This is a genomic window from Actinomadura terrae (assembly GCF_022751215.1).
In the GTDB taxonomy this organism is placed as follows: Bacteria; Actinomycetota; Actinomycetes; order Streptosporangiales; family Streptosporangiaceae; genus Spirillospora; species Spirillospora terrae.
The window spans coordinates 228,426-284,074 of the sequence record NZ_JAICDG010000003.1 but is presented as its reverse complement, the minus strand read 5'-3'; the positions used below and the strand labels follow the sequence as shown (position 1 = coordinate 284,074).

The 55,649-nt window shown below is 72.7% G+C and carries 52 protein-coding genes and 1 other RNA gene (2 of these 53 cut by a window edge); 26 read left to right on the top strand and 27 right to left on the bottom strand.

Going from position 1 to position 55,649, the window contains the following annotated elements:
- From K2F47_RS21140 to K2F47_RS21130, 3 genes are all read right to left on the bottom strand, one after another.
- Nucleotides 1–929: the 5' portion of an FtsX-like permease family protein gene (locus tag K2F47_RS21140; protein WP_242906403.1), read on the bottom strand. The gene continues 427 nt to the left of window position 1, outside the view; only the first 929 of its 1,356 coding nucleotides appear in the window; the start codon lies at nt 927–929; its stop codon lies beyond the left edge, outside the window.
- Entirely contained in the window at nt 926–1,780 is an 855-nt protein-coding gene (locus K2F47_RS21135) for an ABC transporter ATP-binding protein (RefSeq protein ID WP_242906402.1), read from the bottom strand. Before K2F47_RS21135 ends, K2F47_RS21140 begins: the two co-directional genes overlap by 4 nt.
- Before the next feature lie 157 nt (nt 1,781–1,937).
- The gene (locus K2F47_RS21130) at nt 1,938–2,342 is read right to left on the bottom strand and encodes a MerR family transcriptional regulator (protein ID WP_242906401.1); all 405 of its coding nucleotides are present in this window, start codon (nt 2,340–2,342) and stop codon (nt 1,938–1,940) included.
- Nucleotides 2,343–2,402: 60 nt separating this feature from the next.
- On the opposite strand from K2F47_RS21130, the gene K2F47_RS21125 reads away from it, so the two are divergent.
- A complete protein-coding gene (locus K2F47_RS21125; protein ID WP_242906400.1) occupies nt 2,403–3,350 on the top strand; it encodes an NAD(P)-dependent oxidoreductase in 948 nt (315 codons plus the stop codon).
- Between the two features lie 106 nt (nt 3,351–3,456).
- Here K2F47_RS21125 and K2F47_RS21120 read toward each other — a convergent pair whose 3' ends face one another.
- Both K2F47_RS21120 and K2F47_RS21115 read right to left on the bottom strand, forming a co-directional pair.
- Entirely contained in the window at nt 3,457–4,098 is a 642-nt protein-coding gene (locus K2F47_RS21120) for a DUF4360 domain-containing protein (protein WP_242906399.1), read from the bottom strand.
- Between the two features lie 293 nt (nt 4,099–4,391).
- Nucleotides 4,392–4,904 carry a COG1361 family protein gene (locus K2F47_RS21115; RefSeq protein ID WP_242906398.1) on the bottom strand — a complete coding sequence of 171 codons (513 nt, stop codon included), beginning with the start codon at nt 4,902–4,904 and terminating at the stop codon, nt 4,392–4,394.
- 191 nt (nt 4,905–5,095) lie between these two features.
- On the opposite strand from K2F47_RS21115, the gene K2F47_RS21110 reads away from it, so the two are divergent.
- Nucleotides 5,096–5,797, top strand: a complete 702-nt coding sequence (locus K2F47_RS21110) for a PIG-L deacetylase family protein (RefSeq protein ID WP_242906397.1) — start codon at nt 5,096–5,098, stop codon at nt 5,795–5,797.
- Nucleotides 5,798–6,051: 254 nt separating this feature from the next.
- Here the strand turns inward: K2F47_RS21110 and K2F47_RS21105 are convergent, their stop codons facing one another.
- On the bottom strand, nt 6,052–6,879 hold the full coding sequence (locus tag K2F47_RS21105; protein ID WP_242906396.1) for a DUF3710 domain-containing protein: 828 nt from the start codon (nt 6,877–6,879) through the stop codon (nt 6,052–6,054).
- Nucleotides 6,880–6,882: 3 nt separating this feature from the next.
- Nucleotides 6,883–7,374 carry a dUTP diphosphatase gene (gene dut, locus K2F47_RS21100; protein ID WP_372490882.1) on the bottom strand — a complete coding sequence of 164 codons (492 nt, stop codon included), beginning with the start codon at nt 7,372–7,374 and terminating at the stop codon, nt 6,883–6,885.
- Between the two features lie 276 nt (nt 7,375–7,650).
- On the opposite strand from dut, the gene K2F47_RS21095 reads away from it, so the two are divergent.
- Genes K2F47_RS21095 through K2F47_RS21070 form a run of 6 tightly spaced genes read left to right on the top strand, consistent with a single transcriptional unit; the run spans nt 7,651 to nt 10,616 of the window.
- A complete protein-coding gene (locus K2F47_RS21095) occupies nt 7,651–8,355 on the top strand; it encodes a hypothetical protein (RefSeq protein WP_242906394.1) in 705 nt (234 codons plus the stop codon).
- Entirely contained in the window at nt 8,352–8,882 is a 531-nt protein-coding gene (locus K2F47_RS21090) for a MauE/DoxX family redox-associated membrane protein (protein WP_242906393.1), read from the top strand. The genes K2F47_RS21095 and K2F47_RS21090 overlap by 4 nt, the downstream gene beginning before the upstream one ends.
- Nucleotides 8,879–9,346 (top strand): hypothetical protein, encoded by a 468-nt coding sequence (locus K2F47_RS21085; protein ID WP_242906392.1) that lies wholly within the window; start codon nt 8,879–8,881, stop codon nt 9,344–9,346. Before K2F47_RS21090 ends, K2F47_RS21085 begins: the two co-directional genes overlap by 4 nt.
- Nucleotides 9,343–9,897: a hypothetical protein gene (locus K2F47_RS21080; RefSeq protein WP_242906391.1), complete on the top strand. Its 555-nt coding sequence runs from the start codon at nt 9,343–9,345 to the stop codon at nt 9,895–9,897. The genes K2F47_RS21085 and K2F47_RS21080 overlap by 4 nt, the downstream gene beginning before the upstream one ends.
- Nucleotides 9,885–10,043, top strand: coding sequence for a hypothetical protein (locus K2F47_RS21075; RefSeq protein WP_242906390.1), 159 nt, complete (start codon nt 9,885–9,887; stop codon nt 10,041–10,043). Before K2F47_RS21080 ends, K2F47_RS21075 begins: the two co-directional genes overlap by 13 nt.
- A gap of 18 nt (nt 10,044–10,061) precedes the next feature.
- Entirely contained in the window at nt 10,062–10,616 is a 555-nt protein-coding gene (locus K2F47_RS21070) for a hypothetical protein (RefSeq protein ID WP_242906389.1), read from the top strand.
- A gap of 56 nt (nt 10,617–10,672) precedes the next feature.
- Here K2F47_RS21070 and K2F47_RS21065 read toward each other — a convergent pair whose 3' ends face one another.
- Nucleotides 10,673–11,107, bottom strand: a complete 435-nt coding sequence (locus tag K2F47_RS21065; RefSeq protein WP_242906387.1) for a hypothetical protein — start codon at nt 11,105–11,107, stop codon at nt 10,673–10,675.
- A 214-nt stretch (nt 11,108–11,321) separates the two neighbouring features.
- On the opposite strand from K2F47_RS21065, the gene K2F47_RS21060 reads away from it, so the two are divergent.
- Entirely contained in the window at nt 11,322–12,626 is a 1,305-nt protein-coding gene (locus tag K2F47_RS21060; RefSeq protein WP_443611973.1) for a cytochrome P450, read from the top strand.
- Nucleotides 12,627–12,639: 13 nt separating this feature from the next.
- Here K2F47_RS21060 and valS read toward each other — a convergent pair whose 3' ends face one another.
- A complete protein-coding gene (gene valS / locus K2F47_RS21055; protein ID WP_242906382.1) occupies nt 12,640–15,159 on the bottom strand; it encodes a valine--tRNA ligase in 2,520 nt (839 codons plus the stop codon).
- 138 nt (nt 15,160–15,297) lie between these two features.
- Between valS and K2F47_RS21050 the strand changes: the two genes are divergently transcribed.
- Nucleotides 15,298–15,585 carry a DUF4235 domain-containing protein gene (locus K2F47_RS21050; RefSeq protein WP_242906380.1) on the top strand — a complete coding sequence of 96 codons (288 nt, stop codon included), beginning with the start codon at nt 15,298–15,300 and terminating at the stop codon, nt 15,583–15,585.
- Nucleotides 15,586–15,663: 78 nt separating this feature from the next.
- Here the strand turns inward: K2F47_RS21050 and K2F47_RS21045 are convergent, their stop codons facing one another.
- Complete coding sequence (locus K2F47_RS21045; protein ID WP_372490881.1) at nt 15,664–16,494, bottom strand: hypothetical protein; 831 nt, start codon at nt 16,492–16,494, stop codon at nt 15,664–15,666.
- Between the two features lie 14 nt (nt 16,495–16,508).
- Nucleotides 16,509–16,805, bottom strand: a complete 297-nt coding sequence (locus tag K2F47_RS21040) for a DUF4193 domain-containing protein (RefSeq protein WP_021593594.1) — start codon at nt 16,803–16,805, stop codon at nt 16,509–16,511.
- 517 nt (nt 16,806–17,322) lie between these two features.
- On the opposite strand from K2F47_RS21040, the gene K2F47_RS21035 reads away from it, so the two are divergent.
- On the top strand, nt 17,323–19,011 hold the full coding sequence (locus K2F47_RS21035; RefSeq protein ID WP_242906378.1) for a serine/threonine-protein kinase: 1,689 nt from the start codon (nt 17,323–17,325) through the stop codon (nt 19,009–19,011).
- A gap of 78 nt (nt 19,012–19,089) precedes the next feature.
- On the top strand, nt 19,090–21,828 hold the full coding sequence (locus K2F47_RS40795; RefSeq protein WP_272497284.1) for an ABC transporter substrate-binding protein: 2,739 nt from the start codon (nt 19,090–19,092) through the stop codon (nt 21,826–21,828).
- Between the two features lie 15 nt (nt 21,829–21,843).
- Here the strand turns inward: K2F47_RS40795 and K2F47_RS21020 are convergent, their stop codons facing one another.
- Together K2F47_RS21020 and K2F47_RS21015 are read right to left on the bottom strand one after the other, a co-directional pair.
- Nucleotides 21,844–23,112: a sensor histidine kinase gene (locus K2F47_RS21020; protein WP_372490898.1), complete on the bottom strand. Its 1,269-nt coding sequence runs from the start codon at nt 23,110–23,112 to the stop codon at nt 21,844–21,846.
- Between the two features lie 185 nt (nt 23,113–23,297).
- The gene (locus K2F47_RS21015; RefSeq protein WP_242906374.1) at nt 23,298–23,951 is read right to left on the bottom strand and encodes a response regulator transcription factor; all 654 of its coding nucleotides are present in this window, start codon (nt 23,949–23,951) and stop codon (nt 23,298–23,300) included.
- A gap of 205 nt (nt 23,952–24,156) precedes the next feature.
- Between K2F47_RS21015 and K2F47_RS21010 the strand changes: the two genes are divergently transcribed.
- Nucleotides 24,157–24,333, top strand: a complete 177-nt coding sequence (locus K2F47_RS21010) for a hypothetical protein (protein WP_173390660.1) — start codon at nt 24,157–24,159, stop codon at nt 24,331–24,333.
- Nucleotides 24,334–24,413: 80 nt separating this feature from the next.
- On the opposite strand, the gene K2F47_RS21005 is transcribed toward K2F47_RS21010, so the two are convergent.
- The 3 genes from K2F47_RS21005 to K2F47_RS20995 are packed head-to-tail and all read right to left on the bottom strand — an operon-like array spanning nt 24,414 to nt 27,369.
- Nucleotides 24,414–25,223 carry an inositol monophosphatase family protein gene (locus tag K2F47_RS21005; protein ID WP_242906372.1) on the bottom strand — a complete coding sequence of 270 codons (810 nt, stop codon included), beginning with the start codon at nt 25,221–25,223 and terminating at the stop codon, nt 24,414–24,416.
- Nucleotides 25,220–26,164 carry a ferrochelatase gene (locus K2F47_RS21000; RefSeq protein WP_242906370.1) on the bottom strand — a complete coding sequence of 315 codons (945 nt, stop codon included), beginning with the start codon at nt 26,162–26,164 and terminating at the stop codon, nt 25,220–25,222. The genes K2F47_RS21005 and K2F47_RS21000 overlap by 4 nt, the downstream gene beginning before the upstream one ends.
- A 47-nt stretch (nt 26,165–26,211) precedes the next feature.
- Nucleotides 26,212–27,369 (bottom strand): lytic transglycosylase domain-containing protein, encoded by a 1,158-nt coding sequence (locus K2F47_RS20995; protein ID WP_242906364.1) that lies wholly within the window; start codon nt 27,367–27,369, stop codon nt 26,212–26,214.
- 124 nt (nt 27,370–27,493) lie between these two features.
- Here K2F47_RS20995 and K2F47_RS20990 point away from each other — a divergent pair, with 124 nt between their 5' ends.
- Together K2F47_RS20990 and K2F47_RS20985 are read left to right on the top strand one after the other, a co-directional pair.
- Nucleotides 27,494–28,702, top strand: coding sequence for an MFS transporter (locus K2F47_RS20990; RefSeq protein ID WP_242906363.1), 1,209 nt, complete (start codon nt 27,494–27,496; stop codon nt 28,700–28,702).
- Nucleotides 28,703–28,739: 37 nt separating this feature from the next.
- Entirely contained in the window at nt 28,740–30,050 is a 1,311-nt protein-coding gene (locus tag K2F47_RS20985) for a D-arabinono-1,4-lactone oxidase (RefSeq protein ID WP_242906362.1), read from the top strand.
- A gap of 21 nt (nt 30,051–30,071) precedes the next feature.
- On the opposite strand, the gene K2F47_RS20980 is transcribed toward K2F47_RS20985, so the two are convergent.
- Nucleotides 30,072–31,049 carry a hypothetical protein gene (locus K2F47_RS20980; RefSeq protein WP_242906361.1) on the bottom strand — a complete coding sequence of 326 codons (978 nt, stop codon included), beginning with the start codon at nt 31,047–31,049 and terminating at the stop codon, nt 30,072–30,074.
- A 443-nt stretch (nt 31,050–31,492) separates the two neighbouring features.
- Here K2F47_RS20980 and sepH point away from each other — a divergent pair, with 443 nt between their 5' ends.
- Nucleotides 31,493–33,178 carry a septation protein SepH gene (gene sepH / locus K2F47_RS20975; RefSeq protein WP_242906360.1) on the top strand — a complete coding sequence of 562 codons (1,686 nt, stop codon included), beginning with the start codon at nt 31,493–31,495 and terminating at the stop codon, nt 33,176–33,178.
- A gap of 9 nt (nt 33,179–33,187) precedes the next feature.
- Here sepH and K2F47_RS20970 read toward each other — a convergent pair whose 3' ends face one another.
- Entirely contained in the window at nt 33,188–34,612 is a 1,425-nt protein-coding gene (locus K2F47_RS20970; RefSeq protein WP_242906359.1) for a PH domain-containing protein, read from the bottom strand.
- Nucleotides 34,609–35,169 (bottom strand): PH domain-containing protein, encoded by a 561-nt coding sequence (locus K2F47_RS20965; RefSeq protein ID WP_242906358.1) that lies wholly within the window; start codon nt 35,167–35,169, stop codon nt 34,609–34,611. The genes K2F47_RS20970 and K2F47_RS20965 overlap by 4 nt, the downstream gene beginning before the upstream one ends.
- A 298-nt stretch (nt 35,170–35,467) precedes the next feature.
- Here K2F47_RS20965 and K2F47_RS20960 point away from each other — a divergent pair, with 298 nt between their 5' ends.
- Both K2F47_RS20960 and K2F47_RS20955 read left to right on the top strand, forming a co-directional pair.
- A complete protein-coding gene (locus tag K2F47_RS20960; RefSeq protein WP_242906355.1) occupies nt 35,468–36,475 on the top strand; it encodes an ATP-binding cassette domain-containing protein in 1,008 nt (335 codons plus the stop codon).
- Nucleotides 36,472–37,284 (top strand): ABC transporter permease, encoded by an 813-nt coding sequence (locus K2F47_RS20955; RefSeq protein WP_242906354.1) that lies wholly within the window; start codon nt 36,472–36,474, stop codon nt 37,282–37,284. The genes K2F47_RS20960 and K2F47_RS20955 overlap by 4 nt, the downstream gene beginning before the upstream one ends.
- A gap of 179 nt (nt 37,285–37,463) precedes the next feature.
- Here K2F47_RS20955 and K2F47_RS20950 read toward each other — a convergent pair whose 3' ends face one another.
- Both K2F47_RS20950 and K2F47_RS20945 read right to left on the bottom strand, forming a co-directional pair.
- Entirely contained in the window at nt 37,464–40,673 is a 3,210-nt protein-coding gene (locus K2F47_RS20950; RefSeq protein ID WP_242906346.1) for an AfsR/SARP family transcriptional regulator, read from the bottom strand.
- Between the two features lie 107 nt (nt 40,674–40,780).
- The gene (locus K2F47_RS20945) at nt 40,781–42,157 is read right to left on the bottom strand and encodes an NAD(P)/FAD-dependent oxidoreductase (RefSeq protein ID WP_242906345.1); all 1,377 of its coding nucleotides are present in this window, start codon (nt 42,155–42,157) and stop codon (nt 40,781–40,783) included.
- 409 nt (nt 42,158–42,566) lie between these two features.
- On the opposite strand from K2F47_RS20945, the gene K2F47_RS20940 reads away from it, so the two are divergent.
- The 3 genes from K2F47_RS20940 to K2F47_RS20930 all read left to right on the top strand — a co-directional run bounded on the left by K2F47_RS20940 (nt 42,567) and on the right by K2F47_RS20930 (nt 47,877).
- A complete protein-coding gene (locus tag K2F47_RS20940) occupies nt 42,567–43,169 on the top strand; it encodes a YbhB/YbcL family Raf kinase inhibitor-like protein (RefSeq protein ID WP_242906344.1) in 603 nt (200 codons plus the stop codon).
- A gap of 251 nt (nt 43,170–43,420) precedes the next feature.
- Nucleotides 43,421–45,511, top strand: coding sequence for a hypothetical protein (locus tag K2F47_RS20935; protein ID WP_242906343.1), 2,091 nt, complete (start codon nt 43,421–43,423; stop codon nt 45,509–45,511).
- Between the two features lie 131 nt (nt 45,512–45,642).
- Complete coding sequence (locus tag K2F47_RS20930; RefSeq protein WP_242906342.1) at nt 45,643–47,877, top strand: SulP family inorganic anion transporter; 2,235 nt, start codon at nt 45,643–45,645, stop codon at nt 47,875–47,877.
- Nucleotides 47,878–47,950: 73 nt separating this feature from the next.
- On the opposite strand, the gene K2F47_RS20925 is transcribed toward K2F47_RS20930, so the two are convergent.
- Entirely contained in the window at nt 47,951–48,157 is a 207-nt protein-coding gene (locus tag K2F47_RS20925) for a hypothetical protein (protein WP_242906341.1), read from the bottom strand.
- 228 nt (nt 48,158–48,385) lie between these two features.
- On the opposite strand from K2F47_RS20925, the gene K2F47_RS20920 reads away from it, so the two are divergent.
- Complete coding sequence (locus tag K2F47_RS20920; protein WP_242906340.1) at nt 48,386–49,375, top strand: phosphotransferase; 990 nt, start codon at nt 48,386–48,388, stop codon at nt 49,373–49,375.
- A 51-nt stretch (nt 49,376–49,426) separates the two neighbouring features.
- On the opposite strand, the gene K2F47_RS20915 is transcribed toward K2F47_RS20920, so the two are convergent.
- Nucleotides 49,427–49,801, bottom strand: a complete 375-nt coding sequence (locus K2F47_RS20915; RefSeq protein ID WP_242906337.1) for a peptidase inhibitor family I36 protein — start codon at nt 49,799–49,801, stop codon at nt 49,427–49,429.
- Nucleotides 49,802–49,983: 182 nt separating this feature from the next.
- Here K2F47_RS20915 and K2F47_RS20910 point away from each other — a divergent pair, with 182 nt between their 5' ends.
- Nucleotides 49,984–50,304 carry a hypothetical protein gene (locus K2F47_RS20910; RefSeq protein WP_242906336.1) on the top strand — a complete coding sequence of 107 codons (321 nt, stop codon included), beginning with the start codon at nt 49,984–49,986 and terminating at the stop codon, nt 50,302–50,304.
- A gap of 166 nt (nt 50,305–50,470) precedes the next feature.
- Here the strand turns inward: K2F47_RS20910 and K2F47_RS20905 are convergent, their stop codons facing one another.
- The 3 genes from K2F47_RS20905 to K2F47_RS20895 all read right to left on the bottom strand — a co-directional run bounded on the left by K2F47_RS20905 (nt 50,471) and on the right by K2F47_RS20895 (nt 54,067).
- On the bottom strand, nt 50,471–51,409 hold the full coding sequence (locus tag K2F47_RS20905; RefSeq protein WP_242906335.1) for a cyclase family protein: 939 nt from the start codon (nt 51,407–51,409) through the stop codon (nt 50,471–50,473).
- A gap of 638 nt (nt 51,410–52,047) precedes the next feature.
- Nucleotides 52,048–52,410, bottom strand: coding sequence for a hypothetical protein (locus K2F47_RS20900; RefSeq protein ID WP_242906333.1), 363 nt, complete (start codon nt 52,408–52,410; stop codon nt 52,048–52,050).
- A 277-nt stretch (nt 52,411–52,687) separates the two neighbouring features.
- Nucleotides 52,688–54,067, bottom strand: a complete 1,380-nt coding sequence (locus tag K2F47_RS20895; RefSeq protein WP_242906331.1) for an NsdA family TPR-like regulatory protein — start codon at nt 54,065–54,067, stop codon at nt 52,688–52,690.
- 141 nt (nt 54,068–54,208) lie between these two features.
- Here K2F47_RS20895 and K2F47_RS20890 point away from each other — a divergent pair, with 141 nt between their 5' ends.
- From K2F47_RS20890 to K2F47_RS20880, 3 genes are all read left to right on the top strand, one after another.
- On the top strand, nt 54,209–54,469 hold the full coding sequence (locus tag K2F47_RS20890; RefSeq protein ID WP_242906330.1) for a hypothetical protein: 261 nt from the start codon (nt 54,209–54,211) through the stop codon (nt 54,467–54,469).
- Between the two features lie 237 nt (nt 54,470–54,706).
- The gene (locus tag K2F47_RS20885) at nt 54,707–54,931 is read left to right on the top strand and encodes a hypothetical protein (RefSeq protein ID WP_242906329.1); all 225 of its coding nucleotides are present in this window, start codon (nt 54,707–54,709) and stop codon (nt 54,929–54,931) included.
- Entirely contained in the window at nt 54,928–55,155 is a 228-nt protein-coding gene (locus tag K2F47_RS20880) for a hypothetical protein (protein ID WP_242906327.1), read from the top strand. Before K2F47_RS20885 ends, K2F47_RS20880 begins: the two co-directional genes overlap by 4 nt.
- A gap of 116 nt (nt 55,156–55,271) precedes the next feature.
- On the opposite strand, the gene rnpB is transcribed toward K2F47_RS20880, so the two are convergent.
- Nucleotides 55,272–55,649, bottom strand: an RNA gene (gene rnpB, locus K2F47_RS20875) — RNase P RNA component class A; it runs 15 nt beyond the window's last position.

Sequence of the window (55,649 nt, the reverse complement as noted above, 5' to 3'; positions counted from 1 at the left end):
GTCGCGGCGTTCTCGGTGGCCTGGAGGAACAGGGTGCCGACGGCGGTGCCGGTGAACAGGATGATCGGGGTGACGGCGGCGGCCATCGCGCCCGTCCGGCGGCGCATGTTCGTGATGGCGAGGTCGCCGGTCGCGCCGAGGAGCCGCAGCGGCCCGCCCAGCAGGGCCGTCACCCGCCGCATGATCAGCGGGGACAGCAGCGCCAGCCCGATCGCGGCGAGGATGTCGGCCTGCCCGGAGGTCGCCATCGCGTCGCTCCCCTTGTCGCGCATGAACGTGCAGGTGACGATCGCCTCGTCCAGCGCGAGCAGGAGGAACAGCCCCGCGAACACGACCCGCTTGCGGCTCAGCTTCGCGGTGTCGGTGGCCGCGGCCATCAGCGACTCGGCGACCCGGACGCGGGTGGCGCGGCGGGCGGTGAGCAGCGCCGCGACCGTGGCGGACACGAACGTGATGCCGAGCCCCATCGCGACCGCGATCGGCCCGAAGGAGTAGGAGACGTCGCCGGGGACCTGGTGGGTGTCGTGCAGCAGGCCGAGCAGGGCCCGTCCCGCGAGGACGGCCGGGGCGATCGCCAGCAGCGCGGCGACGACCGCGAGGCCCGCGGCCTCACCGACGATCATCCGGCCGAGCTGGGCGGGGGTGGCGCCGACGCTCTTCAGCAGCGCCATCTCCGCGGCCCGCTGCCGCACCGACAGGGTCAGGGTCGAGGTGACGGCGAAGACGACCAGCAGCAGTCCCCAGCCGCCGACGACGCTCGCCATCGTCGTCAGGGTGCTCTTGGCGGTGTCCGGGACGTTCTCCCCGTTCGCCGTGTCGAGCATGGACGCGAACGCCATCAGGATCGTCGCGCCGAGGAACATCGACAGGAAGCTCGCGACGAACGCGCCGGCGCGCTTGCGCAGCGAGCGGAAGGCCAGCCCGATCATCGGTTCGCTCCCGCCATGCTCGCTCCAGCCGTGTTCGCGCCCGCCGCACCCGCGCCCACCATCGCGCGCTGCCGCTCGACCTCGTCGCCGAGGTGGGTCATTCGCTCTGCGACCGCCTCGGCGGTCGGCTGCCGCTCGTGGCCGACGATGCGCCCGTCCGCGAGGAACAGCACCGAGTCGGCGTAGGACGCCGCGACCGGGTCGTGCGTCACCATCACCACCGTCTGCCCGTACATGCGGACGGCCTCCTGGAGCAGCGCGAGGACGTCGCGGGCGCTGCGGGTGTCGAGCGCGCCGGTCGGCTCGTCGCCGAACACCACGCGGGGCTGGGCGACCAGCGCCCGCGCGATCGCCACCCGCTGCTGCTGCCCGCCGGACAGCTCCGCCGGCAGGTGGTCGAGCCGCTCGCCGAGGCCGACCCGCTCCAGGATCGCCCGGGCGTGCCGCCGGTCGGCCCTGCGGCCCGCGAGCTTCAGCGGCAGCGTGACGTTCTGCATGACGGTCAGCGTCGGCAGCAGGTTGAACTGCTGGAAGATGAACCCGATGCGCTGCCGCCGGAACTTCGTCAGCGCGGCCTCGTCGTCCCCGGCGAGCTCCGCGCCGTCGACGAACACCCGTCCTTCGGTGGGACGGTCCAGCCCGGCGGCGCACTGGAGCAGCGTGCTCTTGCCCGAGCCCGAGGGGCCCATGACCGCGGTGAACGATCCGGCCGGCAGCGACAGCGACACCCCGTCCAGCGCCGTGACCCGGTTGCCCTCCGCGCCGTAGACCCTGCGCACGCCCTCCAGCCGGAGCGCCTCGCCGTGGGGCGCGACCGCCCCGGCCTGGTCCACCGCCTTGTTCCGCGCCATCGACCTTCCCCTCTCAGTCCGGCGGCTCTCGGTGAGCGCCGCTGAGAAAGAAGCTACGGTCGGCCCCAGTTCCGCAGGAGGGGTCCAGCATGCCGATCGGGGTAGGCAAAACCCCACCTCTGGCGGTGGATGGTCAGCCCCCCGCGCGACCCGGCGGTTACCGCGCGGGGGCGGCGATGACGTCGCATTCGGCGGGATCGACGGGGTCGAGCCGCGACCCGGCCTCGATGATGGCGTCCAGCCTGTCCCGGGCGGCCAGCAGCTCCTCGGCGGCCTCGCTGAGGCGGACGCGTTCGCGGTGCAGGTCGGAGAGCATCGCGGAGCAGGCGGGCGCCAGCGCCTCGCCGTCACCGGTCATGCACGGCAGCAGCTCGCCGATCGTCGCGGTGCCGAGCCCGGCGCCGAGCAGCAGGCGGATGCCGCGGACGGTGGCGGCGTCCTCCGGCCGGTACTCGCGGTAGCCGCTGGGCCGCCGCAGCGGCCGGAGCAGGCCCTGCTCCTCGTAGTAGCGCAACGAGCGCACGCTGGCGCCCGTCAGCCGGGAAAGCTCTCCGATCCGCATGCGACGCCCCACCATCTCGGGTTGACTCTCACGCCGGTGTGAGGGTCCAACCTATCCGGCATGGCAGACAATGAATCTTCCGTTGACCGCGAATCCTCCGTTGACCGCGAATCCCCTGTCGACCACGACACCGACGTCACCGTTCTCGGGCTGGGGCCGATGGGCACGGCATTGGCGGCGACCTTCCTCGACAAGGGCAGTTCCCTGACGGTCTGGAACCGCACCCCGGCCAAGGCCGACGGCCTGGTCTCGCGGGGCGCCAGCCGCGCGTCCACCGTCGCCGGGGCCGTGGCCGCGAGCCCCGTCACGATCGTGTGCCTCAACGACTACGCGGCCTTCCACCGGGTGCTCGACTCCGCCGGCGCGGACGCCGCCCTCGCCGGACGCGTCCTGGTCAACCTCACCTCGGGCACCCCGGCCGAGGCGCGCGCGGCGGCGGCCTGGGCGGACGAGCGCGGCCTCGGCTACCTCGACGGCGCGATCATGGTGCCGCCGACGCTCGTCGGACGTCCTGGGTCCGTGCTGCTCTACAGCGGCCCGAAGGACGTCTTCGACCGGCACGAGGGGGCGCTGGCGCTCCTCGGCGACTCCCGCCACCTCGGCGCGGACCCCGGGTTGGCGGTGCTGCTCAACACCGCGCTGCTCGGCATGATGTACGCGACCCTGAACGGTTTCCTGCACGCCGCGGCGCTGGCCGGTTCGGCGGAGGTGTCCGCGACCGAGTTCGCCGACCTCGCACTGGGGTGGTTCATGCCCGTCGTGCTGTCCCCCGCGACCCTCGCCGAACAGGCGCCGAACCTGGACAGGGGCGCCTATCCAGGTGACTTCGGAACCATGCAGATGAATCTGAACGCGCTCGAGCACATCGCCCGCACCAGCGCCGAGCAGGGCGTCCACTCCGGCTGGCCCCGCCTGATGCGGGAACTCGCCGAACACGCGGTCGCCGAGGGACGCGGCGCCGAGAACTACTTCGCGATGTTCGAGATCTTCAAGGCCTCCGCGGCCTGAGCTCCGCGCGCCGCCGCCGGGCGGCGGGCCCCGTCGACGGCCCGTTCCGGGCCGCACCGGCCCACTGGTCCGGTGCGGCCCGGACGGGTGCCGCGATCAGGGGCTCCTAGTAGCAGTGCTTCCAGACGAAGTGGTAGGTCGACCTGATGCTGCTGTCGGTGGAGTCCATGGCGATGAAGCTGACCTTCGACGAGTTCGGGTTCCCGTCGCTGGCCCGCAACTCGGTGATGATGTTGAGGTTCCGGTCCTCGCCGCACGGCTTCCAGATCAGCTGGTCCGCCGGGGCGCGGTCGGTGAACTGCCAGTTCTCGTCGAAGGTTCCCTTGAGGTTGTGCAGGACCCGTCCGGTCTGCGGGTTCCCCTGGAAGTAGTAGCTGGCGCCCACGACGGCGCCCGCATCGTCCGCCAGGTGGGCGTAACCGCGGTAGTCCGCCGACGAGACGGCGTAGGTGTAGCCCTGCGGGACGTGCAGGTTCAGGGACAACAGGCACTGCTTGCGGTGGTCGATGGGCCTCGACGAGCCTCCCGCCTGTGCCATGTAGTCGCTGTAGGTGACGGTGAACGCCTCTTTGTCGTCCGAGAGCGCCACGGCCGCGGTGCCGGGCGGGCACCCGGTCCCGTTGACGGCCGCGATCTCGACGGTGACACCGTCCGGGCCGTTGGCGGGGCGCGGAGCGGCGACGGCCGGTGTGACCGCCGCCGCCGTCACCGCGAACGCCGCAGCGGAAACGACAATTCCCTTACGCATGGGATTCCCTCCTCACTGGGAGTGGACACTGTCTTGGCTGACCGAAAATGCGGCTGCCCGGCAACCCGTTCTCCATCGGCGCCCGACTATGGGCGCGGAACCCAGGAACTGAACGGAGAGTAACTTTTACTGGTAGCGCTGTCAATCATCAACATTTAACCGCGACCCACCCGAACAGAATTGACATCCGGGGGTGCACCGTTCCATTGGATCACCGCCAATCGAAACCAGCCGCTAGGGCTGGTTTCGAGGCGGTGGCAGCTATTTGTTGACGACCACGGAAGGCGGACCCGTCAGCACTGGACGTTCACAGGGGGCCCACCCCCCACAACACCGTCGAACGCCCCCGCGGTCGACTCGCGATAGCTGTAGAAGTAGAACCCGACGCGGACCTGGGCTCCACAGGGCGAGTCGGCCTCGATCGCCACCGGCACCGTCATAGTACGCGTCCCACCAGGAGGGATCGGCGTCGTGAAGTGATTACAGTCCGTGATCTCGCCGGTGCACTCGCCCATTTTGTATTTGGCCTTGCCGAGCATCGTGTCGTAGGAGCTGTTCACGGTCAGGAATGTGAACGTGACATCGACGGTTTCGGGGTTCTTGAAAGTGACCGTCAAGGTCGCCGTCTCGCCCGGCTTGGCCACCTGCTTGTCGAAACTTGACGTAATCACATACTCGGCGTTGGCGGGTTGGGCGAACACCACACCGAGCACCGTCGTGGCGGCCACCGACAGCATGAGCAGAATCCTTCTGACCAGCATGCCCTCTCCTTTGTGAAGCGCACCTGACAAGTGCGCGATGATCACGACGGTAAACTCAGGCGAGCCGTTCGACAATCCATTGTCCCGACGTGGTCACGCTGTCATCCCGCACAGTTCATGAGGAGTCGTACCCCGATATTTCCGGATGGGTCGCAGGAGAGCGAAAGGCCATCCTTCTCAGCGGGCGCGGGGTCGCCGTGGACCGAGTGGCTCGCGGGGCACGCGAGAATGGCGGGATGGACGCGGTACCTGAGGACTGGGAACGGGCGCTCGCGATCGTCGCGCACCCGGACGACCTGGAGTACGGCGGCTCGACCGCCGTCGCGAAATGGACCGGGCAGGGCAAGACGGTCGTGGAGGTGCTCGCCACCCGGGGCGAGGCCGGGATCGACGGCATGGACCCGGAGGAGGCCGGCCGGGTCCGCGCGGCGGAGCAGACCGAGGCCGCCCGCCGCGTCGGCGTCGACACCGTCGAGTTCCTCGACCTGCCCGACGGCATGCTGGAGTACGGGCTGCCGCTGCGGCGCGTGCTGACCGCGGCGATCCGGCGGCACCGTCCCGAGGTGGTGATCTCGCTGAACTTCCGGGAGACGTTCCCGAACGGCGGGTTCAACATGGCCGACCACCGCGTCCTCGGGCTCGCGGTGGCCGACGCCGTCCGGGACGCGGGGAACCGGTGGGTGTTCCGCGACCTCGGCCTGGAGCCGTGGTCCGGCGTCCGGTTCGCGCTGTTCGGCGGTTCGCCGCAGGCCACGCACTACGTGGACGTGTCCGGCCACCTCCAGGCCGGCATCGACTCGCTGCTCGCGCACGAGGTCTACTACACGAACCTGGGCGCCGGGTTCGACGCCGCCGCCTTCCTCACCGGGATCATGGAGCCGGCGGGCCGGGCGTTCGGCGTCGAGCACGCGATGGTCTTCGAGATGATCGAGACCTGACGACCGGGCGAGGCGGCCGGGCGAGGCGACCGGGTGCCCGGTACCGGGGTGCCGTCAGTGGCGGGCGTTGGGGCGCTTGCCCTTGTTGTGCTTCGAGCGTTTACGGGCGCGACGTTTGCGCGTCTTCTTCGACATGTACCGATTCACCACCCGGCGCCGACCGGACGCAAGGCCCATAACAGCTGGCCGGGGACGCAAAAGCGCCGGGCCGCACGTCCGAAAAGGCACGTGCCACCCGGCGCCGCGAAGCCGTGCTAGCGGACCTCGGTGATCTCCGGGCCGCGCTCGAACGGGTCGAAGGTCTGCTCGGCGGCCTCTTCGCCGCCGTCCTCGCCGCCCTCGCTGAACTCCTTGGGGATCTGGAGTTCGAGCAGGTCGCGCGGGGGCATCGGGGCGTCGCCGCGGACGACGACCACGCCGCGCAGCACGTCCTCCAGCACCTGCCACTGCTCCTCGTCCTCGATCGCGGCGCCCTGCACCACGGCCTGGAGGAACCAGCGGGGGCCGTCCACGCCGAGGAAGCGGATGATCTGCGGCGCCCAGCCCTGCTCGACGAACTCGGCCGGGATCTGCTCGCGGACCTCCTGCGGCATCTCCGCGAGGACCTCCTCGGTCAGCGGCGCGGGGACCATCGCCAGCAGCTCGGGGCCGAACGGTCCCTCGCCCTCCTGGGTCTGGCCGTTGGCCTCCTCCTGGATGTCCTTGGCGGTCTCCCGGCGCACGTCCTCCCAGATGCCGCTGCGCTTGGGCGCGGCGAACACCTGGAGTTGCATGGCGCTCTCCTCGTACTGCACGAGGACCGCGACGGGACGCCCGTCGAGCGGGTTGCCCTCCTCGTCGACCTGGGTGGCCTCGAAGTTCACCTGGAAACCGAGCCCCGGGGCGACGGGAACCTGAAGGGAGCCGAAGTCGAGCCGCTGCAACTCGGGGAAGGAGTCCTCGGAGTCCCAGGGACCGCCCTCGCCGGAGTCCGCCTTGGCGGCCTCCTCCTCGTCGGCCTCCTCAACGGCATCCGCCGGCTCCTCGGTCAGCTCGGGACCCTTCTCAGGCTCCTCGGCCTGCCGGCGACGTCCAAAAGCCACGACTCACGCTCCTTCTCGACTGTGCTCATTATCCGCGAATCCGCCCGCGGCGCCGAATCCGCCGGTGGAGCCGAATCCGCCGGTTCCGCGCGCCGAGCCGGGAAGCTCTGTGACCTCGTGGAACACGGCCTGTTCGACCCGCTGGACGACCATCTGGGCGATCCGGTCTCCGCGCCGCAGGGAGACCGTGGCGCGGGGGTCGGTGTTCAGCAGGGTCACATGGATCTCACCCCGATAGCCGGCGTCGACCGTCCCGGGTGCGTTCACTATGGTCACTCCCAACCTAGCGCCCAATCCCGAGCGCGGGTGAACGAAGGCGGCGTAGCCGTCCGGCAGCGCGATCGCCATGCCGGTGGGGACGACGGCCCGCTCCCCCGGCGGCAGTTCGACGTCGACGGCCGCGACGAGGTCGGCGCCCGCGTCGCCCGCGTGCGCGTACCGCGGCAGGGGCAACTCCGGGTCCAGCCGCTTGATCAGCACATCGACCTTGCTCACGTTCCACCTCACGCTCGGGAGCACCATGCCGGGACCACCGCAGGGGACGCCGCCGGACACGCCGCGAAAGGCACCGCCGGGCCCGCCGGCGAGCCACCCGACACTACCGGGGGCGGCGGACGCGGCCGCCGCTGAAACGCCGCGCGTCCCGGCGTGACCCTACCCGCTCGGCGGCCATGACCGCTTCCGGCAGTTTTCTCCTTGTTTCGGCTTATCGCGCGTAGTTTCGAGGTTGTCACTCCTGGTTCGTCCCGCGTGAAGGGGCAGGGGATCGACATGAGCGCCCGCTTGTCTGCCGCCGAGGTCACCCACCGCTCACTGGACGGTGTGCGGATCCGGATCGCGGGCCCGCACGACCTCCGAAGACCCTCCACCAGCGTGGCGCGCGTCGCGGACGGCGGACGCCTGCACGAGATCTCCAGCGGCACCCGCGCGGGCGCTCTGGCCTGGGCCGAGGACGTCGGCGTCGAACGCTTCGAGCAGGAGTTCAGGCTCCAGGGCGGGCGGCTGCGGGTCGGGCGCGCCCGGTCCCGCGACGCCGCCACCGGCGTGGCCGACCCGATGCTCGCGGCCGTGTGGGAGGGGCGCCGGCACGCGGTGTTCACCCACCTTTACCACGCCCGTCCCGCCGACGCCGTCGCGTTCTTCGACACCCTCCGGCTGACCGAGCACGAGGACGGCGTCACGGCGGAGACCCGGGGACGCGCCCGCCGCACCGAGCCCGCCGAGCTGGTCAAGGAGGTCCCCGGCGTCGGGCTCCTGGAGATCACGGCGCTGACCCGGCGGACCCGCGGGCGGCTGCCGTCCTGGCGCGGCGCCCCGGTCGCGGGCGGCGAGCTGTTCCGCGACACGGTCGAGGGCCAGGGCCCCTACTTCCTGCTGGCGCTGCGGTCGCTGCTGGTGACCGTCCTGCCCGAGGAGGAGCACGTGCGCGAGGTGCCCGCGCGGCTGGCGCGGCTGGCGGTGGAGGCCGTCCGGTGACCGCGCTGCCGGCCGGGACCGCGGCCGTCGCGGTGCCGCTCGTCCTGCTCGGCTCGGCGGCCGGGCACGCCGCGCGGCCGGGCGCGCTGGCGGCGGCGCTGCGGGCCCAGGGCGTGTTCCCCGCCGCGCTCGCCCGGCCGGTGGCCGTGCTCATGATCGTCGTCGAGGCCGTGGCGGGCGCCTGCCTCGCGGTGACCGTGCTCCGGGCGCTGGACGGGGCGTTCCGCGTCTCCTCCCTGGCGTCCGCCCTGCTCCTCGGCCTGTACGGGGCGTACGCGGCCTATGTCGCGCGGACGCGGAGCGGCGTCCCCTGCGGGTGCGCCGGGGGCACCGGCACGCCCATGACCGGGTGGATCGCCGTCCGCGCCGCCGCCCTCGCCGTGCTCGCCCTCACCGGCGCGGTCTGGGGGCCTCCGGACGGGCCGTCCGGATACGAGGCGTCCGTCATCGTCGCGGCGGGCCTGGCGTTCGCGGTGATCCTCTGGACGCTCCCGCACGCCATGATCGAGGAGAGGAGGCTCCGATGAGCTTCCAGGAGAGCGCGCTGCTGCTGTCGTGGGCGGCGATCCTGCTGCTCGCGCTGGTCGTCGCCGGGCTCGTCCGGCAGGTCCACGCGCTGGGCGCGCCGCAGGGGTCGAGCGCACTCGGGCCCGTTGTGGGCGGCCGGGCGCCCGCGTTCGACCGCCTCGGCCCGGGGCTGCTGCTGTTCGTCGACCGCGACTGCGGTGCCTGCGCCGACGTCCTCGCCGCCGCCGGGGACCTCGGCGGCCCGCTGCACGCGGTGTTCGCCGGGGCCGCGCCCGACGCCCCCGACGCGCCCGGCCTCCCCGGCACGGTGCTCGCCTTCGAGCGTGGCGGGCTGTTCGCCGACTACCGCATCCCGGCCACGCCCTTCGCCGTCCTCGTCGGGGAGGACGGGCGGGTCCGGGCGTCCGAGCCCGTCGGGTCCGCCGAGGCGCTGCGCGAACTGGCCCCGGAGGCGGCACGATGATCGAGTTCGAGGACGTCCCCCCGCTGCGCGGCCCGCGCCCCACCGGAGCAGGACGCGTGCGGCGGCGCCCCGTTCCCGACCGGGAGGCCGGGGCCGGGCAGGCCCGGCGCAGCCTCCTGACCGGGCTCGCCGCTGCGGGCGCCGCCGCCGGGCTGAACGCGCTCGGCGTGTTCCCGCCCGCGCGCCAGGCCATCGCGTCCGGGTTCAGCCTGGCCGGGTACTACGACATCTATCCGCGCTGCCCGTCCTACGCGCGCGACCACAACTGCTCCCCCGGCTGCGGGCCCAGCTATGTCTGCGCGTGGTGCTGCCGGACCAGCGGGAAGTACAAGGGCTTCCACAAGTCCGGGACGTCCGACCCGGGCTGGTTCAAGCTGCGCCCCAACGAGTGCTACACCGGCGGCTACGACGGCTGGATCTGGGCCTACAAGAAGAAGTGCGGCGACTGCGCCAAGGGCGTCACCTGGCGCTGCCACGACGGATGGAACAAGACCAAGAAGGGCAACTGGTACAAGACCATCTGCCGCAAGGCGATGACGTGCGCGCGCTGACCGCCCGCCGCGGCCTGGCCGACCCGCTCCCGCCCGCCGCCGCGCTGGCCCTGCTCGCCGTCGCGGCGGCGGCGCTGGAGGCGTCCGTCCTGTGCTGGGCCTCGGTCGGAGCCCTCGCCGGATACGCGCTGTCGGGCAGCGTCTGAACGCGCAACAGCGAATCCGTGCTGTTCTCGCCAGGCTGGCGGGCCCCGGTACGGCGGGACGCCGTCCTCGCCGTCTTCACCCTCGGGCTCCTGCTCGGGGGCACGCTGAGCGCCCTGGTCCTGTGGCTGCTGTCCGGGCTGGCGGCGCCGCTGCCACCATCCGCGCGGACGCTCGCCATCCTGCTCGCGGCCGCCGCCGGCGCCGCCCGCGACCTGGGCGCTCTCCCCCTGCCCCTCCCCCAGAACGCACGGCAGATCCCGCAGGAGGTGCTGCGAACGCGTTTGTGGTGCGGGACGCTCCAGTTCGGCTTCGAGTTGGGGACGGGGGTCCGGACGTACGTCCCGTCCAGCGCCCCGTACGTCCTGGCCCTGGCCCTTCTGCTCGCGCACGGCCCCCTCGCCGTCTTCCTCCTGACCGGCGCCGCCTTCGGCGCGGGACGGGCCCTCAGCGCCGCCCTCACCCTCCTGGCCCGCGACCCGCACCGCGACGCCGCGGTGGCCGCCCGAATCCCCCACATCCAAAGCACCACGGCCCTGGCGACCCTCGCCGCCCTCACCCTGCTCCTCCTATGACAGGGAACGGGGACCGCGCGTCAAAGCGCGGCCCCCGCCGATAAACAACTCTCAGATCAGCCGACGTAATGCAGGCAGATGTTGAGCGGCGCACCCCATCCGGTGTGGACCCGGACGAAAACGGCCGAGTTCACCACCTGGACGTTCTCGGGGTAAATGTGGGCGTCGCCGATGAACTCCTGCCCGAAGGTCCCCTCACTCGCGGAGACCGCGACCGGCTGGGAGGCACTCACCGGCGCCCCGTACCAGGGCAGGATGGCATTGTCGTTGACGTCCCGGTAGCAGTTCGCCTGGGTGAAGGCCGCCGCCGTCCCCGCCTTCTTGGTCTGGGCGGTGAGCCTCGGATCCGGCTTGGCCAGGTGCGTCCGGCTCGGGCTCGGGTCGTGCCGCCGCGTACCCGGGTCCGGCGCGGCCGCCGCCGTGGTCGCCGTCAGCCCGGCGGCCGTGAGGGCGATGAGAGCCGTGGTCGTGAGCTTTCCCAACGTGCGCATGCGCTCCTCCTGTGGAGTCGATCGCGGTAACAACGCCGGCTGATTTCTCGTGCAGCACCTTGTTCCTTTCGCTGCCTTTCCTCCGGCGCTTCCGAGAATGACCGACCCGGCGTCCGCGCAGATATCCCTAACAGCAGGGGGTTGACGGGCCGTGCCGCAGAAGCGGCGGGCGGCTTGACCGGAACCGTGGGGACGGGTTGCATGGGGCCGAGCGATGGGCGGAGGGCGGTGCGGCGTGACATTCGCGCGGGACGTGGCGGAGATCGACCTTTCCGACCTCGGGTTCTGGTCGCTGCCGCCGGAGAGGCGGCTGGCGGCGTTCGCGCGGCTGCGGGAGCGGGAGCATCCGGCGTTCTTCACCGAGTTGCAGATGCCGTTCGTCCGGAACGGGCGCGGGTACTACGCGCTGACGAGGTACGCGGACGTGGTGGAGGCCAGCCGGAGGCCGGAGGTGTTCAGCAGCGAGCCGGTCTCCACCAGCATCGCCGACCTGCCCCGCTACATGGCCCGCTACTTCGGCTCGATGATCAACATGGACGATCCGCGGCACGCCGAGATCCGGCGGATCGTGTCGCGGGCGTTCACGCCGCGGGTGCTCGCGAAGCTGGAGACCGACATCCAGGCCGGCGCCACGCGGATCGTGGACGCCCTGCTCCGCGACGGGCCCGGCGACTTCGTCACCGATGTCGCCGCGAAACTGCCCGTGCAGGTCATCTGCGACATGATGGGCATTCCCGAGCGGGTGCGGCCGATGGTGTACCAGCGGACGAACACCATTCTCGGGGTCGGCGACCCCGAGTACACCGGCGGCAAGGACTTCAACCGCGACGGCATCACCCGGACCGGGGTGCTCTACGGGCTGCTCGCGACGATGGCGGCCGGATACGAGCTGAACCACCTGGCGATGAAGCTGGCGCGGCGGCGGCGCGCGCGTCCGGGGGACGACCTCGTGTCCGCGCTGGTGTCGGCGAACGTGGACGGGAAATCGCTGACCGACCAGGAGATCGGCTCGTTCTTCATTCTGCTGGTGGTCGCCGGGAACGAGACGACGCGGAACGCGATCGCGCACGGGTTGACGCTGTTCACCGACAATCCCGAGCAGCAAGCCCTGCTGATGGAGGATTTCGACGCGCGGATACCGGGGGCGGTGGAGGAGATCGTCCGGCTGGCGAGCCCCGTCATCCAGTTCCGCCGGACGGTCGCCCGGCACCACGTCATGAACGGCCACCACTACCGGAAGGGCGACAAGGTCCTGCTGTTCTACAACTCCGCCAACCGCGACCCGGAGGTGTTCGAGAACCCCGACGCCTTCGACATCACGCGGTCGCCCAATCCGCATGTCGGGTTCGGCGGGCCGGGTCCGCATTTCTGCCTCGGCGCCAATCTGGCGCGGCGCGAGATCACGGTGCTGTTCCGCGAGCTGTTCACCCGCGTTCCCGCGATCCGCGCCGCCGGGAGGCCCGACCCGCTCTACTCCAATTTCATTAACGGGATCAAGCACCTGCCCTGCACGTTCTGAGCCGTCGCGCCCCCTACAGGGCGAGGGTCACCTCGACCGTCAGGTCGGCGGGCGCGTCCTCCAGCGTCAGGTCGGCGATGCGCCCCGCGGCGGCCAGGTCGGGACGCGCGATCCGGGTCACCTCCGCGCCGCGCACGACGGCGCGCGACACGTCCGCGCGCATCGACGCCTTCGCCTCCGACTTGGCCTTGCGGACCTGCCGCAGCGCCTCGCCCGTCGCGGCCAGCACGGCCGGGTCGCCGCCCGGCGGCAGCTCCGCCACGGTCGGCCAGGACGCGGTGTGCACCGAGCCCGCCCGCCACCACGACCAGACCTCCTCGGTCACGAACGGCAGGACGGGAGCGAACAGCCGCAGCAGCACCGACAGCGCTGCGCGCAGGGCCGCGCGTCCCGACCGGGCGCCGGGCCCCTCCCCGTACGCGCGGGCCTTGACCAGCTCCAGGTAGTCGTCGCAGAACTCCCAGAAGAACCGTTCGGTGCGCTCCAGGGCGCGGGCGTAGTCGTAGCCCTCGAACGCCTCCGTGGCGTCGTTCACGACCCCCGCCAGCGCCGCGAGCATCGCCCGGTCGAGCGGCTCGGTGACCGCCGCGTCCTCGGCGGCCTCACCGAGGCCCAGCACGAACTTGGACGCGTTGAGGATCTTGATGGCGAGCCGCCGGCCGACCTTGATCTGGCCGGTGTCGAACGCGGTGTCGGTGCCCGGCCGCCCGCTCGCCGCCCAGTACCGCACGGCGTCGGAGCCGTACTCGCGCAGCAGGTCGATCGGGGTGACCACGTTGCCCTTGGACTTCGACATCTTCTTGCGGTCGGGGTCCAGGATCCAGCCCGACAGCGCGGTTCCCGTCCACGGCAGCGACCCGTGCTCCAGGTGCGAGCGGACGACCGTGGAGAACAGCCACGTCCGGATGATGTCGTGCGCCTGCGGGCGCAGGCTGTAGGGGAACACGCGCGCGAACAGGTCGGGGTCGCGCTCCCAGCCGCCCGCGATCTGCGGGGTCAGCGACGACGTCGCCCAGGTGTCCATCACGTCCGGGTCGCCGGCGAAGCCGCCAGGCCTGCCGCGCTGGTCCTCGGTGAAGCCGGGCGGCGCGTCCGAGGACGGGTCGACGGGCAGCGCGTCCTCCGGCGGGACGATCGGCTCGTGGTAGAGCGGCTCGCCCGCCTCGTCCAGCCGGTACCAGACCGGGATCGGCACGCCGAAGAAGCGCTGCCGGGAGATCAGCCAGTCGCCGTTCAGGCCCTCGACCCAGTTCTCGTAGCGGGCGCGCATGTAGCCGGGGTGCCAGGCCAGCTCCCGGCCGCGCGCGAGCATCTCGGCGCGCGTGTCCGCGTCGCGCCCGCCGTTGCGGATGTACCACTGGCGGGTCGTGACGATCTCCAGCGGCTTGCTGCCCTTCTCGTAGAACTTCACCGGACGGCTGATCGCGCGCGGCTCGCCGTCCAGGTCGCCGGACTCGCGCAGCATCTCGACGACGCGCTCCTTCGCCGAGAACACGGTCCTGCCCGCCAGCTCGGCATAGGGCCCGGCGGGGACGCCCTCGGGCGGGTCGGCGGCGAGCCGCCCGTCCCAGCCGATGACCGCGCGGGTCGGCAGGTCCAGCTCGCGCCACCACGTGACGTCGGTGACGTCGCCGAACGTGCAGATCATCGCGATCCCCGAGCCCTTGTCCGGCTCGGCCAGCCGGTGCGCGAGGATTGGGACCTCCACGCCGAACAGCGGCGTGCGGACGGTCGTCCCGAACAGCTCCTGATACCGCTCGTCGTCGGGGTGCGCGACGAGCGCCACGCATGCGGGCAGCAGCTCGGGACGCGTGGTCTCGATGTAGACCGGGCGCTCCACGCCGTGGAAGCGGATCCGGTGGAAGGCGCCGGGCTGCTCGCGGTCCTCCAGCTCGGCCTGCGCGACGGCGGTGCGGAACGTCACGTCCCACAGCGTCGGCGCCTCCGAGACGTACGCCTCGCCGCGTGCCAGGTTCCGCAGGAACGCGCGCTGCGACGCCGTCCTGGAGACGTCGCCGATCGTGGTGTAGAGCAGGCCCCAGTCGACCGAGAGGCCGACGCGGCGCCACATCTCCTCGAACGCCTTCTCGTCGACCTCGGTGAGCCGCTCGCACAACTCGATGAAGTTGCGCCGCGACACCGGCACCTGCCGTTTCGCGTCGGGCTTGGCGGGCGGTTCGAAGTCCGGGTCGTAGGGCAGCGACGGGTCGCACCGCACGCCGAAGTGGTTCTGCACGCGCCGTTCGGTGGGCAGGCCGTTATCGTCCCAGCCCATCGGGTAGAAGACCGCGCGACCGCGCATGCGGTGGAAGCGGGCGACCGCATCGGTGTGGGTGTAGGAGAAGACGTGGCCGACATGGAGGGAACCGCTGACGGTGGGCGGCGGGGTGTCGATCGAGTACACCTCGGCGCGCGGCCTGGTGCGGTCGAAGCGGTGGACGCCGCCGTCCTCCCAGGCGCGTACCCACTTGTCCTCCAGGCCGTCCAGGGAGGGCTTGGAAGGGACGTCGGGAGTACGCGGCTGTTCTGTCATGTGCCAATGGTATTGACATCGGCGACCCGCGCACGTGGTTAATCACCGCGACAGGCGGCACCCTGGAACGGCGCCCCGCACCCCCGGAACGAGCTGTTCCGGTAGCGTCGGACGAGACCGGACGACTGGAGGACGATCATGGCGGACAAGGGCGACATCGGCTATCGGGTGATGGCCGGCGCCGCGGCCTTCGCGGGGGGCTTCGTCGCGAAGAAGGCCATCACACTGGCCTGGAAGAAGAGCACGGGCAAGGAGCCGCCGACCAACCCCGAGTCCCCCGACGTGGCGCTGGCCGAGGCGATCGGATGGGCCGTGGTGATGGGCGTCGGCATGGAGCTGGCGCGGCTGCTGGCGACCCGCGCCGCCGCGCGGCAGTGGGCCAAGGGCACCGGGGAGCTCCCGTCCCACCTGAAGGTCGAGGTCTGACCCCGCCGGACGGGGCAGCCGCGACAGGGGCGAACGCGCGGCGCGCGGGCGAGGGGGGCGCCCGCGCGTGCGGGCGCCCTAGTCGGCGGACTTCAGGTGGGGGTGCTCGCCCGGAAGCGGGGGCGGCAGGTCGGGATCGGAAGTGGCGCCGCGCAGGTCGCTGCGGACCTTCGCGGCCAGCGCCCTGGTCGCCGCCCGGTTGAGCGCGGCACCGGCCGCGGCGCCGGTGAGGAACGGGCCCATCGTGGTCATGCTGCGGCCGAGGACGCGCAGCATCCGTTTGCGCAGGGCCGATTTCGCGGCGGTGCCGAGCGCGCTCGTGAGCGAGCCGGCCTCGAGGGGGTTGATGCCGCGCTGGCGGGCCCAGGACGTGAGGAACGCCGCGCCGCGCGCGGTGCCCGAGCCCTGCACCTGGACGCCGTACACCTCGTGCAGTTCGGCGATCATCTTGACCTCGATCGCGGCGACCACGAGGGTCTCGGCGGCGAGCTGGGCGGGGGCGGTCAGCAGCAGCGGCGGGGCGGCGAACTCGACCGCCGCGAGCGCGCCGCCGGCGGCGCCGACGGCGGTGGTGGCGTTGCCGGCCACCTTGACCACCCGGTCGGCGAGCTCCTCGCCCATCAGCCCGTGGTGGTGCCGCTGAAGGGTCGCGAGGTCGCGGATCGGGATGTGCGGCGCCGCCTCGGCCATCAGGTCGGCGAGCACGCGTCCGCGCGCGAACCCCGCGGCGCCCACCTTGCGGGCGTTCTGGCCGAGTAGCCGTGCCAGTCGCCCGAGCAGGCGGCCGCGGGTCTCGCGGTCCATCTCGTCATCGCCGGCGAGCCTGCCGATCAGCTCGCCGATCTCGGTGGAGCCGCCGCGCGGCGGCTCCACCCCGTCGTCGTCGCGTCGCTGGAGTTCTCCTGACACCTGGCCGCTCCCGGTCAGGCGGCGCACTCGCGGCAGATCGGCCGGCCGTTCTTCTCGGTGGCCAGCTGGCTGCGGTGGTGCACCAGGAAGCAGCGTGTGCAGGTGAACTCGTCGGCCTGCCGCGGAACCACCCGGAAGGTGAGTTCCTCGTTCGACAGGTCGGCGCCGGGCAGCTCGGCGACCTCACCGGCGTCCAGGTCCTCGTCGATGATGCTGGCGGCCTTGTCGGCGCGCCGCGCCTGGAGCTCCTGGAGGCTGTCCTCGCTCAGGTCGTCGTCGGTCTTGCGTGGGCTGTCGTAGTCGGTCGCCATCTTCTATCTCCATCCCCCTCAGTGCTTTATGCGCCCCGTCGCGCGGAACTAACGCTCGGGGGACCGTTCTTGTGCCCGATCCGGGCGGGAAATTCTGTCACGGTTGGTGACCTGCGACACACGAGGCGCGACCGTTCCCACGAGTGACACCTATCACCCGGATCTCTTCCTCATACTGTGTCTTCTGTCACATACCCGGCACATCGTCACCGCATCGTTCCCGCATGGGGACGCCCAACCACGACGCGGCGGCGGCGGGGATCATATCGGTCCCGGACCGCCCGCGCGCGCAGACCCGGCACCCCGGACCCGGCTCGCCGGGGACCTCCGAAGACGCGTGGTCGGCGGCTGAACCGGACACGTCGGTGAAACGTCTGAACTAACGCGATATCGTGCCCGCCTGAGGTTTGGGGGCGGGCCCCCAGCGGGGGCAGTCCGGCGAGCGCCGGACGCGACCCCACGGCGGGGTCCGGCGCACACTATCGCGGAACATCACCGCGGGTCACTGGAGGGTCAGATGCCGGATGCCGCTCCGCTGGAGCCGGGCGATCCTAGGGCACTGGGACAGTACGAGGTCGTCGGACGGCTCGGCGCCGGGGGGCAGGGCGCCGTCTTTCTCGGAAAGGCGCCGAACGGGGACTACGTCGCCGTCAAGCTGCTGCACGCCCAGATGGCGAACGACCCGGCGGCGCGCGCCCGGTTCACCCGCGAGGTGTCGGCGGCCCAGAAGGTCGAGCCCTTCTGCACGGCCCGCGTCCTGGAGGCCGACGTGCAGGGCGACCAGCCCTACGTCGTCAGCGAGTTCATCGACGGCCCCTCGCTGCACGACGTCGTCGCGCACAATGGGCCGCGCGGCGCCGCCGAACTGGAGCGGCTCGCGATCGGCACGGTGACGGCGCTCGCGGCGATCCACGAGGCCGGGATCGTCCACCGCGACTTCAAGCCCAACAACGTCATGCTCGCCTCCGACGGCCCGCGCGTCGTCGACTTCGGCATCGCCCGGACGGTGAACTCGCAGGAGAGCGCGGTCACCGCCACCGGCATGGTCGTCGGCACCCCCGGCTACCTCGCGCCCGAGCAGCTCACCGGCGCGCCGCTCACCCCGGCCGTGGACATCTTCGCCTGGGCCGCGACGATGGTGTTCGCCGCGACCGGGCAGTCCCCCTTCGAGGCCGACACGCTGCCGGTCATCATCAACCGGATCCTGAACGAGGAGCCGGACCTGTCGGCGCTGCCCGCGGGCACGCTGCGCGACCTGATCGGGCGCTGCCTGTCCAAGGACGCGGGGCTGCGGCCGCCCGCCGCGCAGCTGCTGCTGCACCTGCTCGGCCACGTGGGCGCCGCGCCCGCGAACCCGGGCGCGGGCCAGGAGGACCTGCTCAACCAGGGCACCCGGATCGCCGCGCAGCTGCCCACGCCGCCGCGGGTGCCGCCCGCGCGGCACACGCCGCCGCCGCAGCCGATCACCCCGCCCCCGATGCCGATGAACCAGGGACCGATGAACCAGGGGCCCATGGGGGGCCCGCACACGCCGCCGCCGCAACCGATCACGCCCCCGCCGATGCCGATGTACCAGGGCGGGATGCCGAACGCCCCGGCCCCGCCGCCGCCTCCGATGGGCGGCGGCGGCCCGATGCCGCCGCCCCCGTCGTACGGGCCGCCGCCGCGGCGCTCCAACGCCGGGCCGGTCATCGCGATCGGCTGCGGTGTGCTCGCGCTGGTCGTGATCATCGTCATCGTGATCATCGTGGTCGTCGCGGCCGGGGACGAGGACAAGGCCGACCCGCTCTTCCCGACCTACACGCCGGGCACGAGCTTCCCCACGTCGACCAGCACCGACATCCCGACACCGTCCACCACGGGCGGGCTGCTCGGCACCTTCTCGGGCACCGGCATCCAGCCGGGCGCAGGGTCGGGCCGCACGAGCTTCCAGGTGCGGTTCGCGCTGCTGCACTCCTTCGGCACCGCCCGCTACACCTACACCAGCACGCCGACGTGCATCACGCGTCTGTCGCTACTGTCGGGCACCGAGAGCAGCAGCCGGATCGAGTACCAGGAGACCCCGATGGCGGGGATGTCCACGTCGCAGTGCGCGCCGGGCTACATCACCTTCCTCCAGTCCGGCAGCTCGTCGATCCGGTGGGAGTGGCGGTCGAACCGGTCCGACTCCTCCGCGTCCGCGTACGGGTACGTCAGCAAGTCGTGACGGGCGCGGCCCGCCGCGGGGAGGACTCCCCGCGGCGGGCCGAGGCGTCCCCGACAACGGCCACCGGAAAGGACACAGATGGCAGAGGTCGCCCCTCTCCGCTCGGGTGATCCGGCCCATCTCGGGCCCTACCGGCTGACCGGCCTGCTCGGCGAGGGCGGCCAGGGGACGGTGTTCCTCGGCGAGGACGAACCGGGCCACCGGGTCGCGGTGAAGCTGCTGCACGCGCGGTTCAGCGGCGACGCCAAGGCCAGGTCCCGGTTCGCGGCCGAGGTGGCGGTGGCCAAGCGCGTCTCGCCGTTCTGCACCGCGCGCGTCCTGGACTCCGACGTGGAGGGCGACCGGCCCTACATCGTCAGCGAGTTCATCGACGGCCCCTCGCTGTCGGAGGTGCTGGCGGCCGACGGCCCGCGCACCGGCGCCGACCTGGACCGCGTCGCGATCGGCACGATGACCGCGCTCGCCGCGATCCACCAGGCCGGGGTCGTGCACCGCGACTTCAAGCCCGCCAACGTGCTGCTCGCGCCGGACGGCCCGCGCGTGATCGACTTCGGCATCGCGCGGGCGCTGGACGCCACTGGCACGCTGTCGAGCACGGCGATCGGCACCCCCGCCTACATGGCGCCCGAGCAGATCTCCGGCGCCCGGGTCGGGCCGCCCGCGGACGTGTGGGCGTGGGCGGCGACGATGGCCTACGCCTCGTCCGGGCGTCCGGCGTTCGGGCAGGACTCGATCCCGGCGGTGATGCACCGCATCCTCAACATGCCGCCCGACCTCGGGGCGCTCGCCGAGCCGCTGCGCGGGCTCGTCGCCGGGTGCCTCGCCAAGGACCCGGCGCTGCGCCCGCAGTCGCAGCACGTCCTGGCCTACCTGCTGCGGCTCGCGGGGAGCCTGCCGGAGCCGGGCGCCGGGGCCGTCGCCGTGGGGGGCGGGGACGGACACGACACCACGATCCTCAACCAGGGCGCGGAGGCCGCCGCCGAGTCGGAGGGACTGCACGCCTCGGCCGGGCCGCCGCCGGCGCCGTTCCCGCCCCCGGCCCCCGCTCCCCCGCCGGGGTTCCCGGGGCAGGTGCCCGCCGGGCCCACGTGGCCGTCGGGCGGGTCGCCGTCAGGGGGGTCGACGTCGCCGTTCGGAGACCCGGCCCTCGGCGCGCCGAACGGGAAGGGCGGCGGGAAGCGCCGGCGCGGCCTCGGCGTGCTCGCCGGGGCGGGCGGCGCGGCGCTGGTCGCCCTCATCATCACCGGGACGGTGATCGCCGTGCGGATGAGCGACGGCGGCGACCCCGACCCGGGCCCGACGCCGCTCGGGCGGACGGGCGGCACCCTGGCCGTCTCCACCCGCAGCGACCTCGGTAGCGGCTCGGAGATCGACCCTTCGCACAGCATCTCGGGCACCGCGCGGTTCCTCGGCAAGCAGCTGTTCACGGGGCTGACGGAGACGGGCACCGACGGCGCCGTCCGCAACCGGCTCGCGACCTCGATCCAGCCCGACTCGACATGCAAGACGTGGACGATCGCCCTCAAGGAGGGGACGCTGTTCAGCGACGGCTCGCCGGTCGACGCGCAGGCGTTCGCGCGCGGCTGGGCCCGCGCCGCCTCGGTCACGACCGGGGACTCGCCGCTGCTGATGGCCGACATCGACGGGTACGCGCTGGTGTCGGCCAACAAGGCGGCGGAGTTCTCGGGCGTCAAGGTGACCGGCGGCGGCGGCCTCGTCGTCACGCTGACCTCGCCGAACTGCGACTTCCCGGCGCGGCTCGCCGACCCGGTGTTCGCACCCGTCCCGGTGAGCGCGGGCAAGGCCGACAACGCCACCTACAACATGGAGCCCGTGGGCAACGGCCCGTTCAAGGTCGCCTCGTACGTCAAGGGCAAGACGGTCACGCTGGCCCGCAACCCCGCGTGGGCGTTCGGCCAGGCGCGGCTCGACCAGGTGACCGTCCGGCTGGACTCCGACGCCGCCGCCGGACGCGCCGCCTTCACCTCCGGCCAGGTCGGCTGGAGCACGCTCAGCAACGACGACGCGGCGACCGCCGGGCAGGCGAACGTGATCACGCGGTTCCTCGCGTCCGAGCGGATGCTGGTGCCGATCACGGCGCGGGGGGCGATGTCCAGCAAGGAGGCGCGGCTGGCGGTCTCCTACGCCCTCGACCGCGACGAGATCAGCAGGGCGCTCGGCGGAGTGAACCGCCCGGCGCACGGCGTGGTCCCGGCGGCGCTGCCCGGGTTCGGGAAGCCGGGGGCGTGCCCGTCCTGCGACGCCTCCGACCCCGCGAAGGCCAAGCAGCTCGCGGCGCAGGCCGGGCTGAAGGCGGGGACGAACGTCCGCCTCTACATGCAGAACCTGCCCGCCTACCAGCGCCTCGGGGCGGTCGTCGCGGCGCAGCTGGAGCGGACGCTCGGCTGGCGGATCGAGCAGCGGCCCTCGGACTTCTCGGCCTACCGCAAGAACGTCGTCGCCAAGGACGCGTCCGGGCTGGCGTTCTTCGCCTGGTCGCCCGACTACCCGACGCCCTACACGATGCTGTGGAGCCTGCTGGGCAGCACCGGCGTCGCGACGGAGGCCAACTCCTACTACAACCTCGCCGGGTACAGGAACACGCGCTTCGACGACCTGATGTACCGGGCGGTGCGGACCGTCCCGGAGGGCCAGCGGGCCGACCTGTACCGGCAGGCCGAGAAGGTCGCGCTGGACGACATGGCGCTGATCCCGCTCGCCGAACTCGGACGCGCCGCCCTGCGCAGCGACAAGTACGTGGGGCTGGAGTTCGACTTCGACGGCGACCCGACCCTCGCGAACGCCGCCCTCAAGTAGTTCCCGAGCGGCGGATCAGCCAGGAGGCAGGCGGACGGTGACGATCAGCCCGCCGCCCGGACGCGGCGCCGCGTACACCGCGCCCCGGTGCGCGAGCACCACCGAGCGGACGATCGAGAGCCCGAGCCCCGCGCCCTTGGCCGACTCGACGCGGTCGGCGTTCAGCCGCCGGAACGGCTCGAACAGCCGCTCGACCTCGTAGGCGGGGACGGCCGGGCCGGTGTTCTCGACCTGGACGGTCGCCCAGCCCTCCAGCAGGCCGGTGCGGATCCACAGCTCGCCGCCGTCCTCGTTGTGCTTGACCGCGTTCTCGACGAGGTTGGACACCAGGTGCTCCAGCAGCACCGGGTCGCCGAGCGCCGTCCCGGACGTCAGCTCCGGGTGGACGGAGACGTCGTTGTCGTGGTCGCGGCGGGCGGAGTGCTCCAGCACGGTCGCGGCGACCTCGGCGAGGTCGACGGGGCTGCGGGTGGTCAGCTCGCGCTCGCTGCGGGCGAGCAGCAGCAGCCCCTCGATCAGCCGCTCGTGCCGGGCGTTGGTGGCCAGCAGCGTCCGCCCGACGGCGCGCAGGTCGTCGGACACGTCGGGGTCGCCGAGCGCGACCTCCAGCAGCGTCCGGTTGATCGCAAGCGGGGTCCGCAGCTCGTGCGAGGCGTTGGCCACGAATCTTCGCTGCGAGTCGAACGCCTGACCGAGCCGCTCCAGCATCGCGTCGAAGGTGTCGGCCAGCTCCTTGATCTCGTCGTCGGGCCCCTCCAGCGCGATCCGCTCGTGCAGCGTGCTCTCCGAGAGGCGGCGCGCGGTGGCGGTGACCCGCTGGAGCGGGCTGAGCGCCCGGTCGGCGACGAAGTAGCCGAGCACGAGCGTGATGATGCCGACCCCGCCGAGCGCGACCAGCGACCGCCCGACGAGCTGCTTCATCGTCTGCTCGACGAACTGGTGCTGCACCTCGGCGGCCGTCTCCGGGTCGTTGATCCCGAACCCGACGACCTTGACGCCGCCGAGGATGTTGGCGACGAGGATCGACATCACGAACAGCAGCAGCGCGCCCGCCATGAAGAACAGCAGCCCGTACAGCAGGGTCAGCCGCAGCCGGACGCTCATCCGGCTCGGCAGCGCCTTCAGGTCGGTCGCGAACGACCCGTCCTCGGTGCGCCACACGCCCTTGACGCCCTGGTTCGGCTGCTGGGGGAACTGCTGCGGGCCCGGCCGCCGCCACGGCTGCCCGCGCCGCCCCCCGGGAGCGGACGCGGGACGGGCCGCCCGCGCATGCCCGGCGCCCACGACATGGTCGTCGCCGGACGCCTCGTCCTCCCGGGAGGTGTTCGGCTCCGGCCGGCCCGGCTCGCTCTTGCCCGGCTCGCTCTTGCCGGGCCCGCCCCGGTTGGGCTCGGCGGCGGACGGGAAGGACGCGGACGCGCCGGTCGTCTCCTCCGGTTCCTCGGGACCGCCCCGGGGCGCGGGGCCGGTCACAGCCGGTACCCCACGCCGGGCACGGTCTCGATCACCGGCGGGTCGCCCAGCTTCTTGCGCAGCGTCATCATCGTGACGCGCACGACGTTGGTGAACGGGTCGATGTGCTCGTCCCAGGCCTTCTCCAGGAGCTGCTCGGAGCTGACGACCGCTCCGTCCGCGCTCAGCAGCACCTCCAGGACGGCGAACTCCTTGCGGGTCAGCTCCACCGGGCGGGCGTCGCGGTGCACCTCGCGGCGGGCCGGGTCGAGCGTGATCCCGGCGCGCTCCAGCACCGGCGGCAGCGGCGCGGCGGCGCGGCGGCCGAGGGCCCGCACCCGGGCGATCAGCTCGGCGAACGCGAACGGCTTGGCGAGGTAGTCGTCGGCGCCGATCGACAGGCCCTCGACCCGGTCGTCCAGCTCGCCCGCCGCCGTCAACATGATGATCCGCGCCGGGTAGCGGCGCGACACGAGCTGCTTGCACACGTCGTCGCCGTGGACCCGCGGCAGGTCGCGGTCGAGGACGATCACGTCGTACTCGTTGACGCCGGCCCGCTCCAGCGCCCCGGCGCCGTCGTAGGCCACGTCCACGGCCAGCGCGTCCCTGCGCAGGCCGGTGGCGATGGCGTCGGCGAGCACCCGCTCGTCCTCGACGACTAGAACACGCACTGCGTCCCCCTCCGGCCGGGGCGCCTCCCGCCCCGGGACTTAGGTATGCCACGGAGCCCGTAAGACGCCCGTAAGCACCCGTTCAGACCGCCGTTCGCGACCCCGCCTAGGCTCGGCGCAAGAGTCCACGAAATTTGCATCGGCCAACAGGTTTACCTTCAGCCTAAGGCTGGGTAGGGCACGGGCACGATCCGGGAGGAGGCCCATGGGCGAGTTGTCACGCATGATCCACCAGCGGCTCGACGACGCGTACGCGTCATTGCGCAGCGCCCACGCAGATGGCGACACCTACCTGGTGGACATCCGCCAGGAGGAGATCAACGAACTGCGCCGGATCGCGGCGAACAACGATATCGGCGTAGAAGCTCCCAGCTGCGATTGACGCGAAGGCCCAGCGATTCATCCCAGAGCCCGGGGTCGTGACCCCGGGCTCTCAGCGTCCCCGGACGTGCTCCGGGCGGCTCAGTCCCGCAGCGGGTCAAGGCCGGCCAGAAGGGCGTGCAGGGCCTCGAAGGTGCCGGGGCCGGCGGCGATCGTGAGGTCCGGTCCGGCGGGGGCGCCGTGCAGGCCCTCGACGCGCCCGCCCGCCTCCTGGACGATCAGCGCCCCGGCGGCGACGTCCCACTCCTGGACGCCGCGCTCGTAGTAGGCGTCGACGCGTCCGGCGGCCAGCGAGCACAGGTCCACGCAGCAGGAGCCGCCCCGGCGGATGTCGCGGACGTTGGGCAGCACGCCCGTGAGCACCTGGGCCTGGCTCGCGCGGCGGGCGGCCGCGTAGCCGAACCCGGTGGACAGCAGCGCCCGCTCCAGCGGCACGGAGGCGTTCACGCGCAGTTCGCGCGTCCCGGACTCGGTGTGCAGGAGGGCCCCCGCGCCGCGCGCGGCGGTGTAGGTCTCACCGCGCCGCGGCAGCACCACGGCGCCCGCGAGCGCGACGCCGCCGGACTCGGCGGCGATGCTGACGGCCCAGTCCGGCAGGTCGTAGAGGTAGTTGACGGTGCCGTCGATCGGGTCGATCACCCAGCGGACGCCGCTCGCGCCCGCGCGGGTGCCGCCCTCCTCGCCGAGGAAGCCGTCGTCCGGGCGCGCCGCCGTGATCCGGTCGATGATCAGCGACTCGGCGGCACGGTCCATCTGGGTCACGACGTCGGTGGGGCTCGACTTGGTCTGGACGACGTCCGGGCCGGCCGGCGGACGCTTGTCGACCAGCATCCGGCCGGCCTCCCGCGCGGTCGCGGTGGCCAGCTCCAGCAGTTCCTCGGCCAGGCTCACGGCCGCTCCCCCGTCTCGGTCTGTGGTGTGCCGGCCCGCGCCTCGGTCAGCAGCTCGCGGGCCAGCGCCGCGAAGCGCGGGTCGGTGCCGGGCGTGGCGGCCCGGGCGAACGCGAGGCCGAGGCTCCCGGCGCGCTCGGCCGCCTCGACGTCGAGGTCGTACTTGACCTCCATGTGGTCGGACACGAACCCGATCGGCACGACGGCGACCGCGCGGACGCCGTCGCCGTGGAGCTTCTCCAGATGGTCGTCGATCTGGGGTTCGAGCCAGGGCTGGCCAGGGGCCCCGCTCCGGCTCTGGTAGACGAGGTCCCACGGCTCCCCCGGGGCGGCCTTCGCCGCGACCGCGCGCGCGGCCTCCTCCAGCTCCGCCACGTACAGCTCGCGGTTGGGCTGGGAGAGGGGGACGCTGTGCGCGGTGAACACGAGCCGCGCGCCGTCCGGGAGGCGGCCGAGCGCGTCCCTGGCGGCGTCCGCGAACGGTTCGACGAAGCCGGGCCGGTCGCTGTAGACGGGCAGCTTGTCGATCACGGGCGCGTCGCCCACCTCGTCGCGGGCGCGGGCGATGTCCTGGAGGTACTGGTCGTTGGTGGAGTACCCGCTGTAGGCGGACGTGACGAACGCGGCAGCGCGCGTGATCCCGTCCGCCTTCATCTCCCGGACGGTGTCGGCGAGGTAGGGGGTCCAGTTGCGGTTGCCCCAGTAGACCGGGAGGTCCACGCCGTGGGCGGCGAAATCGGCCTCGATCGCGGCCTTGAGGTCGCGGCAGAGCTGGTTGATCGGGCTGACCCCGCCGAACCGGTAGTAGTTCTCCCCGACCTTCTCCAGCCGCGCGCGGGGGATGTTCCGTCCCCGCGTCACGTTCTCCAGGAAGGGGATCACGTCATCGGGCCCTTCCGGCCCCCCGAAGGACAGCAAAAGCAACGCGTCATACGACGTCATGTCCCCCATCCAACCAGCCCCCCGCGCGTGCCCTCGCCCGGGGCGTGTCAGCGGTAGCGCGCCTCATAGGCCCGCGCCAGGTTGAGCACCTTCTGCACGTACCAGTCGGCGTGGTTGTACTGCCAGACCGCCCGGTAGAGCCGCTGCCCTCCCCCGCCCGCGCCGTTCGCGCACAGGTACTTGGCCGCGCCCGGGACCGCGTCGTAGGGGTTCATGATGTCGGCCTTGCCGTCGCCGTCGCCGTCCACGCCGTAGGCGCGCCAGGTCGTGGGGAGGAACTGCATGGGGCCGAGGGCGCCCGCGCTGGACCGCCCGGCGTTGCGCCCGTGGTCGCTCTCGACCTGCCCGATCGCGGCGAGCACCGTCCAGGACAGGCCGCGGCAGCTCCGGGCCGCCTGCCGGTACAGGTCGAGGTAGCTGCCGGGGCGGCCGCCGTCGCCGGGCGGCGGCTGATACCTGCCCTCGTGCAGGTTCACCACGTTCGTGCCTCGGCCGAGGAGCTTCGTGACGGCGGCGGAGACCTTGGCGGGGTCGGCGCCGGGCGCGTTGACGAGCACGGCGACGTCGGGGACGAGGCCCATGCGGGTTCCGGCGTCCCGTCCGACCAGCATGTCGATGCCGGGCAGGCCGAACTGGCCGGAGCCGCCCATCGTCAGCGTCGACACCGTCCGCGCCACGACCGGGTACGGGAAGCCCCGGTTCAGCCGGAGCTGGTCGGCGGCGGCCGGGGACGCCGCGAACTGGCCGCCCGCCAGCGCCGACCACAGGTCGGTCTTCTTCGCGGTGCCCGGCGGCGTCCACGAGCGGAACGAGGACGGGTCGACCGCGAGCGCGTTCACCTGCCGCCCCTGGAGCTGGACGGCGCCGCCCGAGACCGCCACCACGTCCCTGACCCCGGAGATCCTCGTGACCTTCGCGACCTGGACGGGGGAGATCGGCTTGCGCGCGACCGCCAGCACGTCCGGCGGGACGACCCGGCGCAGCGGCGCGACCTGGCCGCCCTCGGCCACGTTCACCGGCCCGCCGGGGCCGCCGGGCGACACCCCGGCCTGGGGCGCGCTCGCGCGGGGCGGGTCGTCGTCCTCGAAGGTCAGCGCCGCGTACAGCCCGCCGGACACGGTGGCGGCGGCGAGCAGGGCGATGGCCGCGACGGCGGCACGCGTCCTGCCGCGCGATGCTGGTGGAGGAGCCACAACATGTCCCAACGAGTGTCGCTACGGGTGGGTTACCTGTCTTTTCACTTCTTCCCCCCAGGTAACGTGATCATTGGGCTGAAGTCGCAGAACATGGCTCGGGGCCGCCGTTCCCCGGGGGGCGGGGGAGGATCGGTTGGCCAGTCCGTACCGGCAGCTGCTGGCGATTCCGGGGACCCGGCTCTTCGTCGCCGCGGGCCTCGTCGGCCGCATGTCGATGTCCATGGAGGGCATCGGGATCGTCCTGATGGTGTCCGCCGCCACCGGATCGTACGGTATCGCCGGAGCCGTCAGCGCGACCCTGGCGCTCGGCTTCGCCGCCGGGGCACCGCTGACCGCGCGCTTCGCCGACCGGTACGGCCAGCACCGCGTGCTGGTCCCGGTGGTGCTGGCGAACACGGCGAGCTACACCCTCCTGATCGTCTTCGCGCAGGCGGGGCTGCCGGTGTGGACGCTGTTCGCGGCGGCCGCCTCGGCGGGCCTCACCCAGATCTCGCTGGGCGCCTGGGTGCGGGCGCGGTGGTCCCACGTCCTGCGCGATACGCCCGAACGCGTCCACACCGCCTACTCGTTCGAGTCGGTCGTGGACGAGACGATCTTCATCACCGGGCCGATGATCGTCACGGCGCTGTCCACCGGCGTCCATCCGGCGGCGGGCGTCGCGGCCGCCGCGTCCTTCACGCTGGTGGGCTGCCTGGCGCTCGCGTGCCTGCGCGACACCGAGCCGCCGCCGCGCCCGCGCGAGGCGGGGGCCGGTGAGGGCGGCATCCTCCGCAACCCGGGCGTGCTCGTCATCGCCCCGGTCTTCCTGATGCTCGGCATGGTGTTCGGCGCGATCGACGTCAGCGGCGTCGCGTTCGCCGAGGAGGAGGGGCACAAGGCGCTCGCGGGCGTGCTGCTCGGCTGCTACGCGCTCGGCAGCGGCTCGGCGGCGCTGTGGTACGGCGCGCGGCACTGGCGCAGGCCGCTGTCCCGGCGGTTCCTCGCGGGGCTCGGGCTGCTGACGGCGGGTCTCGTGCCGCCCGTCCTCGTCGGGGACCTGTACCTGATGATGTTCGTGGTGTTCTTCTCCGGCCTGGCGATCTCCCCGACGATCATTCCCGGGTTCGGGCTGGTGGAGCGGCTGGTCCCGCCGCGGCAGCTCACCGAGGGGCTGGCGCTGGTCTCCACGGCGGTCGGCATCGGCGTGGCGCTCGGGTCGTCGCTGTCGGGACGGGTGGTCGACGCGCGGGGCGCGCACGCGGCGTTCTTCGTCCCGCTCGGCTGCGCGGTGGTCGCCGCGCTCGTCGGTCTCGCGGGCGCCCGCTCGGTGCGGGCGCGCGAGATCGCGGCCACAAGAACGTGAACTTTTCTCACATACCGTCGCCGAGTAGAGTCGGCCCATGTCCCCCGAAACCAACCTGACGTGGCGGAACTGGGCGGGAAACCAGCGGGCCGAACCGGTGCGGGCCCTGGCGCCGCGCACCACCGGGGAGGTGGCCGAGGCCGTCCGATCGGCCGCGCATGACGGGCTGACCGTCCGGATGACCGGTACCGGGCACTCCTTCACCGGCGCGGCCGTCGCCGACGGCGTCCTGCTGCGCCCCACCGCGCTCACCGCGGTCCGGTCGGTCGACACCGCGACCGGCCTCGTGACGGTCGAGGCCGGGCTGCCGCTGCGCGTGCTCAACCGCGTCCTGCACGAGCACGGCCTCGCGCTGGCCAACATGGGCGACATCCAGGAGCAGACCGTCGCGGGCGCCCTCCAGACCGCCACGCACGGCACCGGCCGCGACGCCGCCGGGCTCGCGTCGCAGGTCGCCGCGCTGGAGCTCGTCCTCGCCGACGGGTCGGTCGTCACCTGCTCGCCCGCCGAGCGGCCCGCGCTGTTCGACGCGGCCCGCGCCGGGCTAGGCGCGCTCGGCGTCGTCACCGCCGTCACGTGGAAGACCGTCCCCGCGTTCCTGCTGCGCGCGCAGGAGGCGCCGATGCGGTGGAACGAGGTGCTCGCCCGCGTGGACGAGTTCGACTCCGCCAACGAGCACTTCGAGTTCTACTGGTTCCCCCACACCGAGGGGTGCCTGACCAAGCGCAACAACCCGGTCGCCGGGCCCGCGCGCCCGCTGTCCAAGGCCAAGCACTGGCTGGACGACCAGTTCCTGGCCAACACCGTGTTCGGCGCCGTCAACAGGGTCACCCACCGGGCACCGGCCTCGACGCCGTTCGTCAACGGGGTCTGCGCCAGGCTGCTCGGCGCGCGCACCTACAGCGACACGTCCTACAAGGTCTTCACCAGCCCGCGGACGGTGCGGTTCAAGGAGCAGGAGTACGCGATCCCCCGCGAGGAGCTCGTGCCCGCCCTCCGCGAGCTCCGCTCCCTGTTCAACCGCAAGGACTGGCGGATCGGCTTCCCCATCGAGGTCAGGGTGCTGCCGCCCGAGGACGCCTGGCTGTCCATGGCCTACGGGCGCCGGACGGCGTTCATCGCCGTGCACGTCTACCACCGCGTCCCGCACGATGAGTACTTCCGCGCCGTCGAGAACCTCCTCGTCGCCTTCGGCGGACGCCCGCACTGGGGCAAGCTCCACACCCGCGACGCCGCCTACCTGGAGAAGGCGTATCCGAAGTTCGGCGACTTCCGGGCGCTGCGCGACGAACTCGACCCGGACCGCCGCTTCGCCAACGCCTACACCACCCGGGTCTTCGGCGACTGACCGACTCCGGGCAGGGCGTTCTCACTCCGCCGGGGCGTTGCGCTGCTGCTCGCCGCCGCCGGGCTTCTCCTCGCCGCCGGGGTTCTGCGTCGACGGCGCGCTGCCGCCCCCGGACGGCGTCGGCGTGGTCGGCACCGTGGTCGTCGGCTTGTCGGTGGGACGCTCGGTCTTCGGCGGGACCGGCTCGTCCGTAGAGGTCCCGGTGGACGGCTTGCCGGTCGAGGGCGTCTCGCCCGACGGGCCGCCGCTCGGCTCCTCGCTGCTGGGCGTCTCACGGCCGGACGGCCCGTCCGACGGCGTCTCGTCGGTGCGCCCGCCGTCACCGCCGCCGTTGCCGCCGAGGACCTTGGTGACCGTCAGCCCGTTGCCCTTGTTGCCGATCGGGCTGCCGGACGCCGCCTCGAACAGGGTGATGCCGCCGAGGACGATCGCGAACACCACCGCCGACGACACCACCAGCGCCACCCAGCGCTGCTTCGCCCACGCCGTGGTGCTCTCCAGGGCGGACCTGCGGGCCACCTCGCGCACCGCGTCCTCCCCCGCGAGGCCCGCGAGGTCCCCCGCGACCGCCTGGGACGGGTCCATCCGCGTCGCGTTCGGGTCCGGGTACGCGGCGTTCGGATCCATGCGAGTGGCGTTCGGGTCGCCGAGGTTCCGCCGGACCGCGTTCACGTCCAGGTCCATGCGCGTCGCGTTCGGGTCGGACCACACCACCGTCCGGGTCGGGTCCGCGTCGACCGCGCGCGCCGCCGCGTCCTGCGCCGCGTCCTTGCGCTCCGCCGACGCCTGGAGGTGGGTCAGGTCCTTGATCTGCTCCCGGCCCTGATCCAGGTAGTGCTTGCACACGGCGGAGCCGGCCGTCGAGGCCACGCTCATGAACGCCGCGCCCAGGATCGTCCCGTACACGCCGAGGAACGACGCCCCCACCGCGGCGGCGAGCGTCGCCATCCCGCTCGCGATGAGCTGCGTCGTGCTCAGGTCCGGCAGCTTGGGCCGCATCCGTCCGTGTCCTCCTGTCTGATCGATGACAAACACCCCGAACGGAAACTAACCGCTACATCCGGGTGTTCCGACCACGGACGTGATGCTCGCTACGCCAAACGGGTGGAGCCGGGAGGCCACGTCAGGCACAGTGTGGAAAAGGATGCACAAGAATCAGGCAGGGCGGCCACGGGCGGACCCGGTGCCCGGCAAGCTTGGTCAGGTGCCCTCTTCGGCCTCGTGAGGAGGGCTTCGAGAGCGGCGATGTTCGGACATGCCGGGTACGGTGCTGGCAGCAGGTGTGTCCGAAAGAGAGACTCGGGAACCCGGGGGAAGGGCACGCATGCGCCCTCGGCGGGTACCGGACGACCGGCGGGTGGGAGCACGATGGAGGCGGGCTTCCCACCGGCGGTGTGGTCCGGCGCCCTCCGTGCCGTCTGGACAGGGCAGGAAGGACACGCATGCAGGAGCTGCGCCTCGTCGCGGTCAGCGAGGACGGTACGTACCTCGTCCTGGCCACCGCGGGCCGAGGCACCCGGTTCACCCTGCCCGTCGACGACCGGCTCCGCGCCGCGGTCCGTGGGCACTTCTCCCGCCTCGGCCAGTTCGAGATCGAAGTGGAGAGTCCCTTGCGTCCCAAGGAGATCCAGGCCCGTATCCGGTCCGGCGAGACCGCTGAGGAGATCGCCGAGTCGGCGGGCATCCCCGTCGAACGCATCCGCTGGTTCGAGGGGCCGGTCCTACAGGAACGCGAGTACATGGCCCAGCAGGCGCAGCGCGTCGCCGTGCGCCGCCCGGGCGAGTCCACCCCGGGCCCTCCCCTCGGCGAGACCGTCGAGCAGCGCCTCGGACGCGGCGGCGTCGACCTCGACGAGGCCGAGTGGGACTCCTGGAAGTGCGAGGACAACACCTGGCGCGTCCGCCTCTCCTTCTTCGACAACGGCCGCCCGCACGCCGCCGAGTGGGTCTTCGACCCGCGCCGCCGCCACGTCTCCCCGCTGGACGAGGTCGCCGCACGCCTCACCGCCGTCGAGTGGGACGAGGAGTCGCTGTCCGACACCGTGACGCCGCTCGTGCCGCGCCGTCCCGCGATGAAGGTCGTCTCCGGCGACCGCGGCCTGCCCGCCGAGCCCGAGCAGCCCACCGGGCCCGAGCCGCTGCGCGCCGCCGAGCCGCGCGAGTACGCCGTCGAGCGGGGCCGCGCGCTCGACCCGCGCACCGCGTTCCCCCCCGCCCCCGAGCAGGCCCCGACGCCGCTGCGCGAGGCCGCGGCGCGGCGCGTCCCCCCGGCCGAGCCGGAGGAGCGCCCGGTCGCGGAGGCGCGCGAGCCCGCCGAGTCGCTTGAGGACGCCCTCGCGCGCGGCGCGGCCCAGCTCCGCGAGGCCGCCGCCGCGTCCGCCTCCGCGCGCGACGACGACGAGCCCGCCTACCTCGGCGAGGTCGCGGTCGACCACAGTCCCTCCGAGGACGGCGACGAACCCGAGGTCACCGACCTCCACGAGGACGTCGAGGAGGAGCGCGCCGCCCTTCAATCCGCCGACGACGAGCGGGACGAGGCCGAGCCCGAGGGTGCGGACGAGAGCGCCGTTGACGAGAACGCCGAGGAGGCGGCGGTCGAGGCCGTCGCCGACGCCGGTGAGCCGGAGGACGTCCAGGCGGCCCCTGCGGAGCCCGAGGCCCCGCCCGCCGACGCCGAGCACGACGACGAGGCCGTGCCCGAGGAGGAGCCCGCGCCGCGCGAGGCGTCCGCCATAGACGAGGCAGCAGCCGAGGCAACCGTCGAGGAAGCCGTCGAGGAGGCGACCGAGGAGGCCGTCGACGAGCCGGTCGAGGAGAAGACGCCCGAACCGGCTCCCGCCGACGACGCCGCGCCCGTCAAGCCGGAGGAGACCGCCGAGCAGCCGGACGAGGCCGACCTGTCCCCCGCCGCGCGCAAGGCGGCGCAGCGGCCCGCGCACCGGGCCCCGGCGAAGAAGAAGCCCGCCGGGCGGCCCGCCGTCCCCCCGGCGCAGGACAAGCCCGCCGCCGCGTCCGAGACGCCCGCCGCGGCTGCGCGGGCCGCGCGGGGGCGCCGCAAGGCCAAGGGCAAGCGCGCCTCCGTCCCGTCCTGGGACGAGATCATGTTCGGCGCCCGGCGTCCCGAATAGGCGGCGGCGTCAGGGCGTGGCGGAGCCGGTGGGGAGCGGTGCGTCCAGGAACGGCGTCAGCCAGGCCGGGGTGATGGAGGCGGCCAGGGCGACGGCGTCCGGCTCGGCCATGTCCAGCGCCGGGTAGCCGCCCTCGCCCGCGCCCACGGCGATGAACAGCGTGGCGAGGCCCAGCCGGCGCTGGAAGAGCGTGCGGCGGACGCGCCACCCGACGATCGCGCCGTGCTCGATCACGACCTGGTGGCGGCGGAGGCTGCCCGAGCGGACGGTGAGGAGCCCGCCGCCGGAGGCGTGCCCGAGCTGCCGGTAGCGGTCCAGGCCGAGCGGGACGGCGCAGGCGGCGACGACCGCGCAGACGTAGGCGACCCAGAACTGCCCGGCGGCCACGGCGAGGAGCGCGACCCCGGCGGGCGGGGCGACGGCGCGCGCGACGCGGCGGCCACGCGCGGCGGGCGGGTGCGGGAGCAGCGGCCCGGGGAGCGCGCCGAGCACGGCGGTCGCCAGCGCCTCGGCCGCCGGACGCGGCGCGGCGGGCAGCAGCCGCCCCCGGTGCGCGGCGTCGCCGAGCCCGGTGATCAGCGCGCCGAGGCGGGCGACCCCGGCGACGCGCTCGAACGGGTTGTCGGCGAACTCGACGCCGCGCAGCCGGCGGCGCTCCAGCGCGACGCTGCGGCGGGTGACCAGGCCGCGCTCGGCGACCAGCGAGCCGTCCCGCTGGTGGACGGTGAAGTCCCAGTTGAAGAGGGTGAAGACGATCACCGACATGACCGGCATCGCGATCAGCACGAGGATCGCCAGCGCCACCACCAGCGCCGTCGGCAGCCCGACGACGTTGTGCCCGACGCTCGCCACCCGCTCCTCGGTGATGAGGCCGAGGTCGTCGCCGACGTTGTAGAGGGTGCCGAGGAGGCTGCCCGCCAGGGCGAAGGGCGTCAGCAGGTAGGCGCCGCTGAGCGGGGCGTACACGTACCAGCGGCGCCGCATGCGGGCCAGGACGCGGCGGGGCTGCTCGGTGCGGGCCAGCAGGACGCGGCGCAGCCGTTCCGCCTCGTGCCGGGAGACGGCGTTCAGCTCGCCCTCGCCGCCGTCCGCGCCCGCGTCGATGCGGACGACGGCGAGCCCGAGGAGGCGGTGCGGCAGGGACGTGCTGATGTCCACGCCGCGGATCCGGTCGCGCGGGATGCTCTTGACCGACCGTCCGATGAGGGAGCGGCGCAGCTCGATCCGGTCCTCGCGGACGATGTAGGTGAACGTCGCCCACGCGGCGATGTGGAAGAGCAGGCCGAACGCTAGGCCCGCGAGCGTGAAGTAGAAGGCCGTGGACAGCCCGCCCACGACCAGCCCGGTCATCCCGGCGGCCAGGAGCGCGACCATCTCCCGCACGGCACCCACGACGAACGTCAGCGGATGGAGGCGCTGCGCGGGTTCGTTCACGTGGCGTCGTCGCGGAGGTCGTGCGCGCGGTGCGCGAGGTCGTCGGCCAGCCGGGTCGCGACGTCCACCGGCAGGCCGGAGACCTCCGACGAGCCGGTGTGCGACGCGGTGTTGATCTCGATGGTCGCGAGGCCCAGCATCCGCTCCAGCAGGCCCTGCCCGGTCTCGACGGTCTGGATCCGCCCGACCGGCACCAGCAGCCACTCGCGGCTGAACCAGCCGGTGCGGGTGTAGACGACGTCCGCGCTCACCTCCCAGCGGTGGACGCGGTACCGCCACACCGGCGCGACCGTCACCATCAGCAGGCCCACCGCGCCGACGAGGTAGGGCATCCAGCCGATCCGCCCCGACAGCCAGCCGGGCAGGCCGTCCCAGCCGGAATCGTCTATCCAGGCGGCGACGCCGAGCGCGAGGCCGAACGCCAGCCCCCACAGCAGCAGGTACTCGATCGCCCAGCGCGCCATCGCGCGGGGCGAGACACGGTTCGCGGGCGGCCGCAGACGCGGCGGGTGCGGCCCCCCGCCGTCCTGGTGGTGACTGCGCCGCACCGACGTCACACCGCGAGTTTAGAACCATCGGACGCGGCCCGGGTCGCTCCAGGGCCGCTCCCGTGCCGGTCCTGGGCCGGTTCGAGGCCGGTTCAAGCCCGGCACGGGCGCGGTCTGATGGGGTCGCCGGGAAGGGTTCGCGGCGATCTCAGCGTTTTGTCAGTGGTGCGTGCCAGGTTGGAACCCAGCACCTCACGGCGGTCGCGCCGCCGAAAAAGCTGGTGCGGACCGCACCGGGCAACGCATACCTTGGCAGACCGTCTGCGCGAGCAGTGTCCGGCATACGAGACAAGTCCTAGGAGATCCCATGACCTACGCGATCCAGGCCGACGGCCTGGTGAAGCGGTTCGGTGATACCGAGGCGCTCGCCGGCGTCTCGCTCACCGCGCAACCGGGGACGGTGCTCGGGGTGCTGGGCCCCAACGGCGCCGGCAAGACCACCACGACCCGGATCCTCGCCACCCTGATCGAGCCGACCGGCGGCACCGCCAGCGTCGGCGGGTTCGACGTGGTCAAGGAGGCGCACAAGGTACGGCAGCTCATCGGCCTGACCGGGCAGTACGCCGGGGTCGACGAGATGCTCACCGGCACCGAGAACCTGATCCTGATCGGGCGGCTGCTCGGCATCCCGCGCCGCGAGTCCCGGGCGCGCGCCGCCGAGCTGCTGGAGCGCTTCCAGCTCACCGAGGCCGCCGAGCGCGCCGCCAAGACCTACTCCGGCGGCATGCGGCGCCGCCTCGACCTGGCCGCGAGCCTGGTCGGCCGCCCCCAGATCCTGTTCCTGGACGAGCCGACCACCGGCCTCGACCCGCGCAGCCGCAACGGCCTGTGGGACATCGTCCGCGGCCTCACCGACGACGGCGTCACCGTGCTCCTCACCACGCAGTACCTGGAGGAGGCCGACCAGCTCGCCGACGACATCGTCGTCATCGACCGCGGCCAGGTGATCGCGCACGGCACGTCCGACACGCTGAAGGCGCAGGTCGGCGGGCAGGTGCTGGAGGTCAGGCCGCTCCAGGAGGCCGACATCGCCGCCGCGTCGCGGATCGTCGGCGAGATGGCCGGCGCCGAACCGGAGGCCCGCGACGGGATGGTCTCGGTGCCGATCACCGACCCGCAGCTGATGCCCGCCGTGGTGCGCCGCCTCGACGACGCCGGCGTCACCGTCGGCGAGCTGTCGCTGCGCAAGTCCAGCCTGGACGAGGTGTTCTTCGCCCTGACCGGCCACCACACCGACGACATCGACGCCGAGGCCGACGCGCTCGCCGGGTCCGCCGAGCTGAAGGCGTCCGACAAGGAGGGGGCGTCGGCATGACGACCGCGACCTTCACACCGCCGCAGACCCTCTCCAAGCGGGTCTCGCCGGGCACCACCGTCCGCAACGTCCTCACGCTGGCGTGGCGCAACCTGGTGCAGATCAAGCACAACCCGATGGAGCTGCTGGACCTGTCCATCCAGCCCATCATGTTCGTGCTGCTGTTCGCCTACGTGTTCGGGCCCGCGATGGAGGGCAGCGTCGACGCCTACCTGCCCGTCGTGATCCCGGGCATCATCGCGCAGAACGCGCTGTTCGCCGGGATGAGCACCGGGTTCGGGCTCAACACCGACATCACCAAGGGCGTGTTCGACCGGTTCCGCAGCCTGCCGATCTCGCGCAGCGCGCCGCTCGCCGGGCGGATCCTCGCCGACACCGCCAAGCAGGCGTGGTCGATGATGATCCTGCTCGCGGTCGGGTTCGCGATCGGGTTCCGGGTCGAGACGAACGCGCTGGCGCTGGTCACCGCGTTCGTCCTGCTGCTGACCTTCGCCGTGCTGTTCTCCTGGACGTCGGTCTTCATCGCCATGAAGGTCAACGAGCCGGAGAAGGTGCAGATCTTCGGCTTCGTGGTGATCTTCCCGCTGAGCTTCCTCAGCACGGCGTTCATCAAGTCGACCCACGGCATCCCCGGTTGGCTCGCCGCCGTGATGGACAACAGCCCGGTCACGCACCTGGTCGAGGCGATGCGCGGGCTGCTGATCGGCGGCCCGGTGCTGAACCACGCGCTGATCGCGCTGGCGTGGGGCGTCGGCATCTCCGCGGTGTTCGCCCCCCTGTCGCTGCGCGCGTTCAAGCAGCGCGCCTGACCCCGCGCACCTGACCCACTTGCGCACCTGACCCACGCGCGCGCGGCAGGCCCGGCACCGGGCCTGGGCGCGCGTCAGCCGGACGGCCCGTCCACCCCCTCGACCGAGGGCACGGTGGCCGGGCCGTCCGGCTGCTCGGGTCGCGGTCGGCGGCGGGCGCGGCGTTACGGGGTGGGGCGTTACGGGTGGGGCAGGTCGAAGTGGGCGACGATGTCGGCGAACGTCCAGGAGCGGCCGCGCTCGTAGGCGGCGGTGAAGGCGGCGGCGCCGAGCGCGTCGCGGACGGCGCCCTCGATGGCCAGGACGTCCGGCTGGGAGAGGTCGCGGGTGCCGCGCAGGCTGTCGGCGGCGCCGAGCAGGACGGCGCCGCGCTCGGCGTCGCCGAGGGTCCGGCACAGCTCGGCGCGGCCGCCCAGCACGTACGACAGGATCGGGTAGTCCTGGCTCTGGACGCCGATGCGCACCGCCTCGTCCAGCCGGGCGCGGGCCTCCTCGACGGCGCCGAGCGCGAGGTCGAGCTGGGCCCGGGAGCCCAGCAGCATCGCGCGGAACTGCGGCGGGCCGGTCAGCCCCGCCGCCAGGTCCTCGGCCAGCGTGAGCCGGCTCAGCGCCTCGCCGGTGTCGCCGGCGCGGCGGGCGAGCTCGCCCAGCTGGTAGTGCAGCGCCATCTCCTCCTCCGGACGGGACGCCTCGCCCCGCTCCAGGGACCGCAGCAGCAGGGCGCGGCCGCGGGCGGGCTCGCCCGAGAGGTCCAGCTCGTTGCCCAGCCGCATCGTCACGTACAGCATCGACGAGGTCTCGCGGCCCAGCTCGGCGTTCAGCCGGAGGCTCTCCTCGTAGAGCGCGACCGCCGCCGCGTGCTCGCCCCGGCGGGAGCGGATCTCCCCCTGCGCGGTGAGCGTGAACGAGAGCCCCCAGCGGTCCCCCGCCTCGCGGAACCCGGCGAGCGCCCGGTCGAAGAAGCCGTCCAGCCCGTCCGTCCGGCCGAAGTTGTGGGCGATGTGCCCCTGGATGAAGTTCGCGAGTCCGCGCGCCCACGGGTCCGCCGAGTTCAGCAGCCGGTCGATCCCCTCGGCGGGGTCCTGGTTCCAGCCGTCGACCTGCATCTTGCCCATGAACAGCATCAGCCACAGCACGGGGTGGAGGTCGCGGTCGTCGATCCCGTCGCAGATCTCCTGGGCGCGCCGGAGCCAGGCGACGACCGGTTCGGCGGTCGGCCGCTTGTCGAGCGCGGTGAGCGTGGCCAGGGCCAGCGCCATGGCGGTGGGCTGGTCGGCGGGCACGCCCGGCAGGTCGAGGATCTCCTCCAGGTGCTCGGTGCCCTCGGTGAGCCGCCCCCGCAGGAACCAGGACCAGCCGAGCGCCGCGCAGAACCGCAGCGCGAGCGGCGCGTCCTGGACGGAGACCGCCCAGCGCAGCGCGGCGGCGCAGTTGTCGTGCTCGGCGGCCAGCCGGGCCAGCCACCGGGTCTGGTCCGCGCGGTACAGGTGCGGCTCGGCCTCCTCGGCGAGCCGCAGGAAGTAGCCGGCGTGGGCGCGGCGCGTCCGCTCCTCCTCCCCCGCCTGGGCGAGGTGCTCCAGCCCGTACGCGCGGATCGTCTCCAGCATCCGGTAGCGGGGCTCGCCGTCCGCGTCGGACACGGTGACCAGGGACTTGTCGACCAGCGCCGACAGGACGTCCAGGACGTCGGCGCGGTCCAGGCCCGGCCCCGCGCACACCTCCTCGGCGGCCTCCAGCGTCGCGCCGCCGGGGAAGACCGCGAGCCGCCGCCACAGCACCCGCTCGGGCTCGGCGAGCAGGTCCCAGCTCCACTCGACGACGGCGCGGAGCGTCTGGTGGCGGGGCAGGGCGGTGCGGCTGCCCGCGCTGAGCAGCCGGAACCGGTCGTCGAGCCGGACGGCGACCTGCTGCGCGGTCATCGCACTGAGCCGCGCGGCGGCCAGCTCGATCGCCAGCGGCATGCCGTCCAGCGCGCGGCAGATCCGCACGACCCAGCCGACGTTGTCCGCGGTGACGGCGAAGCCCGGGGACACGGCGGCGGCGCGGTCGGCGAACAGCCGGACGGCGGGCCGGTCGTGCGCCGCCACCGCGTCCGCCGACGGCGGCGGCAGCTCCAGCGGCTCGACCGGCCAGAGCGTCTCGCCGGTGATGCCGAGCGGCTCCCGGCTGGTCGCGAGGATGCGCACGCCCGGGCACGACGCGAGCACCTGGTCGGCGAGCCGGGCGGCGGCGTCCAGGAGGTGCTCGCAGTTGTCCAGGACGAGCAGCAGCCGGCGGCCCGCGAGCGCGGACACGAGCCGGTCCAGCGGCTCGGCGGTGTCGGGCGCCGCCATCCGGCCGGGGCCCGCCATCAGCGGCATCTCGCGGAGCCCGAGGGCGCCGAGCGCGGCGGCGGGGACCTCGGCGGGGTCGGCGACGGGCGCGAGCTCGACCAGCCACGTCCCGTCGGGCATCCGCCCGGCGAGCCGCTCGCCCGACTCCAGCGACAGCCGGGTCTTGCCGGATCCGCCCGGGCCGATCAGCGTGACGAGTCGCGCCCGCGACAGCAGGTCGTCGACCTGCCCGAGGTCGGCGTCCCGGCCGATGAAGCTGGTGAGGCGCGCCCGCAGGTTGCCCTTCCGGTCGTCCGGCGGCGGAGGGACGGGTGCCGGGACGTCCGAGCGCAGGGACGGGTCCTGGCGCAGGACGCCGAGGTACACGGCCTCCAGGTCGGGGGACGGGTCCACGCCGAGCACGTCGCCCAGGGCGCGCCTGGTCTCGTCGTAGGCGGCGAGGGCCTCGGCCTGGTGCCCGGCGGCGTAGAGGGCGCGCATCAGCAGGGCGGTGACGGGCTCGCGGAGCGGGTCCTGCGCGGCGAGCGCCTGGAGCTCGGGGATCAGCGCCGCGTGCCGGCCGAGCGCGAGGTCGGCGTCGAGCCGCTCCTCCAGCGCGGCGCGGCGGAGCGCCTCCAGGCGGGCGGCGGGCGCCTCGGCGAAGTGGAGCCCGGCGGCGTCGGCGAGCGCCGGGCCGCGCCACAGCGCGAGGGCCTCGGCGAGCCCGGCGGAGCGTTCGGCGGGGGCGGCGGCGCGGCGGGCGGCGACCAGCCGCGCCTCGAAGTCGTGGACGTCGACGTCGCCGCGCGGCACCGCGAGCCGGTACCCGCCGGGCCGCGACTCGACGGCGTCCCGGCCGACCAGCGCGCGCAGCCGCGAGACCAGCGACTGGAGCGCGTTCGCGGCGCCCCTCGGGACGTCGTCCTCCCAGAGCGCGTCGATGAGCCGCTCGGCCGGGAGCACCGCGCCGGGGTCGAGCGCGAGCAGCGTCAGCAGCACCCGCAGCCGGACGCCCCCGATCTCGACGGGGCGACCGTCCGCGAGCACCTCCAGGGGCCCGAGCATCCCGATCCGCACGCCCACGATTGTCCCCGAACCGCGGCTGTCCCCGAACCGCGGCGTGCCGGGGCCGCGCCGCTCCCGCGGCGGACCCCGGCACGCGTTTCACGCCCGGTCGGGCGGCGTCAGGCCGCGTTCTCCTTGGCCTTGCGCTCGCCCGCCTTCTGGTCGTCCAGCGCCGCCAGCTCGAAGTCGGCGCGGGGCTGCTCGACGGTGGCGAGCGAGACGGTCTCGCGCTTGAGGAACAGCGCGAGCGTCCAGTCGGCCAGGACGCGCAGCTTGCGGTTGAAGGTCGGGACCATCGCGCCGTGGTAGGTGCGGTGGAAGAACCACGCGGGCCAGCCCTTGAGCTTGAAGCCCATCGGGTTCGCGACGCCCTTGTGCAGGCCGAGGCCCGCGACCGTGCCGAGGTTGCCGTGGACGTAGGGCTTGAGCGACTTGCCCCGCAGCGACCGCACGATGTTGTCGCCGAGCACCTTGGCCTGGCGCACCGCGTGCTGGGCGTTGGGCGGGCAGAACATGCCGTCCTCGGTGAGGTCGGGGATCGCGGCGTTGTCGCCGGCGGTGAACGCGCGCACGAGGCCCTCGATCGTGAGGTACTCGGTGCCCTTGACGCGGCCCCGCTCGTCCAGCGGAATGTCGCCGTGCCGGACGACCGGGGACGGCTTGACGCCCGCGTTCCACACCAGCGTCCCGGCCGGGAACGTGCTGCCGTCCGACAGCTCGATCTGGCCGTCGACGGCCGACCGCAGGAGCGTGTTCATCTTCACGTCGATGCCGCGGCCGCGCAGCTGCTCGGCCGTCCACTTGCCCATGTCGGGGCCGACCTCGGGCAGGATGCGGTCGGCGGCCTCGACCAGGATGAAGCGCAGGTCCTGCGGGGTGACCTTGCGCATGTACTTGGTGGCGTCGCGCGTCATGTCCTCGAGCTCGGCGACGGCCTCGACGCCGGCGAACCCGCCGCCGACGAACACGAAGGTCAGCGCCTTGCGGCGCAGCTCGACGTCGTTGGTCGACTCGGCGATCTCCAGCTGCTCCAGCACGTGGTTGCGCAGGTGGATGGCCTCGCCGACGGTCTTCAGGCTGATCCCGTGCTCGGCGAGCCCGGGGATCGGCAGCAGCCGCGGCACCGCGCCGGCGGCCATGACCAGGTAGTCGTAGGAGATCCGCTCCGGCGGCCCGGCCAGCGGCTGGACGATCGCCCACCCCTCGTCGTGGTTGAGCTCGGTGACCCGCGCCTTGCGGACGGTGCACTTCGGCAGCACCCGGCGCAGCGGGACGACGACGTGCCGGGGCGAGATGTTCCCGGCGGCGGCCTCGGGGAGGAACGGCTGGTACGTCATGTACGAGTTCGGGTCCACGACGGTGACCTTGACCTCGCCCCTGCGCAGCTCGCCGCGCAGCTTCTTCTGCAAGCGGAGGGCGGTGTACATGCCCACATAGCCGCCACCCACGATGAGGATGTGGGGAGCGCCAGGGGTCTCCTCGGCGGTCCTGGCCATTGCGGCCTCCAATGTTCACGGTCGGCTTGTGAAGACATTCACAAGCTACCCGATGACCCCCGACCGGCGCCAACCGATATCGACGGAAGAACAGCGAAACTTCTCGTAACGGCAAAACGGCGGGCCACCTTACGTGTGAACTTCACCACTCCTTCTTTCATTTCCGGACATCTACCGCCAAAGTACGCATGACCAACCTCACAGGTCAGATCTGGGGCCGATCCCCGACGTGTCACGTCCGGTCCCGGGGCACGCACACGGGCCGGGCGCCGAAAGGCCCGTTCCACCCCCGCGAAGCCCCTAAGGTTGGGCCGGACGAGGAAGGGGGCGCCGCCTGCGGGACGCGCGCCGCGGGACGTGAGGTTCCGGCGGGGCGCGGCGTACGATCTCGCGCGGGAGCGTATCGACGATGATGAGCAGAGACCGGCGTCCGATCCCGGCCGCGCTGGCCGCCCTGGGCGCGCTCGCGCTCGCCCTCTCGCTGGGCGGCTGCGGGCTGATCGGCCGGCCCCAGAACAAGAGCGCCGAACTGTCGGAGTGGTTCACGGTGACCAGCCCGGTCTTCCGTGATAGCCACGACTTGCCCACGCGGTACGGCTGCGCGTCGTACCCTGGCGGGCAGGGCAGGACCCCGCCGCTGCGGTGGTCGGGGGCCCCGGCCGGCACCCGGTCGTTCGCGATCGTCATGGACGACCCGGACGCCTCCAACGGCGCCCGCGTCCACTGGGTGATCGCGGGCATCGAGGGCACGGTCAACGAGCTCGTCGAGGGGGCCAGCATCACCGGCGCCATCGAGGGGCTGACCTCGGGCGACAAGGACAAGGCGGGTTACGTTCCGCCGTGCCCGCCCAAGGGAGAACGGCATCGGTACAGGTTCACCATCTACGCGCTGGACGATCCGGCGCCGTTCAAGAGCGGCGCCAAGCTCAAGGACTCGCTCGGCGCCATCGCGAAGCACACGGTGGGACGCGGACGGATCACCGGGAACTTCGGCGGGAAGCAGGCGCGTTGACCCTGGAGCCTGAGGCACGAGGTCAGGGCGGACCCCTCGGGGGGTGGAGCTGACAGGCGGGCAAGGATCGGCCCCTGGTGCCGATCGGGACCCGCCGGGTGAGGGCAGATGTGCGCGAAGGGTGTGACAACGGTCATAGCGGTCGGACACAATCGGGCTAGGTCCGAGGGGAGCCGGCCGCCGGTGGCAGACGAGACGGACCCGCGGTCCGCGCTGGCGACTCTCGCCGGGCCAAGGCATTGGGTGGTGGCATGACTTCTTACATCGTGGTCTTCGGCCTCATTGTGGTCGTGGTCCTGGTGGTCGTCCTCGTGGCCCTTGGTCTGCGGGCCAGCAGGGCCGGGCGGGACGACGACGACTGGATGGACGACGAGCAGCCGCAGCCGCGCGGCCGCCGGGCCGCCCCGCAGCCCCAGCAAGGGGGCGCGGGCGGGCCCGAGGACGGCTACGACACCGGCTATGACGGCGGCTACGACGGTGCCTACGAGGGCGGCTACGAGACCGGGTACGAGGGGCAGCAGGAACCCGCCTACGAGGACCCCTCGTACGGCCCGGGCGCCCCCGACCCCGCCTACGACCGCCGCGTCGCCGGCGGGCCGCTCGCCGCTCCCACCGCCGCCGCGCCGCAGTCGCACCAGCAGCCGCAGCAGCCGTCCCCGCCGCCGCCTCCGCCCGCCGGCCAGGGCTCCTCCGACGAGATGGAGGACGACGACTACTGGGCGACGATCACCTTCGACAAGCCCAAGTTCCCCTGGCAGCACGACCAGGACGGCGAGCGCCCGGACGCCGACCCCGCAGCCGACCCGCTGCACGCGCAGGCACAGGCGCACCCGCAGGTCCCGCAGCAGGGCCAGCAGATGCCGCAGCAGGGGCACGAGCAGATGCCCGTCGAGCAGCCCGGCCTGACCCAGCCGGTCACGCTCGGCGCCGACGGCACGATCCTCAACGGCCTCGGCGCCCCGCTCGGGACCGGCCCCCAGCAGATGCCGCAGGGCCCCGGCGGTCCGGGCGGACCTGGCGGGCCGCAGGGCGGTGACTTCCAGGGCGGGTTCCCGCAGGGCGGTTCGCCGTTCGGCGGCGACCCGACCTCGACCGCCAACGACCCGATCCCCGCCGACCTCGGCCTCCAGGGCGGCACCGGCCCGCAGGCCCCCTACGGCGTTCCCGGCCAGCCCGACCAGCCCGTGTACGGCGGCGCCCAGGAGCCCCAGCACGTGTTCGGGGCGTCCGAGCAGCAGCCCTACGGCGGTCAGGACCAGCCCGGCTACGGCGAGCAGCAGTCGCCGTTCGGCGTGCCCGAGCAGCCGCAGTACGGCGAGCAGCCGCAGTACGGATCGTCCGAGCCTTCCTACCCCGAGCCCTCCTACGGCGACTACGGCTCCGACCCGCTGGGCGGGCGTCCGGCGGCCGCCGCGGGGCCGCCCTCAGCGCCGCCCGCGGCGTCCGGAGGGCGTCCGGACGCCTTCCCGCCGCCCTCGGGCGACCCGCGGGCGTCCGACCCGCTCGGGCTGCCCCTGCGCCGCGCTGAGGACCCGATGCGCGGCTTCGGCGAGACCGGCGGCGGGACGGGCGGCGGGCTGCCCGGCCCGGCCGAGCCCGCCGCGCCACCCGCCGCTCCCCCGGTGCCGCCGCCCGCGGCACCGCCCGCCCCGGCGGCGCCCGCCGCTCCCGCCGCGCACGGCGGCCCCGGCGGCGGCTCCGACACCGACAACCACAAGCTCCCGACCGTGGACGAGCTGCTCCAGCGCATCCAGACCGACCGGCAGCGGTCGTCGGGCGGCGGGTCCGGCGGTATGAACGACCCGCTGGGCGACCCGCTCGGCACCGGCTCGTTCGGCACCGGAGGCACGGGCGGCGGAGGCTCAAGTAGTTCCACCGGCGCCGGCCCATGGTCGGCCGGCGGCACGGGCACCGGCTCGGGCCCGTCCTTCGACTCCGGGCTCGGCAACACGGCCGGTTACGGCCAGGGCTCCCAGCCGGAGGGCTACCCGACGTCCCCCGCCTACGGTGAGTCGTCGCGCTACGAGGACCCGCTCAGCACGGGCGGCTCGTCCTATGGCGGGTCCGGCGGTTCGACGGGCGGCGGCGGTAACACCGGCGGCTACGGCGACTTCAGCGGGAGCAGCTACAACTCCGACCCGCTGGCCGGGCCGCAGGATCCGAACGGCGGCGGCCAGGGCGGCTACGGCGACCCCAACGCCACGCAGGCCTACAACCCGGGCTACCAGCAGGACGGCTACTCCCAGGACGGCTACCCGCAGGGCGGCAACCGCCCCGGCGGCGACACCGGCCCGTACGGGCAGCACCAGCAGCCCGACGACTGGCAGAACTACCGCCGCTGACCCGCCGCCCGACCCGCCATCGCTCCTGACCCGCCACCCGTTGACACGCCGAGGGCCGCCGGAATCCCGGCGGCCCTCGGCGTGTCCGCGGACATGTTTATATACGGTGTGTGACTCCCAAGTTGTTAGGCGTGTCCACACTGCGGCACGACCTGCTCGCGTCCTTCGTCGTGTTCCTCGTCGCGATACCCCTGTCCCTCGGCATCGCGGTCGCCTCGGGCGCCCCGATCGCCGCCGGACTGATCGCCGCCATCGTCGGCGGCATCGTCGCCGGACTGGTCGGCGGATCGCCGCTCCAGGTCAGCGGGCCCGCCGCCGGCCTCACCGTCATCGTCGCCGAACTGGTCCAGACCTACGGGTGGCGCGCCACCTGCACGATCACCCTGCTCGGCGGGCTCCTCCAGATCGCGCTCGGCGCCAGCCGCGTCGCCCGCGCCGCCCTCGCCGTCTCCCCCGCCGTCGTCCACGGCATGCTCGCCGGGGTCGGGCTCGTCCTCGTCCTCGCGCAGGCGCACGTGGTGCTCGGCGGCAGCCCGCAGCAGTCCGCGCTCGACAACCTGCGGGAACTGCCCGGGCAGATCGCGGACCCCGCCACCCATCCCGCGCTCGTCGGCGGCCTGACCGTCCTGGTCCTGCTGGCCTGGTCGCGGCTGCCGCGCGGCGGCGGACGGCTCGGGACGGCGCTGCGCCTCGTCCCCGGCCCGCTGCCCGCGATCGCGGTCGCCACCCTCACCGCCTGGTCACTCGGCTGGCAGGCGCCCCGCGTCGACCTGCCCGACTCCCTGCTCGGCGGCTGGCAGACCCCCGTCATGCCGCACGGGACGCCGCACGCGATCGTCGGCGCGGTCGTGTCCGTCGGGCTCGTCGCGGCCGTCGAGTCACTGCTGTGCGGGGTCGCCGTCGACCGCAGGCGGCCCGCCGGGGTGCCGCGCGCCGACCTCGACCGCGACCTGGTCGGGCAGGGCGCCGCGAACGCGGTGTCGGGGCTCCTCGGCGGCCTGCCGGTCGCGGGCGTGATCGTCCGCAGCACCTCCAACCTGGAGGCGGGCGCCCGCAGCCGGGCCTCGACCGTCCTGCACGGGGTCTGGGTGCTGGTCCTCGCGCTGCTGTGCGGGCCGGTCATCGAGCAGGTCCCGCTGGCCGCGCTCGCCGCGCTGCTGATGGTGCTCGGCGTACGGCTGATGGACACCGCGCGCGTCCGCGACCTGCGCCACCACCGCGAGGCGCCCGCCTACTTCGCCACGCTCGCGGGCGTGGTCGTGCTCGGGCTCGGCGAGGGCGTCCTGCTCGGCATCGGGATCATGGCGGTGCTGGCGCTGCGGCGGCTCACCCGGCTCTCGGTGCGCGCCGAGCGGCTCGTCCCGCTGCCGGGCGACGAGCCGGGGCGGCCCCGCTGGCACGTCGTGGTCGAGGGCACGCTGACGTTCCTCGGCGTCCCGAAGCTGACCCGGCTCCTCCAGGACGTCCCGCCGGGCGCCTCCGTCGACCTGGACCTGGACGTCGACTTCATGGACCACGCCGCGTTCGACGCCGTCCACCAGTGGCGGCTCGCCCACGAACGGCAGGGTGGCCGGGTCGACATCGACGAGGTTCACGAGACTTGGTATGAAGAAGCCGTGACTGGTGAAATGTCTTCTGCGCCCAAGAAGTCGCCTCCGGCCCGCTGGTGGGCGCCCTGGGCGAACCGGCGCCGCCGCCAGAGCGCGGAGCTGGACGGCCCCGAGGTCTCACCGAGCGCGCTGCTGCTGGCGGGCGTGCGCGAGTACCACGGCAGCACCGCCCGGCTCGTCCGCCCGATCATGGCGGAGCTGGCGATGGAGCAGAAGCCCGAGCACCTGTTCATCACCTGCGTCGACTCCCGCGTCGTGCCCAACATCATCACCGCCAGCGGCCCGGGTGACCTGTTCATCAACCGCAACGTCGGCAACCTCGTCCCAAGGCATGGCAGCCGCACCTCCGACGACTCCGTCGCCGCGACCGTCGAGTACGCCACCAACGTCCTCGACATCCGGACGATCACGATCTGCGGCCACTCCAACTGCGGCGCGATGGCGGCGCTGCTCGCGGGCGGCACCGAGGTCGAGCACCTGGAGGGGCTGACGCGCTGGCTCAGGCACGGCAACCACAGCCTCGCCCGGTTCCTCGCCACCGAGCACACCGACGAGCCTCCGCTGACCCGGCTCTGCAAGATCAACGTGATGCAGCAGCTCGACAACCTGCTCACCTACCCCTGGCTCCGGGAGCGGGTCGAGGCCGGTGAGATCGAGCTGGTGGGCCTCTACCTCGACCTGAAGACCGCCAACGTCCAGGTCCTCGACGGGCCCGCGGGAACGTTCGTGCCCGTCTCGGACGAGGTCGCCCTCTAGGAAATGACGGCGGGCCGTCCCCCGTTGGACGGCCCGCAGCCTTCGCACGGCCCCGGCCGGGGCCCTCCGCCTCTCAGCGGCCGACCAGCTCGCCCTCCCCGTCCATGAAGTCGCTCCCGCGTGTGTACATGCCGGTCACCCGGCGCGCCCGCCGCGAACTTCCGCTGGACGCCGGGACGAACAGCGCGTCGCGGCGGCTGGCCCATGCGAAGTCCGCGAGATAGGCCAAAGACGCCAGCAGACCGACGAGGCCGATCACCACCATCGCCAAGATGAACACCGGCGCTCCTCTCCGCGGGGCCGGGAACGCCCCGCCGTCATCGCCGATCCAGGAGATCGGCTCTACCTTGGACGTTAGGCGCGAACTTTCAGGTCATTTGTGTCGTGTGACCCGAACCAACCGAGTTCCAAGCCACTCCAGCTTTACGTCTTTTTCAGTTCATCTGCCGCGGCGCGGCCGCCGAAAATCGGGATGCGGCCGCATTCCCGACCGCCTAGCGTGGCCGGAATGAAGTCGCGGCCCGAGGACATCAACGAGAGCCACCTGACACGGGCACTGGAAGCCTGGAACGTTCACGCCACCGAACTGACCTACGCGCCCGTCGGTTTCGGCGACCACCACTGGACGGCGACCGGCGCGAACGGCCAGCGCTGGTTCGTCACCGTCGCCGACCTGCCGCTCAAGGGGCACCCGGACCCCCAAGCGGCGCTGCGTTCCCTGCGCGCGGCCATGGACACCGCCGCCGCACTCCACCACCTCGACTTCGTCGTGGCCCCGCTGAAAACTCCCAAAGGCGAAACCGTCCGCCCACTCGACGCCCGCTTTGCGCTAAGCGTCTTCCCCTACATGCGCGGAACCCCCGGCGACTACGACCGCCCCCAAACCCCCGCCGAACGCGCCGCGGTCATAGACCTCCTAGCCGAACTCCACCGCGAACCACCCCCCGCGATGGCACCGGTACTCGACACAGAACTCGCGCTGCGCGGCGTCCTGGACAAAGCACTGGCCGGAACACTCCCCTGGGCCGGCGGCCCATTCGCCGCCCACGCCCGCACCCTCATCACCGACCACGCCCCCGCCCTACGCCGACGCCTGGCGGAGTTCGACCAACTCTCCGCGACCCTCGCGCAGAGCGGCGTCCCACCCGTCCTGACCCACGGCGAACCCCACCCCGGCAACCTGCTGCGCCAGGACGACCGCCTCCTGCTGATCGACTGGGACACCACAGGCCTGGCCCTCCCCGAACGCGACCTGTGGTCGGTCGCGGAAACCCCGGAAGACCTCGCCCGCTACGCCAGGGCCGCGGGCCGCGCCCCCGACCCCGCAGCCCTGGCCCTCTACCGAACGCGCTGGGACCTCGACGAGGTGGCAATCTACACCGACTGGTTCCGCTCCCCCCACACCCGATCGTCCGACACCAAGGAAGCGTGGGACGGCCTCCTGGAATCAGTGGCGAACCTCGTCACCAGCCCCCAGAACCACGCCCCGCCAACGTAGTTCCCACCCGTCCGCCCGGTGTTCGCCGGCACCGGGCGGACGGGCCGTGGCTCAGATGGTCGAGTTGTAGGCGTAGATGCGGTACGGGTTGGAGTCGGCGAGCTGACCGCCGGGGCCGAGGGTGGTGAGCTGGTAGGCGCCGATCGTGCAGACGCTGGCCCGGTTCAGAACGACCTTGTAGCCGGTGTGGTTGACGACGCTGCGGGGCGCGGGATAGCCCGATGCCTGCGCGTTCCGGCAGTTACTGAAGGTGGGCGGGCCGAAGTACCAGCCGTTGCCGGTGAAGTTGGCGCCGTCCCAGAAGCAGATCGCGTTGCCAGGACAGTCGGAGGGCGCCCGCAGGGTGCGGACGACGGCGGTCTGCCCGGTGGCATGGTCGGCGGAATCGGGGGCGGCCTGCGCGGCGGTGGCCGTCGCGGGGAGCACCGCGAGGAGGGCGGCTCCGGCGAGCAGGGCGGTCCGGATGGTGGGAAATCAGTACATTGCAACCCCTTCACGTCGTGGACGAAGAATCCACCCTTAGAAGTATTGGTTATGGCCAGTCACATGACTACAGATGGCGATATTTCTGGGTTTCCAACACCCGGACCTCCTGAGAGGAACCCCAAATGATCAAGCGTGTCCTGCCGGCCGCCCTCGTCCTGACCGCCGTCCTGGCCCCGGTCGTCCCGGCCGCGGCCGCCACCCCCCTGGTGGCCGCACAGGGGACCTTCGGGTTCACCGCCCCCGACGGCCAGCCGGGGGAGCTCACGGACCCCGCCGACTTCACCTGCTTCACCATCGAGATCACAGCCGCGAACAACGGCACCGACCGCAACGCCGTCCTCTACGCCGACGAGAATTGCGAGGGCGAATCGCGCACGCTCCCCGCGGGCGAGTCGGGCTCGGGGCTGACGGTTAAGAGCGTGCGGTTCGTGAGCTGCCCCTGAGGCACGACCCGACGGCCCGCCGGTGCCCGAGCCTGGGAGCCTCTCCCCGCACACCGCCGCCAGGCCGCACAGTCAGCAGGCCCCGCCGGGCGCGGGCACCCGCTCCACCCCCTCGGGGATAACCGCGCGGCGACGCCTCGGACGGGGCCGGATTCATGAAACCAGGTCAGAATGTGGCGATCGGATTGACCGGGCTGCCGGAGGTACCGGCGAGGCGGACCGGCGCGACTGCGAGGTGGAAGTCCCACTGGCCGAGCTCGGCGGCCGTGGTCGCGCACGCCTCCAGGTCGCAGTTGTCGAGCATCCACAGACCCATCGCAACGAGGCTCACGGCGTGTACCGGCATCAACACCTCTTCGTACCCTGATGGCTGAACGTCCTGGGGGGTGTCGGCGCCGATCAGCGCGACCTCCCGTTCATGCAGCCACGGCAGGCAGGACGCGTGCCAGCCGGCCTGCGTGATACCGCCGGCCGCACCACCCTCGTGCCGGGCGCGGCCACCGCCGGTCCGCAGGAGTAGCGCATCACCGGATCGCACCCGCACACCCTGGCGACGCTCGGCCTCCTCTAGATCGTCGGGGAACACACCCTCCCCCGGTTCCAACCACGGCACCCCTCGGACCGCCGCGACGTCCAGCAGGACACCACGCGTGATGATCCCGTTCGCCGCCGCCGTGACGGCCGCCCACGCCGATCCCGTTTCGGCGTCGACCAACGAGTGCGACCGCCCGTTGTACATCGTGCCGTCCCAGAAGAGGTGGCACGGCGAGTCGACGTGGGTGACGGTGTTGTTGTGGAACATGATGCCGAGATGCTCGTTCGAAAAGCCCCACCGCCGGTCATTGCGGAATCCGGGCACCGGCATGTTCTCGGCTCCCGGCATGTCGGCGGCGCACGGGCATGACGTCGTCGACCGCTCCATCTCCGCCGGTACAACGATCTCCCATCCGCACGACACGCTTCTGCCGTGGCGCACGGCGCGCGCCGCCGCCAGCCGGACCTCGTCGGTGATGTGGTTCAAAGTGCCGCGCTCGTCGTCGTCGCCCCACCGTCCCCAGTTCGACAGCGTGTTGAAGTACCCGAGCACGTCGTCCTGTGTGGGCATCGGTCGCCCTGCCGTCATCCCAACATCAACTCCTCCGCTCACGCGGTTCGAGGCCCAAGGCCCCGCTGAACTGGCATGACACTAGATCATCAACGACCGGTAGTGAAAGTGCGTCGCTGTCGGCGGGTGGCGGTGCCTCGGCGGGTGATCCAGCGGGTGATGGTGTTGATCGCGGCCCAGTCGATCATGGCCTCGGAGACGACGCGGTCGCGTGATCCCCGCAAGTCAACGGGGAGCGGCGGGGTTCGCTCTTGAGTGGGGGCGCGCGGGCCGCCACGATCGGAGGCATGACCGACCGTTCCCTACCTTGGGGCTGCCATCTTCGGGAGGAGGACGCCGATCACCGGGGAAACCACGGGGGCCGCAGAGTGAGCTGGACCCATGGCAACGATCGTGCAGCTTCTCACCGCGACCCGTGAGAACTTCGCGTGGTTTGTCGTGCGGGGTTAAGGGAGCTGGGTGGGGGCGGGGGGATGGGGGTTGATGCGGTCGCCGGTGGTGGTGTCGATGCGGGCGCGGCACCCTGATCAGCAGGACGGCCCCTCCCCCAGTGCCGCGAGCGGCGAGGTGGGGAAGGGGCCGTTTGCGCGTCTATGCGAAGCCGCCGCCCGGGGACAGGGGCCGGGCGTGGCGGGGGGCTAGGTCGTCTGGTACTGCAGCAGCCAGCTTGCGGGGGCGTTGTCCACGGTGTCGTTGGGGCCCTTCTTCACCCGGCCGATACTGACCTTCTGGGAGGAGGCGGGGAGTTGGTCTCCGACGCGGGGGCCTCCGGCGGTGAGGTCGTAGGTCTTGACGGTGGTCCAGGTGCTGCCGTTGTGGACCGCGACCCGGAGCCGCACATCGGCCCAGTCGCTGCCGAAGCTGATGTAGCCGTCACCGGCCCAGCCGCCCTGGTTGGCCATGGGGACGGCCAGCACGATCGCGTACCTGTAATGGATGAGCCCACCGTTTTCGTTGATCGCGAAGCCGTGGGGGATCTCGCCGGTCTGGAAGGCCTGCATCGTGCTCCTCTCGATCCGCGGTGCTGGGGCGCCATCGGAGGCGCCCGCACCGGGGCGGCTTCCGTTCGTCGTGGTGGCCGGTCACCGACCGGCCACCACGACGAACGTAGTCAAACAAGTACGTAAAGTCGCTCTTCGGGAGCTGGATGGGCCGGAGAGGGCAGGTAACTGTGGCGTAGGGAACACAAGAGGGCGATGGGGCTGCAAGGCGCCCGGGGCATCGCGGGCTCCATCTAGGACGGGCGACGGAGGTTGATCTCGGATTTGCCAGGTCGACTCACCGGCGGCCCTTTCCCGAGCGCGTTTGCCGGAGCGTCTCTCCGTAGTCGCGGACGACAGGCAGTTCTGGGTGCCGTGCGATCAGGGCATCATTCAAATCTGCCGCCCAGATCCGGACGGAGTTGACCAACCGTGGTGTGGTCAATGCCTGGCATCCGAGCGCGGCGGCCTCCTCGGGTTCGCCGGTCCGGGCCAGGACGATGCCGAGACCGATGCGAGCTATCGCCTTGCGGCTCGTTGAAAGTGACGCTCCCGGCGCTGTGGTCTGGACTGCGATGGCCGACTGTGCGTAAAACTTGGCCTTCTCGAAATCACCCTGCTCGGTGTCCCCGAGCCAGATGTACGCCTGCGCGGGATAGGACGTCAACGCGAATGAGGCAAGCGTGCCGGTGTGCACCGCTAGGCGCAGCGGCGCACGGCTCGGCAGCTTCTCGTGAAGGTCATGCGCCTGTTGGAACAGCTCCTCGCACTCCTCGCGGTCGCCGAGGCGCGCGGAGGCACGAGCGGCCTGCGCGCGGAGGCGAACGGCCAGGGGATGCGTTCGCGGGGCCCGGGCGATACCACGCCGGGCGGCGGCCAAGGCGTGGGCGGGACGGTCGGTGTAGATCGCTATCGACGCCATGGCGTCGGTGGCCCACGCGCACAGCTCATCATGACCTGCCTGGTCGGCATGCTCGAACGCGTCGATCGCCCACGCTTCGGCCGCGAACGGGTCGCCCAGGTCATGCGCCAGCCAGGCGAGTGCCTCCGACAACCACGCGGCGTAGACGTACAGCTCGCGGGCCTGTTTGAGGGTGTGGGGCCCCTCGATCATTTCGGCGACCCGATGCCGGTACGTGCGCGCTATGGCGAACAGTTCGGCGGGCGGCTGCCTGCTGTAGGCGCGATCGAGTTCGGTCACCACCGCCTGTAGGTGGGTGAGGGTTCCGGCTCCTACCGACGTGGCACCGGCGAGCCGTGTGAACTCCATGGCCTCTTCGGCGGCGTCGCGGAGCATCCGGTGCATCGCCTCGGGCGCGAGCACGGTGACACCGAGTTTGAGCGCGTCCCGGCGTTTCGTCGGCTTGACCTCCTCGACGCTCGGGCCAGCAGGGGTGTCCTCCTGCTCGGACGTCCCCACGTCCGACCTGAACAGCTCATCACCAGTCTTACCCGTGACGCGGCAGTACAAGGTCTGGTAGCGCGCGTTCGGGGCGTGCTTCCCGTTCTCCCAGTTTTTGATCATGTTGGCCAGCGCCGGGACATGCGGCAGATGCGGCCGGTCGAGCGGGTCGGCCGCCTCGCGCAACAGCCGCGCGAGGTCAGCGCGCGACCAGTACGGCGGTGCCTCGCGCGCCTCGCGCAGGAGTACGCCGATGGCCTTCTTCCTGGGAGACATGCGATGCACCCTTCTGACCAGCCAAGGCAGGGGATGTACATCCCTCCGGCAGTCCCAAGCATCCCCTCCCGGCATGCCGCCCGTCGCGGTTTCACTGAACGTGACCGCGACAGCACCGTGCATCGCAGCAGGGAGACGGTCATGAGGGGACCTTTCGACCAGACCGCGCAGCTTGACGCGACGCCGATCCAGCGCGCCGAGATCGCGCGGGTGGAGAGCTGCTTTCCGGGCACGCGTGTCTGGTTCGGGCACCACACGCGGGAGTGGTGGGCGTACGTGCCCTGGCCCGTGCCCGGCTTGATCGAAGCCGCCACCCCCGACCGGCTCGCGGACGCGATGGCGAAGGGGATGGGGTTGCGCGGAGCGACCCTCTCGTCGAGCGCGAGCAGGTCGATCCGATGAACGTGGGCGCGGCGATCCATTGCGCGCGGCACCGGCCGCCGCGCCTACCCGACGTGCGGCTGGACTCCGGTGCGGCGGGCACCCTGGAGTCGCCGCACCGGCACGGACTCCCCCGCAGTCCGTGCCCGCCGCCCGCCCGGTGTCCGACATCACCGGGCGGGCGGCCCTTCGGCGGCGCGGCGGCACGGCCCTCCCCCGTGGCTTTGCCGCCGCGCTCACTCGTCCGTGGAGGTGACCATGCCCGCTCGCAACGACGGTGACATCGGGGCCCAGCTCAAGGCCGAGTTCCCGGAGTGGAACATCATCCACAGCAGCGAGGGCCGGTGGTGGGCCACGCGCGGACCGCTCGCCCGCGACGAGCGGGGCAAGCCGGGGTCGGTGGACGCCGACACCCCCGACGACCTCCGGCGCGAGATCCGGGAGTGGAGCGCACCCCGCACGCCGGGCCGGGGGTCGACGTGAGCCGAGGCGAGGACGACGAGGAACGCATCGACGTGTACGGCGACGAGGTCGTCTACATCGCGGTGCACCGGCCGAGCGACCGGGTGCTCGCGACGTTCCATCCCGGCGAGGACGAGGGCTGGTGGCGGGTGAGCACCCGGGGTCGCCTGCGGGAACTGTGGGTGCTGCCCGGCAAGCCCGAGCCATGGCGGGAGATCGTCGAACGCGTACTGGCCGGACAGTAGCCCCACGGACCCGTCGGCCGGGGCGCGATCGAGAGTTTCCTGAGTGAGGCGCTGGCTGAACCAGGGCGGAACCCGGCTGAATCATGAGTGCCGCGCCCCAGGTGAGGGGGTGTGGGCGGACGAGTCGGCCTGTAAGCCGGGTTCTGTGCCCGTCGCGTCGCGGCGGCGGGCGGCGGCCATCCATCTCGGGCCGCCGTTGCCGGCGGCCTCCAGCGGTCTACCCGCAGGCTCGGGCGGGCCGCCCTCGGGCACCTGCGCGGGGCTCCTGCCGGAGCCCCTTCTTGACCTTGCTCCGGGTGGGGTTTACCGAGCCGCCCACGTCACCGTGGGCGCTGGTGAGCTCTTACCTCACCGTTTCACCCTTACCACCGGCGGACCGGTGGCGGTCTGCTTTCTGTGGCACTGTCCCGCGGGTCACCCCGGGTCGGCGTTACCGACCACCCTGCCCTGTGGAGCCCGGACTTTCCTCGACGGGGATCGCTCCCCGACGCGGC

What these genes read in the sequence shown, in the direction of transcription:
- K2F47_RS21135 (WP_242906402.1), bottom strand. Translation starts at nt 1,780, where the DNA reads ATGGCGCGGAACAAGGCGGTGGACCAGGCCGGGGCGGTCGCGCCCCAC.
- K2F47_RS21130 (WP_242906401.1), bottom strand. Translation starts at nt 2,342, where the DNA reads ATGCGGATCGGAGAGCTTTCCCGGCTGACGGGCGCCAGCGTGCGCTCG.
- K2F47_RS21125 (WP_242906400.1), top strand. Translation starts at nt 2,403, where the DNA reads ATGGCAGACAATGAATCTTCCGTTGACCGCGAATCCTCCGTTGACCGC.
- K2F47_RS21120 (WP_242906399.1), bottom strand. Translation starts at nt 4,098, where the DNA reads ATGCGTAAGGGAATTGTCGTTTCCGCTGCGGCGTTCGCGGTGACGGCG.
- K2F47_RS21110 (WP_242906397.1), top strand. Translation starts at nt 5,096, where the DNA reads ATGGACGCGGTACCTGAGGACTGGGAACGGGCGCTCGCGATCGTCGCG.
- K2F47_RS21095 (WP_242906394.1), top strand. Translation starts at nt 7,651, where the DNA reads ATGAGCGCCCGCTTGTCTGCCGCCGAGGTCACCCACCGCTCACTGGAC.
- K2F47_RS21085 (WP_242906392.1), top strand. Translation starts at nt 8,879, where the DNA reads ATGAGCTTCCAGGAGAGCGCGCTGCTGCTGTCGTGGGCGGCGATCCTG.
- K2F47_RS21080 (WP_242906391.1), top strand. Translation starts at nt 9,343, where the DNA reads ATGATCGAGTTCGAGGACGTCCCCCCGCTGCGCGGCCCGCGCCCCACC.
- K2F47_RS21065 (WP_242906387.1), bottom strand. Translation starts at nt 11,107, where the DNA reads ATGCGCACGTTGGGAAAGCTCACGACCACGGCTCTCATCGCCCTCACG.
- K2F47_RS21060 (WP_443611973.1), top strand. Translation starts at nt 11,322, where the DNA reads ATGGGCGGAGGGCGGTGCGGCGTGACATTCGCGCGGGACGTGGCGGAG.
- valS (WP_242906382.1), bottom strand. Translation starts at nt 15,159, where the DNA reads ATGACAGAACAGCCGCGTACTCCCGACGTCCCTTCCAAGCCCTCCCTG.
- K2F47_RS21050 (WP_242906380.1), top strand. Translation starts at nt 15,298, where the DNA reads ATGGCGGACAAGGGCGACATCGGCTATCGGGTGATGGCCGGCGCCGCG.
- K2F47_RS21040 (WP_021593594.1), bottom strand. Translation starts at nt 16,805, where the DNA reads ATGGCGACCGACTACGACAGCCCACGCAAGACCGACGACGACCTGAGC.
- K2F47_RS21035 (WP_242906378.1), top strand. Translation starts at nt 17,323, where the DNA reads ATGCCGGATGCCGCTCCGCTGGAGCCGGGCGATCCTAGGGCACTGGGA.
- K2F47_RS40795 (WP_272497284.1), top strand. Translation starts at nt 19,090, where the DNA reads ATGGCAGAGGTCGCCCCTCTCCGCTCGGGTGATCCGGCCCATCTCGGG.
- K2F47_RS21010 (WP_173390660.1), top strand. Translation starts at nt 24,157, where the DNA reads ATGGGCGAGTTGTCACGCATGATCCACCAGCGGCTCGACGACGCGTAC.
- K2F47_RS21000 (WP_242906370.1), bottom strand. Translation starts at nt 26,164, where the DNA reads ATGACGTCGTATGACGCGTTGCTTTTGCTGTCCTTCGGGGGGCCGGAA.
- K2F47_RS20985 (WP_242906362.1), top strand. Translation starts at nt 28,740, where the DNA reads ATGTCCCCCGAAACCAACCTGACGTGGCGGAACTGGGCGGGAAACCAG.
- K2F47_RS20980 (WP_242906361.1), bottom strand. Translation starts at nt 31,049, where the DNA reads ATGCGGCCCAAGCTGCCGGACCTGAGCACGACGCAGCTCATCGCGAGC.
- sepH (WP_242906360.1), top strand. Translation starts at nt 31,493, where the DNA reads ATGCAGGAGCTGCGCCTCGTCGCGGTCAGCGAGGACGGTACGTACCTC.
- K2F47_RS20960 (WP_242906355.1), top strand. Translation starts at nt 35,468, where the DNA reads ATGACCTACGCGATCCAGGCCGACGGCCTGGTGAAGCGGTTCGGTGAT.
- K2F47_RS20955 (WP_242906354.1), top strand. Translation starts at nt 36,472, where the DNA reads ATGACGACCGCGACCTTCACACCGCCGCAGACCCTCTCCAAGCGGGTC.
- K2F47_RS20945 (WP_242906345.1), bottom strand. Translation starts at nt 42,157, where the DNA reads ATGGCCAGGACCGCCGAGGAGACCCCTGGCGCTCCCCACATCCTCATC.
- K2F47_RS20940 (WP_242906344.1), top strand. Translation starts at nt 42,567, where the DNA reads ATGATGAGCAGAGACCGGCGTCCGATCCCGGCCGCGCTGGCCGCCCTG.
- K2F47_RS20935 (WP_242906343.1), top strand. Translation starts at nt 43,421, where the DNA reads ATGACTTCTTACATCGTGGTCTTCGGCCTCATTGTGGTCGTGGTCCTG.
- K2F47_RS20920 (WP_242906340.1), top strand. Translation starts at nt 48,386, where the DNA reads ATGAAGTCGCGGCCCGAGGACATCAACGAGAGCCACCTGACACGGGCA.
- K2F47_RS20910 (WP_242906336.1), top strand. Translation starts at nt 49,984, where the DNA reads ATGATCAAGCGTGTCCTGCCGGCCGCCCTCGTCCTGACCGCCGTCCTG.
- K2F47_RS20905 (WP_242906335.1), bottom strand. Translation starts at nt 51,409, where the DNA reads ATGCCCACACAGGACGACGTGCTCGGGTACTTCAACACGCTGTCGAAC.
- K2F47_RS20900 (WP_242906333.1), bottom strand. Translation starts at nt 52,410, where the DNA reads ATGCAGGCCTTCCAGACCGGCGAGATCCCCCACGGCTTCGCGATCAAC.
- K2F47_RS20895 (WP_242906331.1), bottom strand. Translation starts at nt 54,067, where the DNA reads ATGTCTCCCAGGAAGAAGGCCATCGGCGTACTCCTGCGCGAGGCGCGC.
- K2F47_RS20890 (WP_242906330.1), top strand. Translation starts at nt 54,209, where the DNA reads ATGAGGGGACCTTTCGACCAGACCGCGCAGCTTGACGCGACGCCGATC.
- K2F47_RS20885 (WP_242906329.1), top strand. Translation starts at nt 54,707, where the DNA reads ATGCCCGCTCGCAACGACGGTGACATCGGGGCCCAGCTCAAGGCCGAG.